Origin of the sequence: Mesorhizobium sp. M0243, assembly GCF_040321775.1 — a bacterium.
Taxonomy (GTDB): Bacteria; Pseudomonadota; Alphaproteobacteria; order Rhizobiales; family Rhizobiaceae; genus Mesorhizobium.
Genome location: NZ_JAMYSF010000011.1, coordinates 57,672 through 113,540, shown reverse-complemented (window position 1 = coordinate 113,540; position 55,869 = coordinate 57,672). Strand labels below are relative to the sequence as shown.

Here is a 55,869-nt window from a genome sequence, read left to right as displayed (position 1 = left end):
TCGCGCGAAAACGCAGCAGCCCGTGATGCACGAGCAGATCCTCGTCATGGCGGGCTTCGGCAAATTCCAGCGACAGTCGTGTCTGGCCGCGAGGGCCAATCACCAATGCTGCGTCGGCAAGGCGCGCCTGGATGGCGGCCATGATGGCTAGCGTTTCGGCGTCGCCATGGGCTTTCGACCAGACATGCAGCGTAATCAACTGGTCGTCGGTGTTCTCGGTGCTCGTATCCCAGTCGAAAGCGGAGGTATGGCCCCAGGTCACGTACGGAAAAGCGGCATTGTCGGCTGGCCGTTCGAGCAGTCCGGCGCCGCCCAGCAAGGCCGACAGCGATGCATCGCTTTTCAGCCTGAGAAACAGTGCCTGCTGTAAATCGCCTGGCGCGGTCATCGTCTTTTCCTCCGGTTCCTGCGCTGCCGACTATTGCTTTTCGGAAGCCTGTCCGCGTTCTGCGTGTTCTGACAGATATAGCCATTCGACGCGCGGAGGCGATGGCGATTCGTCATCGCAATGATGGATGCCGATGATCTCGAAAGGGCGACTTTGCCAACACCATCGTCCGCGGGGACCGAGCTGTGAACATGGACTCTCGATTCCTGGTCACATATTCTCGCTCCATACAGCGTCGCATGACGCAATGTTTCCTTGCCGTTTTTGATCCACGAAGCCATTTCGAAAGCTGATGATGCTCGATGCAGAAAAGACCAGGGCTGCGTCGCGGTTGTTGGTAGGCCACCGGGACAAGGGCACCCGTCTCGACGCCATACCTGAGGCGTTGCGCCCACAAACACGGCTCGAAGGTTACGCCATCCAGTCGCATGTCATGGATCGCTCGGTGGCCCCACTTTTCGGCTGGAAGATTGCCGCGACCAGTCTGGCCGGACAAAGGCACATCAACGTCGACGGCCCGATGGCCGGACGTCTCCTGGCCGAGAAAGCGGTGGAGGTCGGCGGGACCGTTTCCCTGGCGACGAGCAAGATGCGCGTGGCCGAGATCGAATTCGCTTTCCGCTTCGGCCGCGAGCTGCCGCCTCGTCTGGCACCCTATGAAATCGCCGAGGTGATGGAAGCCGTGGCGACCTTGCATCCGGCGATCGAAATCCCGGACTCACGGTATGACGATTTCTGCGCCGTCGGGGCGCCGCAGCTCATTGCGGACAATGCCTGCGCCAATCTGTTTGTCATCGGCGAGGCGGCGGAAGACGACTGGCGGGACGCGGACCTTGCAAAGCACCCCGTGGTCGCCTCCGTTTCCGGAAGGTCGCAACATAGCGGATCGGGAGCAGCCGTGTTGGGCGATCCTCGCATCGCGCTCACCTGGCTCGTCAACGAGCTGTCGGGCCTGGGCATAGCGCTCCAACCGGGACAGGTGGTGATTACAGGTACCTGCGTGACGCCGATTGGCGTCGAGGCAGGTGACGAAGTCACTGGCGATCTAGGCAGGTTTGGCCGTGTCTCTGTGCGATTTGTTTAGGCTCCGCGCTGCCTGGCCACGAAACTGCGCACCGCCAGCACCAGCACTGTGATGATGATCAGGATCACCGAGAGCGCGGCGATCGCCGGGTCGATGTTGTCGCGCAGGCCCATCCACATCAGCCTCGGCAGCGTGATGGCGTTGACCGAGGTGATGAACAGGGTGACGCCGATTTCTTCCCAGGACAGCACGAAGGAGAGCAGTGCCGCGGTAATGATGCCGAACTTGATGTTGGGCATGATGATGCGGGTGGCGCGCTCCCACAAAGTGGCGCCTAAGCCCCGGGCGGCAAGGTCGATGCGGCGGTCGAGCTGGCTGAGCGAGACCAGCATCAGCACGGTGGCGAAGGGCACGGTCATCACCGAATGGGCCATGGCGACGCCCAGCCAGGTGTCATAGCCGAAGAAAGAGCTGAAACCCGAGATCGAGGTCAGCAGGAAGTAGAGCGTGATCGCCGAGACCACCGGCGGCACCACCATCGGCAGCAGCACGAAGCCGACCAGGGCCGCGGTGAAGCGCGGCTGGAACATCCAGACGCCAAGACTGAAGCACAGCGCGAGCACGGTGGAAAAGGCGCTGCTGACGACGCCGATGCGGATCGAGAGCAGGATCGATTGGAGCCAGCGTGGATCCTCGATCAGCGCCCGGTAGTGGCGCAGCGACAGTTCGCCCGACGGCATGGCCAGCATGCGGCTCGGCGTCAGCGACACAGGGATGACGGCGAGCAGCGGCATCAGCAGGAACAGCGCCACGAAGGCGGCGATGATCAGCGAGACGGGACCGGGGCGGTAGGTCGGCATCAGATCAACTGCTTCGGTCTGACATAGCGGAACAAAAGCGCCATCAGCGCGCCGACGAACAGCACCAGCACGACGCTGATGGCCGCGCCCAGGCCCCAGTCCGGGCTCTGGAAGATCCTGAGATAGATCAGCTCGGCGATCATGACGCTGCGGCCGCCGCCGAGGATCGCCGGCGTGACGAAGAAACCGAGCGAGAAGACGAACACGATCATTGCCGCGCCTATGATGCCGGAGCGCGTCATCGGCACGAACACCGTCCAGAAGGTGCGCATGCGGCTGGAACCGAGGCCACGCGCAGCTAAAAGCACGCGGTCGTCGAGGCTGCGCATGGAAGATGCCAGCGGGAAAACGGCGAAAGGAATGAGGAAGTGCGTCATGCCGACGATGACGCCGAATTCGTTGCGCACCAACGCCAACGGTTCGGAAATGAAGCCGATCGCCTGCAACCAGGTGTTGATCAGGCCGCGATTGGAGAGCAGCGCCACCCAGCCGAAAGCACGGGTCAGCACGGAAATCCAGAAGGGGACGAGAATGCAGAACTCGGCGATCAGGCGCTGTGCCGGGGTTCCACGCACCCAGACGACGGTGATGGCGTAGGCAGCTGCCACCGAAACGACAGTGACGACCGCCGCGATGCGCAGCGTGCGGATGAACACCGACTGCACGAGATCGTCGGTGAGCAGCGCCTCATACTGGCCGAGGCCGGGCGTCGGCAGTGTAAAGCTCCATTTGACGACGCCGAGAAACGGCCAGGCATAGGTCAGGACAAGAAACAGGAGCAGCGGCGCCATCAACAGCGCCGCGCCCATCCTGTCGGAGAGATAGGATCTCATTTCGACCCGATTACCCCGCCCCTGATCAGGCCGAGATGATCTTGGTGTATTCGTCGAGCGCCGGCCCATAATTCTTGGCGTACCAGTCCATGTCGAGCGCGATCTGCTTCTTCATGTTCTCGGGATCGACCGGATTGATGCGCTTCTTGTCGGCGGGGATCAGCGCGTCTGCCGCCGGGTTTGCAGGACCTTGGCCGAGCTTGTCGAACATGACCAGCTGCTTTTCAGGGTCCTGGGCACTGGCGATGAACTTCATCGCAGCGTCCTTGCCGCCGGGGTTGCCCTTGAGCACGGCCAGCGCGCCGGGCGAGATCAGGCCCTGGTCCCAGATGAACTTGATCTTGCCGCCCGAATCCTGCTCGATCAGCGAGGCACGGGTCGACCAGACGATCGCCATCGAGGCCTCGCCATTGAGCAGCACGCTCTGGCTTTCGGCGCCGCCGCCCCAATAGGCAACGACGTTTTCCTTGAAGGCGGCGATCTTGTCATGGGCGCGCTTGAGGTCGAGCGGGTAGAGCGACGCAGGCGCGATACCGTCGGCGAGCAGGGCTGCTTCCCAGCTCGACACGCCCCATTTGTAGAGCGAGCGCTTGCCGGGGAATTTCTTCACGTCGAAGAAATCGGCCATGCCGGTCGGCGCGTCCTTGCCGTACTTCTCGGAATCATAGGCGATGACATAGGAGAAGAAATAGGTCGAGGCGGCGTATTCCCAACCAAAGCCGGGCCGCATCTTCTTCTTGTCGACGATGTTGTAATCGATCGGCTCGAGAGCCCCTTGGGCGCCGAGCGTGATGGCCGAGAACGGGTCTACGTCGACGAGATCCCAGGTCGGCGCGCCGCTCTTGAACTGCGCGGCGATGGCGCCTTCGGTCGGACCCGAACCGTCCATCTTGACGGTGATGCCGGTGTCCTTGGTGAAAGCCTGGCCATAGGCGGCATCGTAGGCGGTGATGGCATCGCCACCCCAGTTGACCAGCACAAGTTCCTTGGCCTGCGCAAAGGCACCTGTCGAGCGCAGCAGCATCGGCGTGCCGGCCAGCACGAGTGCCGCCAACTGTGTGAATTGCCGGCGCGAGATCTCGCCGCGACCTGCCCTGGCGGACAGGCTCTCGATGGCTTGTTTCTTGGTGTCATGTGTCATGTCAGTTCCCCTTTTTTGTTGTTGATAGTGCCGGAAAACGGTGCTGCGATATCTCGCCACACCGTTCGTCATTGCCCTCCATGCGGAAGGAGGAAACCCTTTTCCGCCGGCCAGGTGAGCCAGACGGAGTTGCCCTTGCTCAAGGCCGCGGCAGCCACCTCGTTCGGCACCGAGACCGTGACCTTGGCGCCTTGCCGCGTTGTCAGGTCGAGCCGCGTTGCAGCACCTAGGTAGGTGGAGTTGGTGGCGGTAGCGGCGATCCCATTCTCACCATCTGCCGCCTCGCCCGATATCGACATGTATTCGGGCCGGATCGCCAGGATGGCATCGCCGCGCACGAGTTCGGCCTTGCAGCCCATGCTGACCGCGCGGTCTTCGCACAGGCCAGTCGAGCCATTGCCGGCGGGCTTGACGCCCTTTAGCGGCAGCATGTTGATCTCGCCGAGGAATTCGGCGACGAAGCGGTTGTCCGGCCGGTCGTAGACCTCGTCGGGCGCTCCGACCTGCAGCAGTTTGCCGTGGTTGAAGATGGCAACGCGCGACGACAGCGCCAGCGCCTCGCTCTGGTCGTGGGTAACGAAGACGAAGGTGGTTCCGGTCTCCTGATGCAGCCGCTTCATCTCGGCTTGCATCTGGCCGCGCAGGCCCTTGTCGAGTGCGGAAAACGGCTCATCGAGCAACAGCACGCCCGGCTCGAACACCAGCGCTCGCGCCAGCGCCACGCGCTGCTGCTGGCCGCCCGACAGCTGCGCCGGCAGTTTCTTCTCGTGGCCCTTGAGGCCGACGCGCTCGATCATCTCGCCGACACGGCGCTTGATGTCGGCGGCCGATTTCTTGCGCACCTTGAGTGGGAAGGCGATGTTGGCTTCTACGCTCATATGTGGGAACAGCGCGTAGCCCTGGAACACCATGCCGGCGGCGCGTTGCTCTGCCGGCCGGTCGGTGATGTCGACGCCGTCGCTGAACAGCTTGCCCTCGGTCGGCTGAACGAAGCCGGCAAGGATCATCAGGAAGGTGGTCTTGCCCGAACCGGACGGCCCGAGCAGGGTCAGGAACTCGCCACGGCCGATATCGAGCGACAGATTGTCCAGCGCACGGAACGAGCCGAAGCTCTTGCCGATCCCGATTGCCTTGATCTCTGCGGCACGGCCGGGTTGCTGCATACTGCCCTTTCCCTAACGCTTGTCGAAATCGTAGGCAGGGTGCCGGCTCACCGCAACCGAATAGTTTTCGCCTGATCGGCAAATTCCATTCATCTATGGCGAGATGTCGCCACCTGCCCTCAATACGGCAGAATGCGGTTCTCCTGGAGTTTCGACCGCAGCCATCCTGCGAACGCTTCCAGAACCGGATGCGAAGCCTTGGCGTGTTCGGAGACCAGGAAATAGGAGCGCGGCGACTTGATCGCTATGTCGAACGGCCTGACCAGCCGGCCCTCGCTCAGCGCCCGCCGGCTGGTCAGTTCGTCGCCCATGGCGATGCCCTGGCCGGCAATCGCCGCCGAAAAGACGAGGTTCATGTCCGAAAAGAAGATGCCGCCCTCAATGTCGGGGTTTTCCACCTTGGACAGCGCCAGCCAGCGTGCCCAATCCTCGGTGTCATCGAGATGCAGCAGGTTGGCGCGTAGCACGTCCGACGGCCGGGAAAAACCGCCGACCTTGTTGAGCAGCGTCGGGCTGCAGAGCGGCGTGAACGAGATTTCGCAGAGTGGTTCGACCGCCCGGTTCGGCCAATTGCCGACACCAAACGCAATGAAGGCATCGGCATCGGCATTGCTGACATCGTCGAGCCGGCGCGGCGTCAGGATGCGCAGCGCCACGTCAGGATACATCTGCCGGAACTCGCCGATATGGGTGCACAGGAACAGCGAGGCGAAACCGGGCGTGCAACTGACGGCGAACGAGCCGCCGACGCCGGTGCCGGCATCACGCGTCACCGCATCGCCCAGAACGGTGAGCGCCTTGCGGACGTCGCTGGCGTAGCGCTGGCCGCGGGGCGTCAGCGCCACGCCCTTGCCGATGCGTTCGAGCAGGTCGAAGCCGAGGTCGCGCTCCAGCAGGCGAAGCTGATGGCTAACAGCGCTGCGGGTCAGGTGCAACTCGTCGGCGGCGCGCCAGACGCTGCCGTGGCGGGCGAAGCTGTCGAGCGCGCGCAGCGCTTGTGTCGATGGTATACGCAAGGAGCCTCAGGTGAACCGAATTTGCACGAACCGGGAAAACATATCACTTTTTAGCGAACCGCTTCACTGCTTTCTTCTCATGCCATGGAGAAACCGGTGGCCACCTCGGCGCAAGCAACCGCCCTTGCCTGTCTCGACGGCATCCAGCCGTTGTTGTCCGCGTGGACACGCACCATCTTCGATTACGGCGAGACCGCGTGGCGGGAGTATCAATCAGCCGCCTGGTATGTCGAGCGACTGAAACTCGAAGGCTTTTCCGTCGAAGAAGGCTCCGCCGGCATGCCGACCGCCTTCTGCGCGCATTGGACCAACGGCCCCGGCCCGACCATCGGCATGTACGCCGAATACGACGCGGTGCCGGGCAATTGCCAGGATGCCGCTACGGTCGAGCGTCCGCGCCGGGGACTTGGCAACCAGGCCGGCGGCCACACCGACCCGCATTCCGGGCTGGGCATTTCGAGCCTGGGCGGGCTGCTGGCGACCAAGGCGGCGATGCAGCGCCACGGCATATCAGGCACGCTGCGCTTCACCGGCGAGCCGGCGGAAAAGGTGCGCGGGTCAAAGCCGATTCATGCCGCCAGGGGCTATTATGACGGACTTGCCGGCATGATCTCCTTTCATCCGTTCTATATGCTGCCGCTCTGCAACACGGCGCGCTGGGACACGCATTGCGGCGCGGCCTACGCGATGATCTATCGCTTCATCTGCGACCAACCGGAGCGCTGGGCGCTGGCTGCGGGTGCCGCACCCATTCCGCAAGCACATTCGGCGGCGCGCGCCCCCGGCGCCAACGACGCATTGATGATGATGTATATGGCCTCCAAGGCTCTGCGCGATTCCATGCTGCCTCACCAGGGCGGCTGGTCGATCAGCGAGGCGATCCTGACGGCGGGGCAAGCGACCGCCGACAATTTGCCGGCGGGACTGGCCGAGATCCAGTACATGATCCGCGTGCCGACGCTTGCCATGGCCGAGCAGGTCACCGCGGTGCTCGACCGCAATGCCGAGGCCGCTGCCAGCATGAGCGGCTGCCGCCATGAGCGGCATTGGGTGTCGAAGTCACGGCCGGGACTTGCCAACCACGCCATGGCCGAGATCGCCTATGAAGCACTGTCGACGGCTGGGCCGCCGCGCTGGGACGAAGACGCCAAAGCCATCGCACGCGAAATACAGGTCAATGCCGGGCGCATGGCGAGCGACGAACCGTTCATCGGAGAACTCGAGCGCCTGATCGAGCCGCAGGCGGCGGAAGCGATCCTGCGCCGCGATCTGCCGCCCTCGCAAGTCAATTCGACCTCCGACGATTACACCGACATGAGCTGGCATACGCCGACGGCGCGGTTCTATGTCGCCCGCCCGGCGCTGCGTTCGGAGACCGGCTACCCCTATCCGGCATGGGTGATGAATGCGATGGGCGGCATTTCGGCGACGATCGACCCGATGGTCATCTGCGCGTCCAAGACGGTCGCGCTGGCGGCGCTCCGCCTGCTGGAAGACCAGACCGCCCGCGATGCGGCGATGAATGAATTCGTCGCCCGCACCGGCGGCGGAATCGGCGGCTCGAACTGGATCGCGCCGCTCTGCGATTACGAACCGCCGATTGGATTTCGCTGGCCTGAATATGTCACCACCCCGCGCGGACGGGACTGGTGGATACCGAGCAACCAAACACCCCAAGCTGCCTCACGAGGAGAACCCCATGACCGTTCATGACCGCATTGTCGCCGAGCCGTTTTCGCTGCAGCGCCGGAACCCCGCCGGCGGCACCAAGCCGCTGACCGCCTGGGGCTTCGCCAACGAGACCGACGTGCTGACCGACGTCCTGCTTGGCTCACCCAATTTCCTGCGCCATCTGTCAACCAGCTCGCTGTCGCGAAAGCATCTGCGCGAGGCGCCCTGCAACGTCCAGATCGCCCAGGCCCAGCACAAGGACCTGGTTGCCGCCTACGAGCATTTCGGCGTCAACATCCACTGGCACGAGCCGACGCCTGAGCTGCCGATGCAGGTCTATTCCCGCGATTCCAGCGTCATGACGCCTTACGGCGCCTTCATCACCGCCATGGCCAACTGGTGGCGGCGCGGCGAGAACTATGCCGCGATCCGCACCTACGAAAAGCTCGGCATCCCGATCTACGACATGGTCACCGCGGGCACGTTCGAGGGCGGCGACTTCAACGTCATCGAGGACGGCGTCGTGCTGATCGGCTGCGGCGGCGCGCGTACGCAGGAAGAAGGCGCACGCCAGGTGCAGGCATGGTTCGACAAGGAAGGTTGGGAAACCCGCATCGCCTTCATCGACGAGTATTATGTTCATATCGACCTGATGGTGGTGCCTATCGCCGAGAAACTGACCGCTGTCTGCCTCGCCTGCACCGAACCCGGCATTGTCGACTGGTTGAAGGGCAAGGGCCACGAGATCATCGACGTGCCGTTCCAGGATACGATGGCGCTCGGCTGCAACTTCATGTCGCTGGGCAGGGACCGGGTGATCGCGCCGACCTCCAGCCAGGCGCTGATCGGTCAGCTCAAGGCGCGCGGCTTCGAGGTCGCGGCCGTCGACATGAGCGAGATCTCGAAGACCGGCGGCGGCATCCACTGCATGGCGCAGGCGCTGAAGCGTGAACCGGCCTGAGGAGTGGGATAGCGCTACGCTGCTTCGCTCACATTCGCATCAGCATGATCGGCATCCTGGCGGCCGAGGGTGCAAGGTCGCGCGCGCAAAACGGCTGAGATCGCCGGCTGGCGGCACCGTGTGCCCCGCTTGCGAGTCGCAACGCTGCCCGATGCGAAACTTGCGCGATAGCTAATATAAGCGCACAGTAAAAACGTCTTTTGGGAGAGGACAGCTCATCTGCAAATCGGGAGGAAAGCATGAACACCATGAGCCTCACCACGCTTGAACGCGGCAAAACGACAGTCGACGCCGCAGCCCTGGAAGCGTTTTCGGCACAATTGCGCGGCAAAATGCTGAGCGAAGGCGATGCCGCGTATGACGAAGCACGGACCGTCTGGAATGCCACGGTCGACCGGCTGCCCGGGCTGATCGTGTGCTGCGTCGGAGCTTCCGATGTCATCAGTGCCGTGAATTTCGCCAGGGAGAACAGGCTTCTCGTCTCGGTGCGCGGCGGCGGCCACAACATTGCCGGAAGTGCGGTCTGCGATGGTGGCCTGATGATTGATCTGTCATTGATGAAATCGGTGCGGGTCGATGTCGCTGCGCGGCGGGCATGGGTCGGGCCTGGCGCGACGCTTGCCGATGTCGACAAGGAAACGCAGGCCTTCGGGCTGGTGGTACCGACCGGCATCAACTCGACCACCGGCATATCCGGCCTGACGCTGGGTGGCGGCTTCGGCTGGATCACCCGCAAATTCGGGCTGACCATCGACAATCTTGCCTCGGCCGATGTGGTCACCGCCGATGGCAAACTGCTCCGGGCCAGCCAGACTGAAAATCCCGATTTGTTCTGGGCGCTGCGCGGCGGCGGCGGCAATTTCGGCGTCGTCACGGCATTCGAGTTCCATCTCCATGAGTTTGGACCGCAAGTGCTGGCAGGGCTTGTCGTCCATCCCTTCGCCGATGCCGAAAAGGTGCTGCGGGAGTATCGCAAGGCGCTCGAAACCGCTCCTGACGAGTTGACCTGCTGGGTAGTCATGCGGCAGGCGCCGCCGCTGCCCTTCCTGCCCGCGGAATGGCATGGCAAGGAGGTTCTGGTTCTGGCCATGTGCTATTGCGGCGACATCGAGGCAGGTGAAAAGGCGACGCAAAAGCTTCGAGCCATCGGCACGCCGATTGCCGATGTCGTGGGCCCCAGCCCGTTCACCGGCTGGCAGCAGGCATTCGACCCACTGCTCACGCCCGGCGCCCGCAACTACTGGAAGAGCCATGACTTCACCGAGTTTTCCGAGGAGGCGGCTGCGGTCGTCAGGGGGGCAATAGCCAAGCTGCCGGGACCCGAATGCGAGATATTTATCGGCCATGTCGGCGGCGCGGCAGGTCGCGTCAAGGCGGACGCAACGGCGTTCCCACAGCGCAGTTCGCATTTCGTCATGAACGTTCACGCCCGCTGGCGCGAACCCACGATGGACAAGGCTTGCACCGACTGGGCTCGTTCAATCTACGAGGCGGCCAAACCTTATGCCGCCGGCACCGCCTACGTGAACTTCATGCCGGAGGACGAGGTCGACCGGGTCGAAGCGGCCTATGGTGGCAATCATCGACGGCTTCTGGAAATCAAGCAGCGCTACGACCCGCTGAACCTGTTCCGCATGAACCAGAATTTGCGTCCGAAAGAAAGCTTGCGAGCCGCATGAGGCGCGCCGTGCTGCAGTGAAAAAGCTCACGCCTCCGCTGGAGGCGCGGGCACATGCTGTTGGCGCCGGGCTGTATTCTTGGGCCGGCCCATCAGCAACAAACCCAATACTGTGTCTTCGCCGCCCTTGTGAGTGCTGGAAAAATGGAGGAATAGTCTCCCGGAATGCATCGCCCTGAAATTGCCGGTTTGCGGTTCTCAGGTCGTGCAATTGCTAGCCGGATTCCGAATGGCCAGTCCCGAACCGCGCAAGAGAAGAGGTCCGATCGCCGCCCGGCTGCTGGCGCTCGATGCGTGGATCGATTCCTCGCTCTATGAGATCGGCTTCAAGGCGCGCCAGTTCTGGGAATCAGCGACGATCTTCTCGCGGCGCTTCCGCGTCAACGGCTGGCGCCGTGGCATCATCGAACTGTTGAGCGAAGGTTTCACGCTCGGCGCCGTCGGCATCGTGGTGATGCTGGCGCTGGCCATTCCGGCTTTCCAGGACACGGCTGGCGACTGGCGCGCCCAGGGCGACTTCGCCGTCACCTTCCTTGACCGCTATGGCAACGAGATCGGCCAGCGCGGCATCATCCAGCGCGATTCCGTGCCGGTCGACGAGATGCCCGATCACGTCATCAAGGCGGTGCTTGCCACCGAGGACCGTCGCTTCTTCGATCACTACGGCATCGATGTGCTCGGCCTGTCGCGCGCGATCTTCGAGAATGTGCGGGCGAACTCCGTCGTCCAGGGCGGATCGAGCATCACCCAGCAGTTGGCCAAGAACCTGTTCCTCACCAATGAGCGCACGCTGGAGCGCAAGATCAAGGAAGCCTTCCTGTCGCTGTGGCTCGAGGCCAATCTGTCGAAGAAGGAGATCCTGCAGCTCTATCTCGACCGCGCCTATATGGGCGGCGGCACGTTCGGCATCGAGGCTGCCGCCGACTTCTATTTCGGCAAGAGCGTCAAGGACCTGAACCTGGCCGAGGCGGCGATGCTGGCCGGCCTGTTCAAGGCGCCGACCAAATATGCGCCGCACATCAACCTGCCGGCGGCGCGCGCGCGCGCCAATGTGGTGCTGTCCAACCTTGTGGATGCCGGTTTCATGACCGAAGGCCAGGTTCTGCAGGCCAGGCTGCATCCGGCCGATGTCGTCGACCGCGGCGAACAGAAAAGCCCTGACTATTATCTCGACTGGGCGTTCGACGAGGTCAAGAAGATCGCCAAACCTGGCCAGCACTCGCTTCTCGCCCACACCACCTTTGACGCCAACATCCAGAAGGCGGCGGAAGAATCGGTGGAGTTCCACCTGCGCCAGTTCGGCAAGGAGTACAACGTCACCGAAGGTGCCGTCGTCGTCATCGAGACCAACGGCGCCGTGCGCGCCATCGTCGGCGGCCGCGACTATGGTGCCAGCCAGTTCAACCGCGCCACCAAGGCGCTGCGCCAGACCGGCTCGTCATTCAAGCCCTATGTCTACGCAACCGCGATGGAACACGGCTTCACCCCCAACTCCATCATTTCCGGCGGCCCGATCAGCTGGGGCAGCTGGTCGCCGCACAATTACAACGGCGGATCGGCCGGCAACGTCACGTTGATCATGGCAATGGCCAAGTCGATCAACACCGTGCCGGTGCGGCTGGCCAAGGATCATCTCGGCATCGGCCCGATCAAGGCCATGGCCGAGGCGATGGGCGTGGAATCGCCGATCGAAGCACATAAGACGATGGTGCTCGGCACCTCGAGCATGACGGTGATGGACCAGGCGACGGGCTACAGCGTGTTCGCCGACAACGGCTTCGTCGGATCCCGGCACGGCATCAGCCAACTCGTCACCCGCACCGGCGAGGTGGTCTATGATTTCGCCAAGGACGCGCCGCCGCCACACCGGGTGCTGTCCGAGCAGGCGCTCAAATCGATGAACACCATGCTGGCCGCAGTGCCGGTGATGGGTACGGCGCGGCGAGCCCAACTTCCCAACATCGTCGTCGCCGGCAAGACAGGCACCACGCAGTCCTACCGCGACGCCTGGTTTGTCGGCTTCACCGGCAACTACACGGCGGCGGTATGGATGGGCAATGACGACTTCACGCCGACCAAGAACATGACCGGTGGCTCACTGCCGGCGATGGTGTGGCAGCGACTGATGGTCTACGCGCACCAGAACATCGACCTCAAGCCGATCCCTGGCATCGACAAGCCCTTCGTCGATGAGGAGATCGCTGCCAAGGCCGAGGAAGCACAGAAGAAGAGCGACGATCAGGCGGCGGCCGATGCAGCCGCCGAACGGCCGCCGGTGCTGTCCAGCCGCACGACCCAGACGCTGCGGGACATGACCACGCTGTTCCAGTCGGCGCCCGTCCTCAGTACGCCGCAACTGCCGGAGACGCTGTCGGCGCTGTGATTGGCGCCGAGACAGTTGAGGGGTGATGGCCGGATCACCGCCATTGCCAAGCTGGAACACCCCTCATCCGACCGAGCTTCGCTCGGCCACCTTCTCCCGAAAGGGGAGAAGGGAGAGCCGTCTGCAATTCTACGTCGGCCCGCTTGCCACAAGGCCCCACGCCGCGATATCCCCGAGCGGCAACTCTTCGTGTTCCCGGCCCCTCATGCTCAAAACTGCCTTCCTGACGCTGCTTTCGCTTGCCATAGCCATCGTCGGCGGTGGCGGCAGCGTCTGGTATGCGCTGAAAATCCAGGATGGGGTCGGCGCCATCAGGATCGGCCAATGGACGGCCTTTCCCGATATCGGCACACCGGCCGCCGATCCCTATTCCAAGGCCCGCGTGGCGCGCGAGGGTGTGCTTGCGCTCGGCCGCGCCGAGGGGCTGTCCTTCGTCGCCGAGCGAGACGCGGCCGGCGCCGAGCTCAAGCGCGAATGCACCTACACAATCGAGGGTGATTTTCCGACGGCACGGTTCTGGACGCTTTATGCCGCCGACCAGTCGCTCGGCGTGGTCGAAACCGGCAAACCCCGGCTGGCGGCGCTGCAATCCTACGGGGTGGTGCGCCAGCCCGACAATTCGGTGATCATTTCAGCCGGCCATCACCCGATGCCGGGCAATTGGCTGCTGACAGACGGCTTCGGCAGGATGTATTTCGTGCTGACCTTCTACGACACGCCAATCGCCAGCAGCACCGGCCTGTCGGACGTCTCGCTGCCGCATATCGTCAAGGTCGGCTGCAATGCGTAGTTTTTACGCTGCGATGCGCGGACTTCTGCATGCCGTCCTGCTCGGTCTGCTCGGCGCCGGCATCGTGCACATCGCCGTGCTGCTGCTGGTGCCCGAGTTTTCCGAACGCGATGCCTGGTCGCGGCTGTCCATGGCGTCGGATCTCTACAAGATGACGCGGCTCGATGCCGAGGCCGGTGGCGCGCCCGTGGTGAAATCCGTCGACCCGCTGTTTTACGCGACGGCCTGCCGGTTCGATCTGGGCGAAGGCATGGTCCGCGTCAAGGCACCTGGGCATGTCCCGTTCTGGTCGGTGTCGGTCTATGACCGCAGCGGCCACAACATCTATTCCTTCAACGACCACACAGCGACCGGCGGCGTTCTGGATGCCGTCGTGCTGACGCCGGCGCAGATGATCGACGTGCGCAAGGATCTTCCCGAGGATCTTCAAGGAGCGATCTTCGTCGAAGCGCCGATCGAGGAAGGCATCTTCGTCATCCGCGCCTTCGTGCCCGACAGCAGCTGGAAGCCGATCGTGTCGCGCTTCTTCGAACAGAGTTCCTGCGAGTTGCAGGACTTCTAAAGCGTGTCGCGTCTGAACGGATTCAGACGACCCGCTTTGGATCTTTGTTTTTATGCATGTCGTTCTCCCAAAACCGAGGTCACTTTTGGGCGACATGCACTAGACATGACCCCGGACCAAAGGTCCGTGGCCGCCGAAACTCAGTGGTGCGGGGCCGGTTTTGGTCCTGGCGAACCCGGCTTGTCGGGATCGACCGGCCGCACTTCGCCGGCATGCGGCCGCTCGTAGCGGATGCCGGGAAAGATGATCACCGCCGCCGGCATTTCGGCGGTTTGCTTTACTCTGGTGTTTGGTGCCGTACGCGGCACGAAAGACAGTACCATGCCCATGGTTCGCGCATTCCTCTCGGTTTCCCCGGAGCACAACGCAACGCCTCCAAATGTCATTAAGGCCGGCAGAGGGTTAACGGAACGCTAACGGATCGTCGCTAACTTGAACTTTGTTCTTGGCACTCTCGGAACCGGCACGGTCCCGGTCGAGCGTCGTCAAGGTTGTGTCGAGTACGGGCGTATCCTTCGTGTCATCTTCGGACTTCAGGCAAATCGCGGTGCGAAAAGACTCGGGAAAGGCCGAAAGGCTGTTCCGCGCCGCGGTGTCGGCGTTCTGCTCGCTCACCCGCCCTTCACGCCGCGAGATCGGTCAACTCGAAGACCTGACGCTGCCGCTGTTCAATGACGTGTCCGTCGAATCTCGCCGTTACGTGGCAGCCGCCCTTTCCGAATGCGAATACGCCCCCGCCGCCCTGGTGCGCCGTCTTTGCGAGGAACCGGTCGACATTGCCGCGCCGCTGCTCATCCGCTCACGCGCCGTCAGCGACATCGATCTCATCGCGCTGATCGGGCGACATGGCCTGCCGCATGCGCGTGCCATCGCGCGCCGCAAGGGCTTGAACCCGACCATCGCTGATCTGATCAGGGCCCTCGAGAGGCCAACCCTGGTGCGCGCGCCGCAACCGGATCCGAATGCCGCCGCGGCAGACAAGATCGCGCCAGCGAGCACGGAAACCGCCTCTGACGAGCCCGCCCGGGAACAGGCACTCGGCATCGCGGCTGAGAATGCACGGCGCAGGCTGCGCTCGATGATGCGCACGGGCGACGAGGCGGCAGCGACGAACGCCGATCCTTTCAAGGGCGCCGACATCTATGTGAAATTGCGCGAGACAGCGCTGACGGGAAACGCCGCGTTCTTCCAGACCGCGCTCGCCGATGCACTCGATATCGATTTCGAGATCGCGCGATCGCTCACCGCCAACCAGAATTATGCCTCGCTGCTTGCCGCCTTGCGCTCGCTCGACCTCAGCGAAGACAGGGCCTTCCTGATCACGGTTGCCGTCTATCCCAACCAGTTCCCGCATCCGCAGGCTATCCGCACCTTCCTCGACCGTTACCGGCTGCTGCATCGTGAAGCGGCCCAGGACAAGATGCGGTCGTGGCGGGCGGAAGCCCTTTCAAGGGTGGTTCGCGGCGCAGCACCTGCCAACGGCGATACACGCACCGCCTCGAACAGCGACGATGCGGCGGCTTCGTCCGGCCTCAGGGCGTCTTCACGGAAATAAGCTCCTCGACGGGCACGGTGCCGGCCTCGATCTCGACCACCCAGATATCGGGATCGAATTTTTTCTCCCTTTCCAGCCTGGCGTCGAGCACTGTGGCATCCTCGCCGGTTCCGAGCTGAGTGAAAAACCGGTCGTCGGGCTTGGCCGAATCATAGCTTGTCTGCGGCGCCGGCCCGAACAGGGCAACCTCGCCCAGCCTGCCCCGCGCCAGGACGAACACAGCGCCGGCCTCGGTCGCGCCGCGCTTGACCACGGCGGCAAATCCCCCGGCGCCGAAAACCCGGCGCAACAGGGCCGAGACCCACAGATCCGATGTGACGCGCATGAGAGAGCTCCCGAAACTGCCGGTTCTCTATCGATATTTCCGCCGCTGGGCGAGCCGTCGTTTCAGCCGTCAGTTGGTCAGGCCGATCTCGCGCATCTTGACGTAGACGATCTCATCGGGCTCGCCGGTCTGCGGCAGCCCGAACAGCGACTGGAATTCCTTGATCGCCGCCTTGGTGCGCGCGCCGACGACACCATCCAGCTGCATGTCGTCATTGCCGAACGCCTTGAGCCCGGCCTGGATCTTGACGATGCGGGCATCGGGCGCTTGCGTCTCGGCATCCGCCTGCCCGGAATTTGTCTGTCCTGAACCTGTCTGCAAAGACACCGGAACGGCGGCCGGCATATCCGGGCGCGGCTGCGGCCTGGGTACGACGGAAGCGGTTTTCGGCGTCGCGCCCAGTTGATCGAGCAGAAGCGCGTCGATCTCGCCGGACGCGTTGAGCCCGACCTTCTGCTGATAGTCCTGGATGGCCTTGCGGGTGTTGGGTCCGGAAATGCCGTCGACCGTTCCCGAATAGAAATCAAGATCCTTCAATATGCCTTGCACCTGCTCGACAACCGGATCGCCCTTGATCGGTGCCGGCGCGCCGGATGGCCGCACGATGTTGAACGTCGTTTCCGGCTCGTCGGGCGCCGCGTGCGGAAAGCCCGCAATGCTGCGGGTCGCGAAGAATGCGCCGGCATGCGGGAAAGGCTGGTACCACAAGGCATTTGCGGAGACGTAGAACAGCGTCACCAGGAATGCCGTCGAGCCGCCCACCAGGACAGGATTGCGCGAGATCATGCCGCCGACGGCAACAGCGCCGTCCTGAAAGGCATTGCTGCGGCGCTTGACCGCCTTAGCCGGTTTTGCGGAGCGAGCCATCTCTGTCCCCTTTCGCCATCGCTACAGGCATGGTCAGCACGCCGGCCTTCTCCGCCTGATGTCCCTTCGGTCCGTTCACCGGCAGGCTGATGGTCACCGTGGTGCCCTCGCCCGGCATGCTTTCGATGGACATCGTGCCTTCGTGCAGCGCCACAAGGCCCTTGACCAGTGAAAGGCCAAGACCAGTCCCCTCGAAACGGCGGGTATAGTCGTTCTGGATCTGCATGAAGGGCTTGCCGAGATTGGCGAAATCCTCCTCGGCGATGCCGATGCCGGTATCCCTGACCCAGAAATGGAGGCGCGAACCGATCCGCTTGGCACCGACGACGACGTCGCCGCCGTCGGGGGTGAACTTAATCGCATTGGAGACCAGGTTGATCAGCATCTGCTGCACGGCGCGCTGGTCGGCATTGATGTCGCCGGCGTCCGGCGCGATCTGCGCCCGCAGATCGATGTTCTTGGCCTGCGCCTGCAGCTGCATCATCGACTGGCACATGTCGACCGCTTCCGCGAACCGGAACGGCTCCGGCTCGGTCGCATAAACGCCCGATTCAATCCTGGACACGTCGAGTATCGAGGTTACGACGGCGAGCAGATGCTGGCCCGAATCCCTCACCAGGCCGACATATTCCTTCTGGCGCGGATCCTTGAAGCCGCCGAACATCTCATGCAGCAGCATATCCGAGAAGCCGATGATGGCATTCAACGGCGTGCGCAGTTCGTGGCTGACCACCGCCAGGAAGCGGCCCTTCGCCACTTCGGCGGATGCGGCCGCCTCATTGGCCGCCGCGAGATCCTCGCGCAACCGGGCGATCTCGTCATTCTCGCGCAGGACGAGCGTAAAGACGTCACCCTGTTCCTCACCGCGCACCAGATCAAGTGAGAACGGGCGGTAATTGTCGGCCGTCAGGCTATTGCCGTTCTGAGGCAGGCGGATGCGCAATTCGAGCCGGCGCGACAGCGCACCGTCGCGCATGTCGGCCATTGCGCTGAGATAGGAAACGCGATCCGACAGATGGACGCGATCGAAGAGGCCGTTTCCAGACAGCAGTTCGGGCGGCAGTTTCAAAAGCGTGCGCGCTTTCGGCGACGCGTCCAGGACCTCGCCATGGCGGGCGACCCGCAAGACCACCGCATCGATGATTTCTTCGAGCCGGTCGGCAGTGTCGACCACAGCCGCGTCGGCCGTGTTTTGAAACGCCGATGCACGCGGCATCAGCGTAAGCGCCCACGCCAACGGCACCAGCCAGTGCCACGCCGCGATCTGCGCTCCTGCGAACGGAAATACGGTTCCAGCCAAAGGCTGAGCCAGGATGGCGACAGCGGCCGACACGGCTCCCCACAGTGCTGCACGTCGCGAGCCGCCGATCCACCAGGCTTCGAAAGGCAGCGCCAGGACAAGCATGGCGACAGGCGAACTCAGCCCGCCCGCGGCGGCAATGAGACTGCCGAGAGAAATGCCGGCCAGCACCAGGGCGAGCCCACTCGCCATCGCCATCTTGCCGGTCGCCGCCACCAGCAAGGCGACGAACCAGCACAGGCCAAAGGCGGCGAAGATGGCGGCCATGGTGACGGCAACGCCCATGCCTGAAGTGACCAGGGTGACCGCGGCGCCGGCGGCAAAGAAAGGAGCGGCGAGCATGACGCCGATGAAACGGCGCTGGCGCTCGCGGTCGCTCCGCCCAAGGATGGACGGATGGACCATACGTTCGCAACCGGCAGAAATCGCGCCAGGCAATTCAACGTATCTGGCCTTGATTGAACTCAACTCAACGCACTCGCACATGTCGTGGACAGCTCTGCTTTGCAGATGGTTCTGGTTGGCTTTGAAACTGGCATCCAGCGTTTAAGGAATGGATAAGGCAGGGCCGACCAAGGCCCTGGCCTGCGGCAAATATCGGGATGCCGGCCGCCGAAAGCACGGGCAAATGCAGCCATAGTAAACGGAGAGTTATCCGGCGACGGCACCTATCGGACAGGCGCACACGGCACCCGGACTTCCGCATTCCAAGAAAAATACAGGAAAATCAGGGGGATGTATGGTTATTTGTTGTTAAGGAAAATCACTGGCAATTGAGACAAATCGATCGCAGAACGCTTCGTCTCGAATTTGCCTAAAATTTGAGGAAAATTCTCTCTTTGCCCGCAAGCCGTCCTTTGCGCCTGTGTGCCAAGATCCTGCCTACAAAAGAGGTCATGCCATATGGATGCATGATCCGGTCACGACGAGAGGGCAAGGGCATGGTCTTCCTCATAAGAATGGCTTTCTGGTTTTCGCTGGTGCTGCTGGCGCTGCCGCTGGCTGTCGGCCCCGATGAATCGGGCCGCGAAAGCGTCGGGCCGATCCAGGCCTTGTTTGCGGCACGCGAAGCGGTTGGCGATATCGCCGGCATTTGCGAACGCAAGCCCGATGTCTGCGAGACTGGCAAGTCGGCAATGCACACCATCACCGCCCGCGCCAAGGAGACCGCCAAGATCGCGGCAGCGATGATGGACGACAAGTCCGCCGCCGGCCCCGACACGTCGACGATGACCGGCAGCCTGCCCGAAGAAATCGTCTTGCCCGAGACCGTCAACCTGCCGCCTCAGAATTAAGCCGTTTCGACGGCGCACCGCGGGCTGTCTGCCCTCTCGACGCCCGCGGTGTCCTTGTTTTTTCCGTGACGCGGCGCCGCCGCGTGACTATATCCGGCATTATGATCACCACGATCCAGACGATCCGCGACGATTTTTCGTTCCTCGAGGAATGGGAAGACCGCTATCGCTATGTCATCGAACTCGGCGAGGCGCTGCCGCCATTTCCCGACGAGCAGCGCAGCGCCGCCAACAAGGTGCCAGGATGCGTGAGCCAGGTCTGGTTGACCACCGAACGCGGGGCTGGAGCCGACCCAGTCATCACCTTCACGGGCGATTCGGACGCTCACATCGTGCGTGGACTGGTTGCGATCATACTTGCGCTGTTTTCCGGCAGGACCGCCAGCGAAATCCAGCAGACCGATGCGGAAGCGACATTGAAAGAACTCGGCCTCGACGAACATCTGTCGCCGCAGCGCGCCAACGGCCTTCGCTCGATGGTCAAGCGCATCAAGCGCGACGCCGAGGCAGCGCTCAAGCAGACCGCCTGACACCTTCATACCGGATCCGCGCCTCGCGGCGCAAAAATCAAACGGCGCCCGAAGGCGCCGTTGATGTCGATCCGATCTGGCTTATTTTGACGCAATTCCCAAGGGAGAGCTCTATGCGCTTTCCCGGGAAAACCGTTTCACTTTTCCTTGAATTGCTCTGGCAGCGATTACCGCGCTTTGCGCTTGCGGCCGAGGCCCATCTTCTTGGCAAGCTGTGACCGGGCAGCCGCATAGTTGGGTGCAACCATCGGATAGGTCGGGTCAAGGTTCCATTTTTCGCGATACTGGTCCGGTGTCAGGTCATAGTGGGTCATCAAATGGCGCTTCAGCGACTTGAACTTCTTGCCGTCTTCAAGGCAGACGATGTAGTCGTCATGAACCGACCGCTTCGGGTTGACCGCCGGCTTCTGCTTGTCGGCAGGCGGCTGTTCGGCGGTTCCGCCCACACGCCCGAGCGCAGCATGGACATCGGATATCAGGTTCGGCAATTCGCCGACCGGCACGGGATTGTTACTGACATAGGCGGCCACCACATCGGCGGTCAATTCGATCAGCGCATCGCTGTTTCTGGAAGGTGTTTCGACAATATCCATGGTCTTCGGGCCCCAACAAGAGTTACATCGATCTGCGCCCTTTTTTACAAGCAGGGCATCGCACGAATTTTGTGCAGGTAGAGTTTCTACGATTCGTGTCGCGGGCACATCAATGAGCGCCCAGACCAAGTAAGTCAATTCGGCCCTTACGCTATATTGAACGATATTGATCAATTATTCCGCGATCAGCTTCAATCTTTCGTGCATTGTGTAATTTATCGATATTTCGCGCGCTCGTCGGCAACGGCTGACGCAACGTCAGCTCACCGTTACATTCGCGGCATCTCACGAAATGGGTTTTAATGTTTGATTTTGCTTGGCTATCGTCGGGCAATATTGGTTGTTCATATTTGTCCACAAAACCACAGGTTGCCGTGGTCATACGCAAGCAATCAGGCGACATGCCTGTCATCCGGCGGATCGGCTGATTGCTGCCGGATCAATCAATGCGGCGTGATGTATTTGCCATACGCCCAGCCGGTGACGAATTTGCCGTTCTGGGCCGGATCATGCCAGACTTCGCACCAGCGAAAACGAATCTTTTGTTCCTGCTTCCATGCCGGCTGGTTGGCGATGTCGAGCAGGTTTATTCCGCCGGTGCATCGCCCGGTCATCTGCAGAACGGTCCCGTTCGGATATGCCGCCTGCTTCTGGGATGCGCCCGAAGGGTATTTGCGCACATTGAGCGTGTCGCCGAACGGCACATTGGCCACTTGCCAAGCCGCGAATACGGTCGCATGAGACTGGCCGGCAAAGGCCAGAGTTAGTGAAGCAACGGCGAAAGCCGCAGCAGTCCGAGACCAAATAGTCATCATCTCTTCCTCCCGGCTCATCTCCTGGAGCCGACACAATCCATACGCTCCGGCTCTTGAACCTGCCCTGATCGGCGTGTTCATTCGCCGTTCAAGATATTTCTCCATTTGAGATGGTCCATTCAAGATACTGGCCTATTCAAGATACTGGCCCGTTCAAGATACTGCAAAGCGAGACGCAATGACCAAGACATCCATATTTCCGATCGTCAGCCCGCCTACGCCCGAGAAGCGGCCGGTTTCCGACACGCATCACGGCATCACGCGAACCGACGACTATGCCTGGCTGCGGGCCGACAACTGGCAGGAAATGTTCCGCGACCCGTCATTGCTCGATACCGGGATCCGCGCAGAACTCGAGGCGGAGAATGCCTACCAGTCAAAGCTGATGGCCGACACGGTCGAACTGCAAAAGCAGCTTTTCAAGGAGATGAAGGGCCGTATCAAGGAAGACGATTCTTCCGTGCCGATGAAGGATGGGCCCTATGCCTATGGCTCGTCCTTCAAACTTGGTGGCGAGCAGCCGCGCTATTTCCGCATGCCGCGAGACGGCGGTGCCGAGCATATCCTGCTCGATGGTGACGCGGAGGCCGCGGGCAAGGCCTATTTCCGTCTTGGCGGCGTCGACCATTCGGCCGACCACGCAAGGCTGCTGTGGGCATTCGACGACAAGGGCTCCGAATTCTACACGCTTCGCGTGCGTGACCTTGCCGACGGCAGGGAACTTGCGGACCAGATCCCCGACACCGGCGGTTCAGGTGTCTGGAACGCCGCCAATGACGGCTTCTTCTATACACGTCTCGACCCCAACCACCGCCCGTCGAAGGTGCTGTTCCATGCGCTTGGCAACAGCCCGCAAAGCGACCGGCTGATCTATGAGGAAACCGATCCCGGCTTCTTCATGAATGTCGACGGCACCCGCAACAACGAGTGGATCATGATCGGCATCAACGATCACGAGACCTCGGAATACCGCCTGATGCGCGCCGACGATCCGTTTGCCGAACCGAAACTGGTGTCGCAGCGCGAGATTGGCCTTCAGTACGAGTTGGAAGAAGGCGGCGATATCTTCTTCATCCTGACCAATGCCGACGGCGCCAAGGACTTCAAGATCATGACGGCACCAGCGGGCGATCCCGTGCGCGCCAACTGGCAGGAACTGGTGCCGCACGAGCCCGGCCGGCTGATCCTGTCGGTGATCGGCTTCAGAGACCACATGGTTCGGCTCGAACGCAAGGAAGGCCTGCCGCGCATTGTGGTGCGCGATCGCACCAGCGGCGAGGAGCATCTTCTGTCCCTCGACGAGGAGGCCTTCTCGCTCGGCCTGTCGGGTTCCTATGAGTACGACACCGAGATCATGCGCTTTTCCTACTCGTCGATGACGACGCCGGCCCAGGTGTTCGACTATAATATGCGTACCCGCGAGCGGGTATTGCTGAAGACCCAGGAAGTGCCGTCCGGCCATGATGCGGACCACTATGTCACGCGGCGGCTGATGGCGCCGGCCAGCGATGGCGAACTGGTGCCGATCTCGCTTTTGCACCATCGCGACACGCCGCTGGACGGATCCGCACCTTGCCTGCTTTACGGCTACGGCTCCTATGGCATCACCGTGCCCGCCGCCTTCAACACCAACTGGTTCTCGCTGGTCGACCGTGGCTTCGTCTTCGCCATCGCTCACGTTCGCGGCGGCAAGGACAAGGGCTATGGCTGGTACGATGACGGCAAGCGGGAGCACAAGATGAACACGTTCACCGATTTCATCGCCGTCGCGCGCCATCTGGTGACGGAGCGTTACACGGCGCATGACCGTATCGTCGCCCAGGGCGGTTCGGCCGGCGGCATGCTGATGGGTGCCGTCGCCAACATGGCGCCGGATTGTTTTGGCGGCATCGTCGCCGAGGTTCCCTTCGTCGATGTCCTCACCACCATGCTCGATGCGACCCTGCCGCTGACGCCGCCGGAATGGCCCGAATGGGGCAACCCGATCGCGTCCGCCGACGACTACCGGACCATTGCCGCCTACTCGCCCTATGACAATGTCGCTGATCACGACTATCCGCCGATCCTGGCGCTGGCCGGTCTCACCGATCCGCGCGTCACCTATTGGGAACCGGCCAAATGGGTGGCCCGGCTGCGCGACCGCAAGAGCGGGGACAATCCGGTTCTGTTCAAGATCAACATGGATTCCGGCCATGCCGGTGCCTCCGGCCGGTTTTCGCGGCTGGAGGAGATCGCCTACACCTATTCCTTCGCGCTGAAGGTGATGGGTAAGGCGCAGCCTACGGGAGAAATCGACCGATGATCGATCTCGCTACACTGATTGCTTATGTCGCGGTTGTGCTCGGCTTCGTCTTCATCCCGGGCCCGGCCACGCTCCTTACCATAGCGCGGGCAACGAGTTCCGGAACCAAGGTTGGCATCGCGACCGGCGCCGGGATCGCTGTCGGCGACATCTTTCACACCGTCATGGCCATGATCGGCATATCGGCGATCATCGCCGCATCGGCGACGCTGTTCAGCGTCATAAAGTACGTCGGCGCGGCCTACCTGGTTTATCTCGGCATTCGCGCGATCATGGAGAAAACACCAGGCGGCCCGGCTGCCGGCGCGCTTGCGATCTCTGCCGGGAAGCCGTTTCGACAGGCTGTCCTGACCGAAGTGCTCAACCCCAAGACCGCTCTGTTCTTCCTTGCCTTCCTGCCTCAGTTCGTGCGGCCTGAAAACGGAACGGTGATGCTTCAGATGGCCGCGTTGGGGGTCATCTTCGTCGTACTGGGCCTTTTCAGCACGGTCGTCTTTGCCGTGAGCGCTGGCCGACTCGGCACGTTCCTGCGCCGAAATCCGTCAGTGTTACGATGGCAGGGCAAAGTTGTCGGCGGCATCTACTGCGCTTTGGGCGTCCGTCTGGCGCTGCAGCAACGCTGACTCCAGACGATGATCGACGCGCCCTTTCCGGAGGGCTGGGTGATCAGGACTTTTTTAAGTTCCCGTTGCTCATTTTCACTCGCAATTGCGGTGACCGCGCGCTACCCAGTGCGCGGCTTTTCCCGGCCTGACAGCCTCCAATCGCGTAAAGGTCCATTATGCTGCTCGTCGACGTCTATCTCGACAAATCGCCTATCCAGGGAATCGGCGTCTTTGCCAAGAACCACATTCCTCGCGGCACTCTGATCTGGAAGCTGGACCCAAGGTTCGATCGGCTCATCGAGGTCGAGACTTATGAACGTGCGGCCGGCCCGGTGAAGAGCTATCTCGATCGCTACTCCTATCCCGACCGCCGCGATCCGAACTACATCGTCTTCGAAGCCGACGACGCGCGCTATATGAACCATGCCAACGAGCCTAATTGCGACGTCTCCTCGCCCGAGGAGAGCTTTGCGCTGCGCGACATTGCGCCTGGCGAAGAGCTGACCTGCAACTACAATCATTTCTTCGAAACGGGCTTCGATTTTCTCGGCGACCGCCACCTGTCATCCGCAGACTCGGTCTAGTTTGCCGTCTTCTTGGGGGCCGGATAGCCGTTTGGATGCGCTGGGATCGCCTTGAGATAGGCGACGATGGCCGCACGGTCCTGCGGCGTCAGTTCGGCCATGTTCCGCTGGACGTCGACCATGGCGCCGCCGACCGAATCGAAATCGGGCGTGAAGCCGGTTTCGAGATAGTTGGCGATATCTGCCTCCGACCATTCGGCGAGACCGCCCTCGCCTGATGTGATGTTCGGCACGACGCCACTGCCTTCCGCGGCCACGGCGCCCGCCAGCCATTCGTTCTTCTTCGTGCCGCCCGCAAGATCGCGCGGCGTGTGGCATTCGCCGCAATGGCCTGGCCCTTCGACCAGATAGCGGCCTGATATCACCGGATCAGGCGTGCCTTCGGGGAAGGCAACAACCGGCTGGTCGCTGAGGTAGAGCAATTTCCACAGGCCGATGCCGCGGCGGATATCGAAGGGGAAATCGAGCGAATTGCCCGGCGCCTTGCCGGCGACGGCCGGCAACGTCTTCAAGAAGGCATAGAGATCGCCAATGTCGGCCGGATTCATGCGCGCGTAGGATGCATAGGGAAACGCCGGATAAAAATGCTCACCAGAAGGCGACACGCCCTTCAGCATGGCATTGGCGAGGTCCTCGACAGACCAGGCGCCGATACCGTCCTTGGGATCTTGCGAAATGTTGGGCGGCACGAAGGTTCCGAAGGGCGTCTTGAGTTCGAGGCCCCCAACGAGCTGAAGCCGCGTGTCGCCCTGTGAGCCCGGCTTTGCATGGCAGGATGTGCAACCGCCGGCATAAAAGATGCGCTTGCCCTTGGCAGCGTCGCCAGGACCGAGCTTGGCCAGAGTTTCCCTGTCGAGCCTCACCGGCGCCGACAGGACCCACCCGGCAACCGCGCCGACGCCGCCCAGAATGACGACGGCGCCGACAAGTTTTTTCAGCCACGCCATGGCTGGTGATCAGCCCTTCTTGATTCTGTAGCCTTGATGGCAGGTGCCGCAATCGGAGCCGATAGCGCCGACTTGCGCCTTCAGCGCGTCGGCATCGGCGGGAGCCGCAGCGACCGCAGCCTTGACGTCGGCGAGATATTTGTCCTCCGCTGCCTTGAAGCCAGCCATGTCTTCCCAGATCTTCGGCGAGGCCGTGGTGTCGCCGGTGTCGCTGCCGGCCGGGAACAGCGCATCGGCATCGAATTTGTCGGCATTCGCCTGCAGCGCCTGAAGTTGCGTCAACACAGCCGCCGCATCAAAGGGTTCCTCGCCCTTGACCACTTTCGACAGGCCGCCGACGATCTTTCCGCGTTCCTTCATCAGTGCCTGCCGATCGAGGATCGGGTCGGCAAAAGCCGCCGAGGCCGCGAGTGCGAGCATAGAGATGGCGATAACAAGCTTTCTCATTCAATTGGCTCCATGATGAAGGCATTTCGGGACAGGACGTTAACGGATGCATCAGGGGGAAAATTCCCTTCCCCCTGATGATTTTTGCCAGACCTTTGTTGTTACGGGAATCTCGACGCAGAAAAAGAAAAGCCCCGCGCGATGAACTGCCCCCCGAAAGTTGGGCATCAACCTTCGGGGGAGCAGTTCATCGCGCGGGGCTTCTCTACGATCGATCAGGACATCAAACGCGCTGTGTTCAAGCGGACTCGAACGACGCGGTTTGAGTCTTTGTTTTCGTGCATGTCGTTATCCCAAAACCGCTGCGCACTTTTGGGCAACATGCATCAGGCCTTTTCGTACAATTCGAGGACATGGTCCCAGTTGATCAGGCTATCGACGAACGCCTCGAGATATTTCGGCCGGGCGTTGCGATAGTCGATGTAATAGGAGTGCTCCCAGACATCGACGCCAAGGATCGGCGACGCGCCATGAACGAGCGGGTTCTCGCCGTTCGGCGTCTTCGAGATCGCCAGCTTGCCATCCTTGACCGAGACCCAGGCCCAGCCGGAACCGAACTGAGTCGTGCCGGCGGCAATGAAGTCGGCCTTGAACTTGTCATAGCCACCAAGATCGCTATCGACTGCCTTCTGCAAGGCGCCCGGCAGCTTGTTGCCGCCGCCGCCTTTCTTCATCCACTTCCAGAAATGGATATGGTTGTAGTGCTGGGCGGCATTGTTGAAGAGGCCGGCATTCTTGCCGAACGACTGCTTGACCACCTCTTCGACCGACAGATCACCCAAGCCGGCCTCGGCGGCGAGCTTGTTTCCGTTATCGACATACGCCTTGTGGTGCTTGTCGTGGTGATATTCCAGCGTCTCTTTCGACATGTAAGGCTGCAAGGCCTCATAGTCGTAAGGCAGAGCGGGCAATTCAAAGGCCATGGATAGTACTCCCTCGTGGAAAAATCCGGTGTCGATACCGGAGTAAGATAGGTCTGGAATGGATTGGGACAACTCCGGATGAAGCGTCGGTCGCCTTTTTATCCGCTCAAGCAACGGAAGTCGAATGCGCCCAAGCCCAATAGAGTTCGCGCGCCTTTTTGGCCACCGGCCCGGGTTGCAGATTGCGATCCTCGATACGCGTGACCGGCACCACCTTGGAATGGTTCCCGGTCGAAAAAATTTCGTCCGCTTCGAGGAAATCTCGCACCGACAGCGTCTTTTCTGTGGTCCTGAAGCCATATTCGCCGAGCAGCGTTATCGTGCGCGAGCGGGTGATGCCGGACAGGAAGGTGCCGTTCGGCGCAGGCGTAAAGACGTGACCGTCCTTGACCAGGAAGATGTTCGAGGTTCCGGTCTCGGCGACGTTGCCCAGCATGTCGAGCACCATTGCGTTGTCGAAGCCGCGCATCTTGGCTTCGAGAATGGCCCGACCGTTGTTGGGGTAAAGGCAGCCGGCCTTGGCGTTGGTCGGCATGGTTTCGATGGTCGGACGCCGGAACGGCGACACGGTCACCGAAAAGCCAGTCGCCGGAATCATCGGTGATTCATAGAGGCAAAGGCAGAAGCGGGTCGAGGCGGGATCGGCCGGCACGCCCATATAGCCGCCATGCTCGGCCCAGTACATCGGCCTGATATAGACCGCCGTCTTGCCGTCGAACTTCTTCAACCCATCCCATGTCAGCCCGACGATCTTGTCGGCGCTCATGTTCGGCTTCAGGCCGAGCGCGATCGCCGAGGAATTCACCCTGGCGGCATGGAGGTCGAGATCCGGCGCCACGCCTTCGAACCAGCGGCCACCGTCGAACACGCTAGTGCCGAGCCACATGGCGTGGCTGCGCGGCCCCAGAATGGCGACGTTGCCCTCGTGCCAATCACCATCGACGAAAGTCCATGTCGCGGATTGCGCCGCAGCCGCCAGTGTCATCGTGTCGTCCCGCCTCAATCGGTCTCGTGTGACGGCCATTGGAAGATGCTTTGGCGGGCGCCGTCAACCGGCATCATGGAGTTTTGTTGAGGCCAGTGCCGGGGCGCAATGCAATCAAAGCTTGCACCTTGTCGCACCTGCCCTCAAAACTGTTGTCATGCAATACGCCGCCTATGTCTTCGACGCCTATGGCACGCTGTTCGACGTGCATGCCGCCGTGCGCCGTCATGCAGACCGGATCGGGCCGGACGGCCAATTGTTGTCCGAGATCTGGCGCGCCAAGCAGCTCGAATATTCCTGGGTGCGCACGCTGATGGGCGCCTATGCCGATTTCTGGCAACTGACCGAACAGGCGCTCGATTTCGCCTTGCGCAAGGTTCCCTCGGCCGACCCCGGTCTCAAGGCGATATTGCTGGATGCCTACTGGCGGCTGGATTGCTATCCGGAAGTGCCGGCCGTGCTCAAGGCGCTCAAGGCTTCGGGAGCGAGGCTGGCGATTCTGTCAAACGGTTCGCCCGAAATGCTGCAGGCAGCGGTCAAATCCGCCGCGCTCGACCAGGTTCTGGATGACATCTATTCCGTCGACAGGGTGCGGCGCTTCAAGACCGATCCGGCTGTCTACGATATGGTCGCCACCGGCTGGCGCCTCTACCCCGGCGCGGTTTCCTTCCAGTCCTCCAACCGCTGGGACATTGCAGGCGCCACCAAATTCGGCTTTCGCACGGTGTGGATCAACCGTTCCAACCAGCCCGAAGAATACCAGGATTTCCCACCGGCCCTTATACTGCCGTCGCTCGAAGCCCTTGTGCCCGGCAGCTAGGAGACCTGTGTCTCTGGCGCCACAGTAGCGGCTCGGTCACAGCTTCGCCTTTGTTTGCCCACGTTCGGGCCAGAATCGGAACCGCCTATCGCCCCAGGTGTTGTCAGGCACCCTGCGGAACTGTCGGCGAATTCACGCTTTGTTGCGATTTGAGACTTAAAGAAGGCAACCATGTCCATAACCGAAATCGAATCTTTTCGCCTGAGCCGTCGCGGCTTTCTCAACGCCGCAGCCCTGGGCGCCGCTTCGATCGCGGTTTCCGCATGCGCCACTACCGGGCCGGGCCCGGTCGAGCCGCCGCCGCCAGCCTATGTCGAACCGACCCTGACCGATTATGTGACGATGTACGCGGCAGTCAGCGACGGCGGCTTCGATTTGCCGGCCATCCCCATCGACAAGATCGATCCGCAGTTCCTGCGTCAGATCGTTCCCGACCCGACGGGACAGAAGCCGGGAACAATAGTCGTCGATACCACCGGCCACTTCCTTTATCTGGTTCGTCCAGGCGGTCAGGCGATACGCTACGGCGTCGGCCTTGGCCGCGCCGGCTTCGAATGGTCCGGCGACGCCGTCGTTCAGTGGAAGCAGAAATGGCCAAAGTGGACGCCGCCGGACGAAATGATAGCCCGCCAGCCGGAATTGAAGCCCTACAGCGCCGACAATGGCGGCATGCCCGGCGGCCTCAAGAACCCGCTCGGCGCACGCGCGCTCTATCTGTTCCAGGGCAATGTCGACACGCTCTATCGTCTGCACGGCTCGCCTGAATGGCGGTCGATCGGCAAGTCGGTATCGTCAGGCTGCGTGCGTCTGATGAACCAGGACATTATCGACCTCTATGATCGCGTGCCCTCGAAGACGCCGGTCGTCGTGACCAGCGACGCCAGCCAACCCATGGTGGCGACGGCCAACCGACAGGCGATCCCGATCGACGCCGGCGTGCCGGACGGTTCGGTGCTACTTGGACCGGTCAAGGCGATTACCAATTCGATCTTCTGAGCAGGCGAAGGGGCGGCGGTTACGACGCTCCTTCACCGGATTGTCTCTCTGAAACGGAACCGATTCTGCATCGGCGGAGACCGGTCTGTCGCGTGGCGGCCCACTGCGATATTCTGTGGTGATGAAACTCAGCCAGAGCATACGGTTCTGCACGTCCGAGGACGGTACCCGCATCGCTGTCGCATCATGCGGGGAAGGCAAGGTGATCGTTCGGGCGGCGCACTGGCTGAGCCATGTCGATTATGATCTCGAAAGCCCGGTTTGGCGGCCATGGCTCCAGGCCCTTTCGGCCCACAACCAGTTTGTGCGCTACGATCCACGCGGTTGCGGTCTGTCGGATCGCCATGTCGCCGACCTCTCGATCGAAGCGTGGCACGCAGACCTGGACGCCGTGACGGCGACCATCGAGCAGCCAAGTTTCGTTCTGCTCGGTCTTTCGCAAGGCGGCGCTCTCAGCATCGCCTATGCGCTGCGGCATCCTGAGCGGGTGTCGCATCTGGTGCTGCTGAATGCCTACGGCCAGGGTGCGAGAGTTCGAGCGCAGACCGAGGCCGAGCGGTTGGAAGCCGAAACACTCGTCAATTTCGTGCGCATTGGCTGGGGACGCGAAAATCCTGCGTTCTGCCAGTTCTTCACCAACCTTTTCATTCCCAACGGGACACAAGAACAGCACCGCTGGTGGGGCGATCTTGAGCGCGTGACGGCAAGCGCCGACGTAGCCGCCCGCCTGCTCTGGCAGATGCAGGGGATCGACGTCCTCGACCTCGCGGTGAAACTCCGCGTCCCGACGTTGATCGCGCACAGCCGCGGGGACATGCGCGTGCCGTTCGATGAAGGCTGCAAGCTTGCCGCAGCGATCCCTGGAGCGCGCTTCCTGCCGCTTGAAAGCAAGAATCATGTTCTCCTGCCGACCGAGCCAGCCTGGAAGGTGTTCCAGGATGAACTCGATGCCTTCCTCGGACATGAGCGGCCCAGGCAGCCGCGCGCAATCCGAGAGGCCGGCCTGACACCTGCCGAGGCGGCGCTTCTGGATCTGGTCAAACAGGGGCTGGACAACCGCGCGATCGCGCAGCGCTTGAGCAAGAGCGTGAAGACCGTGCGCAATCAACTGTCGATGATTTTCAGCAAGCTCGGCGTCCACAGCCGATCGCAGGCAATCGTGATGACGCTGTCCGACAGAGAGCGAGCGCCCCAGCCCGATTGAGTTCCTCGCAGACCACAAATAAGGGACTTCTGTCCCTATTTGCATTCGCTTTCACTTCCCCCACGGGACTGCTGCATCATGCCCATCATCAGAGGGGGTCTCATCCTCGGAATCGGCGGAGCGACAAGCCGTCGTCCGAAGATCAGGAGGAACCCGACATGACGCAACTCAATGAAACCAGGCTCAATGAATTGGTAGGCCGCGTTTTGGGCGACCTTGGTGGTGCGGTCAGCGTGCCGTTGGTTCGGATCGGAGATGCGCTGGGTCTTTACAAAACGCTCAAGGAAATCGGCCCTGCGAAGGCCGACGAACTTGCCGATGCTGCAGGATGCGCGCGTCGCTACGTTCGCGAATGGCTGTCGGCGCAGGCGGCGTCCGGCTACGTGCACTATGAACATGGACGGTTTTCGTTGACGCCCGAGCAGTCATTCGTATTTGCCGAACCCGACAGCCCGGTCCATCTGATTGGCGGGTTCGATACCGCGGCTGCTATGGTCGAGAACCAGCCAAAAGTGGAATCGGCTTTCAAGACCGGGCGAGGCGTTGCCTGGGGCGATCAGGCAGGGTGTCTGTTCTGCGCCGTGTCACGTCTGTTTCGGCCGGGTTATGTCAATGCCCTGGTGAAGGACTGGCTACCGGCGCTTGACGGAGTCGTCGCCACGTTGAAGGCAGGGGCATCGGTGGCCGACGTTGGATGTGGGCACGGTCTGTCGACGATCCTGATGGCGCAGGCGTTCCCCGCCTCCCGCTTCATAGGTTACGACTTCCATCCGGCCTCGATTGCCGCCGCGACCGCGCATGCCCGGTCGTATGGACTGACGAACCTGAATTTCGAGGTCGGCCGGGCCCAGGATTTTGGCGGGCGCGACTTCGATCTGATCACCTGCTTCGACTGCCTGCACGATATGGGCGACCCAAAGGCCGCGGCGGTGCATATTCGCAAATCGCTAAAAGAGGGCGGCACCTGGATGATCGTCGAACCCATGGCGGGAGATACTCTGGAGGAAAATATCAATCCGGTCGGACGGCTGTACTACTCGGCCTCGACGATGATCTGCGTTCCCACATCACTGGCACAGGAGACGGGCCTCGCGCTCGGAGCTCAAGCAGGAGAGAACCGGCTGACGGACGTGATCCGGTCAGGTGGGTTCTCTCGTGTCCGGCGGGCTGCCCAGACCCCACTCAACATGGTGCTCGAAGCGACCTGACGCAGAAAAGGTCGGTTCGGGCCCTCCTCGAACCGGCCAACGTCTTTCCGCCAAAACCGGCTGTCCCAATGCCGCCTATCCGATGCGGCTCCAAGCCACGGGCATTTCGCCAAAGCGGATGCCCCTGCCTCAGATCCGAAGCTCACCGCCCTCTGGAAAGACTGCCCAATATCCCGCGCACGATTGCCCGGCCGACCGACGAGCCGACGGAGCGCACCACGGACTTGATCGCAGCCTCGGCCACGGTCTGGCGGCTGGACGGGCGCGGTGCAGATGTGCGCCTGCCACCGGATCGCGGCGCGGGATCGTCATTGCCGAAGCCCGGAATGGTCCAGCGCGAGCCGCCGCTGCCGGCCTGCTGGGCCTGCTCTTCGGCATCCTGCGCGTCCTTGGCCTTTTTTTGCAGCATTTCGAAAGCCGACTCGCGATCAACGGCCTGATCGTACTGGCCGGCGACCGGGCTTTCCTGGATCAGCTTTTGCCGCTCAGCGGCAGTTATGGGTCCAAGCCGCGAGGATGGCGGGCGGATAAGCGTCCGCTGCACCATGGACGGAACACCCTTGGCCTCAAGCGTCGAGACCAGCGCTTCGCCTGTGGCAAGCTGAGTAATGGCGGTCATGCAGTCAAAATCGGGATTTGGCCGGAACGTCTCGGCTGCCGTCCGGACTGCCTGCTGCTCACGCGGCGTATAGGCGCGCAGCGCGTGCTGGACGCGATTGCCGAGCTGGGCCAGAACCTTTTCAGGGATATCCAAAGGGTTCTGCGTGACGAAATAGACGCCGACGCCTTTCGAGCGGATCAGTCGGACCACTTGTTCGACGCGATCGATCAGCACCTTGGGTGCTTCGTCGAACAGAAGATGCGCCTCGTCGAAAAAGAACACCAGCTTCGGCTTGTCGGGGTCGCCGACTTCCGGCAGCACCTCGAACAGTTCCGACATCAGCCATAGCAGGAAGGTCGCGTAGAGCCGCGGATTCATCATCAGCTTGTCGGCGGCAAGCACGCTGATGGCGCCGCGTCCGTCACGGGTGGTGCGCATGATATCGGCGATACGCAGTGCCGGTTCGCCGAAGAAATTTGCGGCCCCCTGCTGCTCCAGGACCAGCAGCGTGCGCTGGATCGCCCCGACCGATGGCTTCGTCACGTTGCCGTAGCGTGAGCCGATCTCGTCGGCACGCTCGGCGATGTTGGCCAAGAGCGCCTGCAGGTCCTTCATGTCGAGCAGCAGCAGACCTTCCTCGTCAGCCAGGCGGAAGGCGATGTTCATGATGCCTTCCTGCGCCTCGGTCAGGTTCATCAGACGCGACAGCAACAACGGCCCCATCTCCGAAACCGTGGCGCGGATCGGATGACCCTGCTCGCCGAACAAGTCCCAGAAGATAACGGGGAATTCCTGGAAGTCATAAGGATCGAGCTTGACCTGTTCGGCCCGCTTGACGAGGAAATCCTGTGCCGTGCCCATCATCGCGATGCCCGACAGGTCCCCCTTGATGTCAGCGCAGAACACCGGCACGCCGGCGTTGGAAAATCCTTCGGCCAGGATCTGCAAGGTGACTGTCTTGCCGGTACCGGTGGCGCCCGTCACCAGGCCATGACGATTCCCATATTGCAGCAACAGCTGCTCGGCACGCTGATAGCTGTCGTCGGGCTTGCGGCTGGCGCCGATGAAAATACTGGTGTTGTCAGCCATATGCACGGTCTCCGCAAACTGATGTCTAAAGCCAGTGGCCTTGCCGCAGGTATAGTGAGGCCATTGCACAGCGACAATGCCATTCGTCCAAATCGGGGCCATTCGTCCAAATCCGGGCCATTCGTTCAAATCGGGTTTTTGGAGCTTGCGGATTTTGCCGCTGTTTGGCAATCGTCGTCCACGCGGACTGACCTATATCTGATGGATCGAATCCGGTCTCTGGAAGCGCATTGCATTGCGAAATCGGACCGGGGACCGTAGACTGAACCACTCCCGGCTGGTGCGGCCGCATGAAACGAGGAGGACGGATGGGCGCCGGAGCCTTGATCCAGGACGTGGAACCCGAGAACGCCGAGCGCCAGCGATGGCTCGCCTTGGCGGAAAAGGCATTGGCAGGCGCTTCCTTCGAGGAAAGGCTGGTCTCGCACAGCGACGACAACATCCGTATCGAACCGCTCTACGACCGCAGCACCGCGGCGGAACCGATCGTGCGCGCAAACCCGAAATCGCCATGGATCGTCAGCCAGCGAGTCGACGATCCCGACATCAACCGCGCCAGAAGCCAAGCGCTGGAGGATGTTGCACAAGGTGCCACGGGATTGTCGCTGGTCTTCGAAGGGGCGCCGAACGCGTTCGGATACGGCTTGCCGAGAACGGCGGAGGCGTTGGAGGCGGTGCTGGACGGCATACCGCTCAACCGCATCCAGGTTCGCATCGACGCCCATCCCTGGAGCCGCGCCGTGGCCGACTGGCTGGTCGCTTTCCTGAGCAAGCGGCGGTCGGACCCGGCAAAACTCAACCTCTCCTTCGGCATCGATCCAGCGGCGATCTTCGCGGGAACCGGTCGGCTGCGCATGTCTATCGAGGCGCTGCAGGCCTCCATGCCGCAGTCGCTGGCGCATTTCTTCGCGATGGGCGTTCCGGGCGTGCTGCTGGAAGCTGACGGGCGCGTGTTCCACAATGCCGGCGCCACGGAAGCGCAGGAACTTGGCATCATGCTGGCTTCGGCTGTCTCCTATCTCAGAATGTTCGAGACGGCGCGGCAGCCGCTTGTCTATGCTGCGCCTCATATCGGTTTTGCACTCAGCGTCGACCAGGACCAGTTGCTGTCGATAGCCAAGATGCGGGCGCTGCGCAGGCTCTGGGCGCGGGTGCAGGAGGCTTGTTCGATCCCGACATCCACGGCCAGTATCCATGCCGAGACGTCGTTTCGCATGATGACGGCGATGGACCCGGAGACCAACATCCTGCGCACCACCATTGCATGCTTTGCTGCGGCGTGCGGCGGCGCCGATTCGATCTCCATCCTGCCGCACACGATCGCGCATGGTCTGCCGGCGGGTTTTGCACGTCGTGTTGCCCGCAACACGCAGCTGATCATGGCCAATGAAAGCCATATCGATCATGTCGCCGATCCCGCCTATGGTTCCGGCGCTGTCGAGGCGCTGACCATGGAATTGTGCGAGCTGGCCTGGGCGGAATTGCAGACGATCGAAGCCGAGGGCGGTGTCCTGTCCAGCCTTCAGGACGGACACATCCAGAAGCGCGTCCACGCAGCGGCGGAGCAGCGCAATGCAGCCTACCGCACAGGTGAACGGGCCATCATCGGCACCACGCTCTATCCATCAAAAGACGAACGCCCGGTCGAGACGCTGGCGGCGGAACGGCGACCGGCCTTCACCGAAGGCGTTGCCGTCTGCGAGCCGCTGTTTCCAGTCCGCATCGACCAATCGATCGGAGCCGGCTCTTGATCCCGGACTTCGGCCAGATCGGCTGGATCCCGCCACGCCGCACGCCTGTCGAGGTCAAAGGCCAGCGGACCACGCCGGAAGGGCTCATTGCCAAGCATCTGTACAATCAAAGCGATCTCAAGGGGCTGCCGCATCTCGACACCTATCCCGGCCTGCCGCCCTTCGTGCGCGGCCCCTACCCGACCATGTATGTCCAGCAGCCCTGGACGATCCGGCAATATGCCGGTTTCTCGACGGCCGAAGATTCCAACGCTTTTTACCGACGCAACCTTGCCGCCGGCCAGAAAGGGTTGTCGGTCGCCTTCGATCTCGCCACGCATCGCGGCTATGACAGCGATCATCCGCGCGTTGCCGGCGATGTCGGCATGGCGGGCGTCGCCATCGATTCCATCCTCGACATGCGGCAGCTCTTCGACGGCATTCCGCTCGACGAGATGACGGTATCGATGACGATGAACGGCGCGGTGCTGCCGATCATGGCGCTTTACATCGTCGCTGCGGAAGAACAAGGCGTTGCGCAGAAGGATCTCGCCGGGACCATTCAGAACGACATTTTGAAGGAATTCATGGTCCGCAACACCTACATCTATCCGCCGAAACCTTCGATGCGGATCGTGTCGGACATCTTCTCATACACATCGAAGAACATGCCGAAGTTCAATTCGATATCGATCTCCGGCTATCACATGCAGGAGGCCGGCGCGACGGCCGACCTTGAGCTCGCCTACACGATCGCCGATGGCATCGAGTATGCCCGCGCCGGCGTCGCGGCGGGCCTCGACATCGACCGCTTTGCGCCTCGCCTGTCCTTCTTCTGGGCCATCGGCATGAATTTCTTCATGGAAGTCGCCAAGCTGCGGGCTGCGCGCCTGTTGTGGGCGACCCTGATGCAGAAGAATTTTTCGCCCAAGGACGAGCGCTCGCTGTCGCTGCGCACCCATTGCCAGACTTCTGGCTGGTCGCTGACGGCGCAGGATCCCTACAACAACATCATCCGCACCATGATCGAGGCGATGGCTGCAACGCAGGGCCATACCCAGTCGCTGCACACCAATTCCTTCGACGAGGCGATGGCGCTGCCGACCGACCATTCGGCGCGGATCGCCCGCAACACGCAGCTCATCCTGCAAAAGGAATCCGGCACCACGCGCATCATCGACCCGTGGGGCGGTTCGGCCTATCTCGAACGGCTGACGCATGATCTGGCGGCGCGCGCCCTTGCCCATATCGAGGAGGTCGAGGCGCTCGGCGGCATGGCCGCTGCGACCGAACAGGGCATACCCAAGCTGCGCATCGAGGAAGCCGCCGCACGCACGCAGGCGCGCATCGATTCCGGTGAGCAGATGCTGGTCGGCGTCAATGCCCATCGGCCCGAGTCCGACATCGAGGTCGACGTGCTGAAGATCGACAATGCCGAAGTCAGGGCGCGGCAATTGTCGAAGCTGCAACGGCTGAAGGGCACGCGCGACGTCGCCGCCGTCGAAAGCGCGCTCGATGCGCTGACCCGTGCCGCGCAAGGCAATGAAAACCTGCTGGAATTCGCCATCCGAGCCGCGCGCGCCAATGCCACGGTCGGCGAGATTTCATTCGCGTTGGAAAGGGCGTTTGGGCGCCACGTCGCCACGGTGCAGACCATTTCCGGGGTCTATCGCAAGGCGCTTGGCGATCATCCCGTGGTCGAGGGTCTGCAGGACAAGCTTGACGCCTTCGAGAAGAAGACCGGCGGCAAGCCGCGCATCCTGGTCGCCAAGATGGGTCAGGACGGCCACGACCGTGGCCAGAAGGTCATCGCCACGGCCTTCGCCGATCTCGGCTTCGACGTCACCGTCGGCGCGATGTTCCAGACACCGGATGAGATCGCCAGGCTGGCGGTCGCACAGGACGTCCACATCGTCGGCGCCTCGTCGCTGGCGGCGGGACATCTGACGCTGATCCCCGAACTACGTGACGCGCTGAAAAAGCTCGGCCGCGGCGACATGCTGATCGTCGCCGGCGGCGTCATCCCGCCGCAAGACTATGACGCGGTGCGGCAGGCGGGAGCTGCCGAGATCTTCCCGCCGGGCACGGTCATACCGGAAGCAGCGGATCGTTTGTTGGACCGGCTGCTGGCCTAGACTTGTTATAATATCTGTTGCAACTTCTCGCCGGTCGAGTTATAATCTGCGTTGCAACAGGATATCTGTCATGAACACGACCATTCGCAAGATCGGCAATTCCGAGGGTGTGATCCTGCCCAAGGAGTTGCTCGATCGTCTGAACATGAAGGCAGGCGACAGCATCGTCATCGTTCAGGAAGGTGAAGAGCTTCGTTTGCGTCGCACCGAAGACAGCGCCGAGGAATTCGAGCGTAAGATGAAGATCGCACGCGAGCGGATGAAAAAGTACGAGGTTGCCTACCGTGCGCTCGCGAAATGACCGAGCATCATTTGAGGGAGTTCGTGGAGTCGCTTCACGCTGAGCAGTTGCGCCTGCACGGCGGGGCGGCAGGCATACGTGATGAAGGCATGCTGGAGTCGGCGCTCTCCCGTCCACAGCAGCGAGAGATTTATGGCGATCCGGATCTTTGCGAACTGGCGGCGGCATACCTGTTCGGCATCGCCAAAAATCATCCGTTCGTTGACGGCAACAAACGTACTGCCTTTGCAGCGGCCGATCTGTTTCTTTATTTCAACGGATTGAGCGTCGAGGCCGACCAGCAGGACGTCATTCAACTGGTCTTGATGGTCGCTGCTGGCGAGATCGATGAAACTGGAGCCGCGGCTTTCTTCCGCGACCATGTCGTCAAGCTCGAGGATTAGCTCTCGGACAGCTTGACGATTTCCCATTCCTTGCCGTTGACGCTGGCCAAGTCGCCGACCTTCTTGCCGAACAGGGCCATGGCCATCGGCGAAACATGCGAAATGCTACCCTTGGCCGGATCGGCTTCGTCCTCGCCGACAATTTTCCAGTGCACCTTCCTGCCGTCGTCGCCTTCGATCGTGACGCCCATGCCGAAGCGCACCACGTCGCTGCCCGGCTCCGGTGCGGAGAGTTCGGCGCTTTCACGCCGGGCGGTCCAATAGCGCAGGTCGCGCGACACGACCGCGATGCGCTCGCGGTCGGCTTTGCGCTCGGCCTTCGCCAGTATGTCGCGCAGATCGGCAAGATTCTCGTCGATCATCGCCAGGCCGCGTTCCGTCACCAGATTGCGATGGTGGCTGACTGGCCGTTCACCTACACCGGCAATGGCATTTTCGCTGTCTTCCTCGCGGGTGAAAGCTCTGCTCATTTCCTGAACTTAGGCCCGCAGAGGCTGCTCGACAAGCCATTGTCGCGCGCTCGGCAGGAGAGACAGAACGGCTGGCACGATTCCTGCGATAAGCAGGCTTGAACGCTGGGATTCTGTGCCGATGTTGAACAGACGAACGCTGCTGACCGGGACCGCCGGCTTTGCCGTCATGGGGCTTGCGCTTGGCAAGGCGGTGGCCGCAAACCTGACTGGCATCGAGAAAGCCTCGATCCGCGGCTCGATCAATGCCACCGACCTCGGCGTGCAGCCCGGCACATCAGACGATCAGAGCAAGGCCTTCGCCAAACTCCTGCGTGACGCAAACAGCCGCGACATGCCGATATTCCTGCCGCCCGGCACCTATGTCGTCTCCAATCTTTCGCTGCCCGGCCGCGTGCGTCTTTCCGGCGTGCCGGGCGCGACGCGCATCGTTTACGGCGGTGACGGCCACCTGTTCATGGCCGAACAGGCCGACCATATCGAACTTAGCGGTCTGGTCTTCGATGGTTCGAACCGCACGATGGGCGATTACACGCAAGGGCTGCTCGATCTGCGCCGTATCGCGCACCTCGCCATCGACAATTGCCAGATCACCGGCAGCGGCAAGAACGGACTGGCGCTGGAACATGCGGCGGGCGGGGTCGAGCGCAGCGAGATATCGGGTGCCGCCGATGCCGGCATTTACTCGGTCGAGGCTGGCGGGCTGTCTATCACGGGCAACACCGTCTCCGATTGCGCCAATGGCGGCATCCTCGTGCACCGCTGGCAGGCGGCGGAAGACGGCACCATGGTCACCGGCAACCGCGTCCAACGGATCCAGGCACGCGGCGGCGGAACCGGGCAGAACGGCAACGGCATCAATGCCTTTCGCGCCGGCAATGTCGTCATCTCGGGCAACATCGTCTCGGACTGCGCCTTCTCGGCGATCCGGGCCAACAGCGCCAGCAACCTGCAGATATCGGGCAACACCTGCTCGCGCTCGGGCGAAACGGCGGTCTATTCCGAATTCTCGTTCGAAGGCGCCATCATCAGCAACAACATCGTCGACGGTGCCGCCAACGGCATCTCGATCGTCAATTTCAACGAAGGCGGCCGCATGGGCGTCTGCTCGGGCAACATTGTGCGCAATCTGTCGACCAGCGGCCCCTACCCCGCCGACTCGCCAGGGTTTGGCGTTGGCATCGGCGTCGAAGCCGACACAACCGTTTCCAACAACGTCATCGAGAACACGCCGCTCTATGGCATGCAGATCGGCTGGGGCCCGTACCTGCGCAATGTCGTCGCCACCGGCAACATCATTCGCAAGGCCGGAACCGGGATCGTCGTATCCGTGGTCGAGGGCGCCGGTACGGCCATCATTTCAGACAATGTCATCGACGGTGCGCTGAACGGCGCCATTGTCGGCCAGCGCTGGGCCGAACCGGCGACTGGCGATCTCACGTCATCGGACAATACCGGCTATGCGCATCTGACCGTCGAGCGCAATCACGTCAGTTGAGGGCTGCTGTCGGCCTCAGCGCCCCGACCTTGGCACCGTTGCGGTTTTCGATGGGCGTGTTTGCCAATTCGCTCAGCTTGAACGCCAAGGCCTCGTCGGCGCGCAACAGTTTGGCAAGGACGGCGGCAGCCATGGCTTCACCGGCGCGGCCGGCGCCATCGTCGCATTTGAGCGCGATGCCGAGACCGAGCTCCGGAATTGCGGCACAATGGACGCCCTCGGCGCCGCCTTTGGTGAAAATCCGCCCTGGTGCGGCCTGCATCAGCGCGACGTCTTCGCGGCCGCTGCCGGCAACCAAGAAGGGCTCGGCCATGCAGGCGGAAAGCAGCCGCTTTGCAGCCTTGGCTCGCTCTGGGCCAAAACCTGATGTCGTGGCCATGCGGGCAAAGCCGAGCGCGAAGCTCCTGAGCGGCACCGCATAGGTTGGGATCGAACAGCCATCGATGGCTCGCTGGTCCTCACCATGGACAGCGCCCGTGACCGACTGCATGGCATCGCGCACCATCTCCTGCAGGCCGTGTCCCGGCTTGACATAGCCGCGATGTGCAATGCCGGCGTGGACGCAGGTGCAGAGGAAGCCGGAATGCTTGCCGGAACAATTGTTGTGCAATGCGTTCGGCGAGCCGCCGCCGCGGGCGAGTGCAATCTCAGCATCATGATTGGACGGCCAATGCGTGCCGCATTCGAGCGCCGAACCGTCCAGCCCGGCCTTGGCCAGCATGGATCGCGCCAGTTCGACATGGGCCGGCTCGCCCGAATGGGACGCACAGGCAAGCGCCAGTTCGCGGTTGCCGAAACCATAGGCATCGGCCGCCCCGCTTTCGACCAGCGGCAATGCCTGGATCGCCTTGACGGCGGAGCGCGGAAACACCGGCTTGGCCGTGTCGCCGATCTCCCAGACAGGCTTGCCGTCGCCATCGAAGACCGCGACTGAGCCGCGATGCGCGCTCTCGACGATCGCGCCGCGCAACACTTCGATCAGAACCGGATTTGTCATGAACCCTCCCGTAAATGCGGGCGGTTTATCTGATCCGGTCGAGAATGGAAACGTAGTTGGCCACCGCCGCACCGCCCATGTTGAAGATGCCGCCGAGTTTTGCGCCCGGCACCTGGATGCCGCCGGCCTCGCCGACAAGCTGCATGGCGGTCAAGACATGCATGGACACGCCCGTGGCGCCGATCGGATGGCCCTTGGCCTTCAGCCCGCCGGATGGATTGACCGGCAGGCGACCATCCCTAGCCGTTGTGCCGTCCAGCGCCAGCTTGGCCCCCTCTCCCGGCTTGGCAAGGCCCATCGCCTCATATTCAATCAGTTCGGCAATGGTGAAGCAGTCATGCGTTTCGACGAAGGAGAGATCGTCGAGCGTCACGCCGGCGTTCTTGAGCGCCCGGGTCCAAGCCTGCTCGCAGCCTTCGAAAGTCAGGATGTCGCGCTTCGACATCGGCAGGAAATCCTGCACATGCTCGTTGGCGCGGAAGGCAACGGCACGACGCATCTTCAGCGCCGTGGCGGTGTCGGCGAGAATGAGGGCGGCGGCGCCGTCGGAGACCAGCGAGCAGTCGGTGCGCTTCAGAGGACCGGCGACGAAGGGGTTCTTCTCGCTCTCCTGGCGGCAGAACTCATAGCCGAAATCCTTGCGCATCTGCGCATAAGGATTGTCGACGCCGTTCTTGTGGTTCTTGGCGGCAATCATGGCCAGCGCATCCGACTGGTCGCCATAGCGCTGAAAATAGGCCTGCGCGATCTTGCCGAAGACGCCGGCGAAACCCGCCGGTGTCTCGCCGTCCTCGGGCAGATAGGACGCCTTGAGCAGGTTTTTGCCGATCTCCGGCCCCGGCGTTGTCGTCATCTGCTCCGCGCCGACCACCAGCACGATGCGAGCGGCATTGGCGTCGATGGCACGGATGCCCTGGCGGACCGCCGCCGATCCGGTGGCGCAAGCGTTCTCGACGCGCGTCGCCGGCTTGAAGCGCAGCCGGTCGTCGGCCTGCAGCACCAGGCTGGCGGTAAAATCCTGTGCCGAAAAGCCGGCATTGAAGTGGCCGAGCACGATCTCGTCGACCTCGTCGGGACCGATGCCGGCATGGTCGAGCGCGTCCGTAGCGACCTTGACGATGAGGTTCTCGAGCGTTTCGCCCTCGAGCTTGCCGAAGCGCGAATGCGCCCAGCCAACGATGCATGCGGTCATGGCGGTCTCCATCCTTGGCGCCAGCCTAGCATGTGGGCCACGGCGCATTTCGCCTCTATTGTTCAAATATAAACAATCCTGCTCGCCTCGTGAAGGGCTGGGAGCAGACAATCGCTTGGTACAGGCGACGCCAGTGCTGATTTTTTTGTTGATTGACCCGTCAATAAAAAATAATCCTACTCGAAAGGGATCATTGCAAGATGCCGAAAGTCGGAATGGAACCGCTGCGCCGCAAGGCGCTTATCGACGCGACGATCTCGGCGATCGGCGAGCGCGGCTCGCTCGACGTGACAATGTCCGAAATCGCCGGGCGCGCCGGCGTTTCATCGGCTCTTGCCCATCACTATTTCGGCGCCAAGGACGAGCTGCTGCTGGCGACGATGCGCCACATCCTGGCCGAGCTTACCGCCGACACGTTGCGCGCCCTTGGTTCGGCCAACACCGCGCGCGAGCGCGTCTCGGCGGTGGTCGCCGTCAACTTCTCCGACATCCAGTTCCAGCCGGAAACCATCGCCGCCTGGCTCGCCTTCTATGTCGAAGCGCAGAAATCATCGGCCCTGCGCCGGCTGCTCAGGGTCTATGCGCGGCGCCTGCACTCCAATTTGATGAGCGGCCTGACCGGCATCTTGCCCAGAGCCGAAGCCGACCGCGCCGCCGAAGCGACGGCGGCGATGATCGACGGGCTCTACATCAGGCGGGCGCTGAAGGACGGCGTGCCTGATGCCGCGACCGCGATCGCGCTGGTCGAGGACTATCTCGAAACCAAACTTGGCGAGCGGCGCAAACAGTGACAACGAAGCGACCCAATTTCCTGATCGTCATGGTCGATCAGCTCAACGGGACCCTGTTTCCGGACGGCCCGGCAGAGTTTCTGCACACACCGCATCTGAAAGCGTTGGCCGCACGTTCGGCGCGCTTTGCCAACAACTACACCGCATCGCCGCTCTGCGCTCCGGGACGCGCCTCGTTCATGAGCGGGCAGTTGCCGTCACGCACCGGCGTCTATGACAATGCGGCCGAATTCGCCTCATCGATCCCGACCTTCGCTCATCATTTGCGCGCCGCCGGCTACTACACCTGCCTGTCGGGCAAGATGCATTTCGTTGGGCCGGACCAGTTGCACGGTTTCGAGGAGCGGCTGACGACCGACATTTATCCTGCCGATTTCGGCTGGACGCCGGATTACCGCAAGCCCGGTGAGCGTATCGACTGGTGGTATCACAATCTGGGCTCGGTGACCGGCGCAGGCGTCGCCGAGATCACCAACCAGATGGAGTACGACGACGAGGTCGTGTTCCTGGCCACGCAGAAGCTCTATCAGCTTTCGCGCGAACAGGACGATGCGAACCATCGGCCCTGGTGCCTCACCGTATCGCTGTCGCACCCGCACGATCCCTATGTCGCGCGCAAGCAGTATTGGGATCTTTACGAGCACTGCCAGGCGCTGGACCCGGAAACCGGGTTCATCGCGCAGGACGAGCAGGATACGCATTCGCAGCGGCTGTACCACGCCAGCGACTATCCCTCTTTCGAGATCACGCCAGAGCAGGTGCGTCGTTCGCGGCGCGGCTACTTCGCCAACATCTCCTATGTCGACGACAAGCTCGGCGAGCTTCTGGACGTTCTCGAGCGCACCCGCATGGCCGACGACACCATAATCCTGTTCTGCTCGGACCACGGCGACATGCTCGGCGAGCGCGGCCTGTGGTTCAAGATGAGCTTCTTCGAGGGTTCGGCGCGGGTGCCACTGATGATTGCCGGCAAAGGCGTTCGCGTCGGGCTGATCGAGACGCCGGTCTCCAATCTCGACGTGGCACCGACGCTTTGCGACCTCGCCGGCATCGATATCGCTGCGATCGCGCCGTGGACCGACGGCCAGTCGCTGCTGCCGCTCGCCGCAGGCATTGAGCGCACCGCGCCTGTGTTGATGGAGTATGCGGCGGAGGGCTCCTGCGCGCCACTCGTTGCAATCCGCGACGGCAAATACAAATTCGTCTATTGCGAACTCGATCCGCCGCAACTGTTCGATCTCGAAGCCGATCCGCTCGAGCGAAACAATTTGGCGAACGACCCGGCCAATGCTGGCTTGGTGGCGGACTTCATGGACAAGGTCCAGGCGCGCTGGGACATGGCCCGCTTCGACGCCGCCGTGCGCGAAAGCCAGGCGCGCCGCTGGGTCGTCTATCCGGCGCTGCGCAACGGCGCCTATTACCCCTGGGATTTCCAGCCGCTGCAAAAAGCGTCCGAGCGTTACATGCGCAATCACATGAACCTAGACAATCTCGAAGAGAGCAAAAGGTATCCGCGAGGCGAATGATGTCAGACCTTCTCGTCCCCTCCCTCGACCATCTCAAGCAGGCCTATGCCGTCACATCCAGGGCGACGCAGATCACGCCGCTGCTGGAATCGACGGCACTGTCCCGCGAGACGGGTGCGGCCCGCGTCTTCATCAAGCCGGAATCGCTGCAATGGGCCGGCTCATTCAAGGTGCGCGGCGCCTATTGGCGGCTGAAACAGCTTTCGCCCGACGAGGCCAGGAAAGGCGTCGTCGCCTACTCCTCCGGCAATTTCGCGCAAGGGCTGGCGGCTGCCGGCCAGGCGCTCGGCATTCCCGTCACCATCGTCATGCCGATCGACGCACCGGCCGCCAAGCGAGACGCAACGGGGGGCTATGGCGCTCGCGTCGTGCTGACCGACCATGGCGAGCGCGCGCGTGAGGAAGTCGCCGCCGCCAAGGCGCGCGAGATCGCCGAGACCGAGGGGCTGGCGCTGCTGCATCCATTCGACGATCCGGAGATCGTCGCCGGCCAGGCGGGCGCCGGCCTCGAAGCGCTCGACCAACTCGAAGCCAAAGGTGCCAGCGCTGATCTTTTGTTCTGCTCGGTCGGCGGCGGCGGACTGATCGGCGGCGTTTCGCTTGCCTTCCACTATCTGTCGCCCGCCACAGAGATCATCGGCGTCGAGCCGGAAGGTTTCAATGGCATGGGCTCGTCGCTGGCACATGGCAGCATCGAGACGATGCCGATCGGGCCGAAATCGATCTGCGACGGTTTGATGTCGCGACGGCCAGGCGACGCGCCGTTTGCCGCGGTCAAGACCGCGGGTGTTCGCGGCATCACCGTCGACGACGCGTCTGTCCGCCGCGCGATGCGGATCGCCTTCGAGCGGTTGAAGCTGGTGCTCGAACCGTCGGGCGCCGCCTCGCTGGCGGCACTGCTCAGCGGCAAGGTGGATGTGCAGGACAAGACCGTCCTTGTTGTGGCTACCGGCGGCAATGTCTCGCTCGCCGATTTTATGGCGCATATGAACCATGCTTGAAGCGGATTTCGTCATCATCGGCTCCGGCTCGGCCGGCTCGGCCATGGCCTATCGCCTGTCGGAAGACGGCAAGCATTCGGTCATCGTCATCGAATTCGGCGGCAGCGATATCGGGCCGCTGATCCAGATGCCGTCGGCGCTGTCGATACCGCTCAACATGAGCCTCTATGACTGGGGCTTTGCCAGCGAGCCGGAGCCGCATCTCGGTGGACGCGTGCTGGCGACGCCGCGCGGCAAGGTTATCGGCGGTTCGTCCTCGATCAACGGTATGGTCTATGTGCGCGGCCATGCGCGCGACTTCGACCATTGGGCCGAAGAGGGTGCAGCCGGTTGGGGCTTCGCCGACGTGCTCCCCTATTTCAAGCGGATGGAGGATTCGGACGGCGGCGAGGATGGCTGGCGGGGCAAAAATGGGCCACTGCATGTGCAGCGCGGCTCGCGCCGCAATCCGCTCTACGGCGCCTTCGTAGAGGCCGGCCGCCAGGCCGGGTTCGAACTGACCGACGACTACAACGGTTCCAAGCAGGAAGGGTTTGGGCCGATGGAGCAAACCATCAGCGGCGGACGCCGCTGGTCGGCGGCATCAGCCTATCTGAAGCCGGCGCTGAAGCGCAAAAATGTGAGTCTGGTCAAGGGCTTTGCGCGGCGGGTGATCATCGAGAATCAACGCGCCATCGGCGTCGAGATCGAAGCTCACAAAAAGATTCAGGTCGTTAAGGCGCGACGTGAGGTGATCGTCGCCGCCTCGTCGATCAATTCGCCCAAGATCCTGATGCTGTCCGGCATCGGCCCGGCCGAGCATTTGCGCGAAAACGGCATTGCCGTGGTGGCCGACAGACCCGGCGTCGGCCGCAACCTGCAGGACCATATGGAGCTCTACATCCAGCAGGAATCATTGCTGCCGATCACGCTCAATTCGGTGCTGAATCCGTTCTCGAAAGCGCTCATCGGCGCGCAGTGGCTGTTCCTCAAGACCGGGCTTGGCGCCACCAACCATTTCGAAGCGGCGGCCTTCGTGCGCTCGCGCGCCGGCGTCGACTACCCCGATATCCAGTACCATTTCATCCCTGCGGCTGTCCGTTATGACGGCAAGGCGGCGGCCAAGTCGCACGGCTTCCAGGCGCATGTCGGGCCGATGCGCTCGAAGTCGCGCGGCTCTGTGACGCTGCGCTCGCCGGACCCGAAATCGAAGCCGGTGATCCACTTCAACTACATGTCGCATCCCGACGACTGGGCGGAGTTCCGCCACTGCATCCGGCTGACGCGCGAGATCTTCGGCCAGTCGGCGTTCGACCCCTATCGGGGCAAGGAAATATCGCCTGGCAGCCACGTGCAGTCGGACGACGATCTCGACATCTTCATCAGGGATCACGCAGAGAGCGCCTACCATCCTTGCGGCACCTGCAAGATGGGCCGCGCCGACGACATGATGAGTGTCGTCGATCCGGAGTGCCGGGTCATCGGCGTCGAAGGATTGCGGGTCGCCGATTCCTCGATCTTCCCGCGCGTCACCAACGGCAATCTCAATGCACCCTCGATCATGACCGGCGAAAAGGCTTCCGACCACATCCTTGGCCGCACGCCGCTGGCGCCGTCCAACCAGGAACCATGGATCAATCCGCGCTGGCAGGTCGCGGATCGATAGGGCATTGTCGAACGGACTTGGTAGCGAATACATCTGGAGAAAACCATGCGCGCCCAGCCCACGGCATCGCACTATGTCAATGGACGCTACATCGAGGACGAAGGCGGCGCGCCGCTGCCGGTCATCTATCCGGCAACCGGTGAGACCATCGCCATGCTACGTTCGGCGACGCCGAACGTGCTGGAGCTCGCCGTCGAGGCAGCGCGGGCGGCGCAGCCCGCTTGGGCGCGGCTGAAACCGGTCGAGCGCGGGCGCATCCTGCGCCGCGCCGCCGACATATTGCGCGCCCGAAATGCCGACCTCGCCCGCATCGAGACGTTGGACACCGGCAAGGCGATCCAGGAAACGCTGGTGGCGGACGCGCCTTCCGCCGCGGACTGCCTTGAATATTTCGGCGGCGCCGTCGCCGCCTACAATGGCGAGTCGGTCGATCTCGGCGGACCCTTCGCCTACACAAGGCGCGAAGCGCTCGGCGTCTGTGTCGGCATCGGCGCCTGGAACTATCCGATCCAGATCGCCGGCTGGAAATCGGCACCGGCACTCGCCATGGGCAATGCCATGGTGTTCAAGCCATCGGAAAACACGCCGCTTTCAGCACTCGCACTGGCGGAGATCTACAGCGAGGCCGGGCTGCCCGACGGCTTGTTCAACGTCGTGCAGGGCTATGGCGATGTCGGCGCCGGGCTTGTCGGCCACGATGTCGTCGCCAAGGTGTCGGTGACCGGTTCGGTGCTGACCGGCCGCAAGGTGCTGTCGCTGGCCGGCTCAAAAATGAAGCACGCGACGATGGAGCTCGGCGGCAAGTCGCCGCTGATCGTGTTCGACGATGCCGACATCGAGAACGCCATTGGCGGCGCCATGCTCGGCAATTTCTATTCGACCGGCCAGATCTGCTCCAACGGCACGCGGGTCTTCGTGCAAAACGGCATTCACGACCGCTTCGTCGAACGCCTTGTCGAGCGGACCAAAAAAATCCGCATCGGCGACCCGCTCGACCCCGAAACCCAGATGGGTCCGCTGGTCTCCAAGGCGCAGCATGACAAGGTGGTCGGCTATATCGAAATCGGCAAGCAGGACGGAGCAACGCTTGCCTGCGGCGGCAACGTGCCGTCGCTGCAGGGTTTCCAAGGCGGATTCTTTGTCGAGCCGACGGTGTTCACCGGCGTCGCCGACACAATGCGCATCGCCCGCGAAGAGATTTTCGGGCCTGTCATGAGCGTGCTGAAGTTCGACGATGAGGACGAGGTGATCGACCGCGCCAACGACACCGAATTCGGCCTTGCCGCCGGCGTCTTCACGCGCGACCTGCCGCGCGCCCACCGCGTCATCGCCGAGTTGCAGGCTGGCACCTGCTGGATCAACGCCTACAATCTGACGCCGGTGGAAATCCCGTTCGGCGGCTTCAAGCAGTCAGGCATCGGACGTGAGAATTCACTGGCGGCACTGGCACTCTATTCGCAGCTGAAGTCGGTGTATGTCGAGACTGGGGATGTAGCGAGCCCGTATTGAGAGGCCGGCCTCTCAATACGGGCTCATCCCTTCTCCACCGTCCCATCAAGATACTGCGTCAGCGCGCAGACCAGATGATAGAAGATGCTGGCAGGAACGTCCGATGCCAGCGAGCGGCCGCGCTCGTCGATGCGATCGATCCACAGGCCGAGCGGCGCCGGGTCGATGTGCCAGCGGAACAGCCGGCCGACGCGCGCTTCGATTTCCGGCTTGAGATCGGGGCCGCCAGAGCCATCCAGCGCGATCGCCGCCTTCACGGCTTCGGCCTGCGGCCAACTGCGGGATATCAGGTCGAGCGGCAGGCCTTGCCTGGAGACGGCGCCATAGGCAAGCCCGGTGGCGCGGTTGAGGCCATTGGCAGTGGCCGACGCGTAAAGTTTTCGGGCAAAGCCGCTCAACTCGGCCTGGCCGCTACGCCCGGCGAAATCTACCAGCAAAGAGGCCCATTCGAAATGGTGTCCGGGCTCGGTCCATGACCCTTTCTCGCCGGTGGAGGGTTTCCATTCGGCATCGAAATACTCGCCAAGCGTCCAGCTTTCCGGATCGAAGAAATGACTGCGGAAGAGGTCGATGATACGTGCCGCGCGCCGCAGATGGGCGCGCTCGCCGGTCGCCTGGTGCCAGGCGAGAAAGGCCTCGAGCAGGTGCATATGCGGGTTGGAGCGGCGCTCGCCTTTGCCGTCCGATGTCTCAAGAAAGCCGGTCATGCGGCTGTCTTCGAGATGCGCATCGAGAAAGGCGAAGGTTTCCTCGCCGAGGCGCAAGGCGTCGGGATTGCCTGACATATGCGCATGCGCCAGTGCCAGGAGCACGCAGGAATGATCGTAGGCATCCTCGGTGGCGTCGGCGACCGAACCGTCGACATTCAGCGTGCGAACCCAGCCGCCTTTGTCGGTGCGGCCCTTGCCGGCCATGAAGGCGATGCCGTGGCTGATCAACCGATCGGCCGGGCCGTCCCAGCCGCGCGCCCGGGCGACGGCGAAAGCATAGACCTGTCTTGCCATGGTGCGCATGCGCTTGGGCTTCATCAACGGCGAGGCGTCCAGGCCGAGCGCTTCGTGAAAGCCGCCATGGCGTTCGTCGACCCCCGATGTCGACCACAGCGGCAAGGTCTCCTGAAACAGCCAGTGATGCACGCGCCGGCGCCAGGCGCCGCTTTCGATGACGCGGTCATGCGCCGGCGTGAACCTGGTTTCCAGGCGACCCGATTTTTCGAGCTGCTCGACGATCTTCTTGACGTGTTGGCTGTGGCTGACCGGGGCGACGAAGGTGGCATCCGATGTCGAAACGATGGCGATATCCTTCATGCCGATCGCCGACAGCAGGCGGCCGTCGCTGCGAATGTAGGAATTCTCGCAATCGATGGCGACGACATCGCCGATGATGACATTGCCCCGGTCGTCGGCGGGGCCGACATCGAGCAGCGACTGCCACGAGCCGAGATCGTTCCAGCGGAAGCCGGCCGGCACCATGGCGATGTCTTTTGCCCGCTCCATGATGGCGTAGTCGATCGAATTCGACGGAATGGCGGCGTAGAGTTCCAGCGGCATGTAAAGGCCGGACAGATCCGATGTCGCTGCCTTGTAGGCTGCTTCGGTGGCCTGCCAGATATCCGGCTGCAACGCTATGAAGGCGTCACGCATGGTGCGGGCGCGAAACAGGAAGATGCCGGTGTTCCAGTAGAAATTTCCGGCCTTGAGATAGCTCTGCGCAGTCGCAATATCCGGCTTTTCGACGAAGCGCGACACGTCGAAGGTGCCGCCGCTTTCGGCCGCGACCTCGATATAGCCGTAGCCGGTCTCTGGTTGCGTCGGCTTGATGCCGAACACCACCAGCCTGCCCTCGCGTGCTGCCTCGGTGCCGGCTTCTACGCTCTGCCAGAATTGGCTTGCGGTGGATATTTCGTGATCCGATGGCACCACCAGCACCAGGCTATCGCCGAATTCAGACAGTGTGCGCAGCGTCGCCAGTGCGACGGCGGCGGCTGTGTTGCGCCCGGTCGGCTCGAACAGCGGACCGCCGCCGGCGAGGTCGAGACCAGCAAGATCGGCGTGAACGCGATCAGCATGGCGCTCCGCGGCGATCAGGAAGATCGGCGTTCCGCCTTCCAGCCGGGCGGTCAGCCGACGCAAGGTCTTGGCCAGCATCGAGCCGTCGCCGGACAGATCGTGGAACTGCTTGGGGTTGTCCTCGCGCGACAGCGGCCACAGCCGCGAGCCGACGCCACCGCTCATGACAAAACTGACGATCCGCTCGGTCATTCAACTACCATTCAAAAGGTCTGGTTGTAGGCGCCCACCTCGGAGCTGCGGCGCAGCACGGCGTCGACAGCCTCGAACATCTCCCGTCGACGCTGCGACGACACCGGGCTTTCGACCACCACGACCAGTTCCGGTTTGTTCGACGAGGCGCGCACCAGCCCCCAGGTGCCGTCGTCGGCGACGACGCGCACGCCGTTGACGGTGATGAGGTCTGCGATCTTCTGCCCAGCGAAAACCCTTCCATCCCGCTTCATGGCCTGAAAATCGGCAACCACCCGTTCGACCACACCATACTTCACCTCGTCCGCGCAGTGCGGCGACATGGTCGGCGTGCCAAAGGTCAGCGGCAGCGCGCGATAAAGATCGGCCATCGAACTGCCCGGGCTGCGATCCAGCATCTGGCAGATGGCGATGGCGGTGACCAGGCCGTCGTCATATCCGCGCCCGATCGGCGGATTGAAAAAGAAATGACCCGACTTTTCGAAACCGGCGACAGCACCGAGTTCGGCGACGCGGCGCTTGATGTAGGAATGGCCGGTTTTCCAATAGTCAGTGACGGCGCCATTGGCGCGCAGCATTGCGTCGGTATGGAACAGGCCGGTCGATTTGACGTCGACGACGAAGGTCGAGTTGGGATGCTGGCTGGAAATATCCCTTGCCAGCATCACACCGACCTTGTCGGCAAAAATTTCATTGCCTTCATTGTCGACGACACCGCAGCGGTCGCCATCGCCGTCGAAGCCAAGGCCCATGTCGGCGCCTGATGCCAGCACCTTGTCCCGGATGGCATGCAGCATCCGCATGTCCTCGGGATTGGGATTGTAGCGCGGAAATGTATGGTCGAGCTCGACGTCGAGCGCGATGACCTCGCAGCCGATGCGCTGCAACGCTTGCGGCGCGAAGGCGCCGGCGGTGCCATTGCCGCAGGCTGCGACCACTTTCAGTTTTCGGGCGATGCGCTTGTCGCGGGTCAGATCGTCGAGATAGGTCGCGCGAAAGTCACGGATGAAATCGTAGGAGCCGCCGCCGATAAGGTCAAAATCGCCGGACAGCACGATTGCTTTCAGCGCGCTCATCTCACCCGGGCCGAAGGTCAGCGGCCGCGCCGCACCCATCTTGACGCCGGTCCAGCCATTTTCGTTGTGCGAAGCGGTGACCATGGCGACCGAGGGCGTATCCAAAGCGAACTGAGCGAAATACGCCATCGGCGACAACGCCAGTCCGATGTCCCTCACCCGTGCGCCTGCAGCCATCAAACCGGACACCAGGGCCAGTTTGATCGACAGCGAATAGGAGCGGAAATCATGCCCGGTAATGATATCGGGACCGGCGCCGAGACGGCGGATCAGCGTACCCAGCCCCATGCCGAGCGCCTGGACGCCGATCAGATTGAGTTCCGGTCGTTGCGCGGAGCCGGGATGGCCGAACCACCAGCGCGCATCATATTCGCGAAAGCCGGATGGCTTGATCAGCGCTGTGGTTTCGAATTCGAAACTGTTGGGCCGGGCGTCGCCAACGATGCTGAAGGACAAGACTGGAAACTCCGAATGGCCGAAATTACGAATTGTCGAGGGCTGCGGCTTAGCACACAAGGCTTTAAGCCATGTTTATTCCGGAAGGGAATCCGGGCCTTTCGGGCAATGCTCGACGAAAGCCGACGAAATGCGACAGAAGTGCCGCCGTGCCGCTTGCAGGAACCAAGTGTGGCGGCTATAAGCCCGCGGTCTGGTCACGGAGTGTAGCGCAGCCTGGTAGCGCACCTCGTTCGGGACGAGGGGGTCGCAGGTTCAAATCCTGCCACTCCGACCAGAGAAAACAAAGAGTTAGCGCATCCCGACTTCGGCGCTCCGCCTGCCCCTCAAGCGAGATTACTCGCGTCCCCCGCCAGTCGGATGGGCGAATTTCTATTCGCCGTGCCTCTGTGACCCGGCCGACAGCGATGCCTGTTGCACTGGACAGTAACCAGTCAACCGGCCGCCTGATGCCTTCATGCGTGCGCTCGCGGACAGTTTCGGGTAAACATCCCGACTGGTACGCGCGTCCCCCTCAGCGGAGGCCAAAAAAGCTCAAGATCGCTATCACGATGACCACAGCTCCAACGAGCCAAATGATATTGTTCATGATCTCTCTCCTGTTGCCTGGGAAGCCCGCGCCTCTGGCAGAGAACGCGGGCCGACCAGCCTTTGCCGACTGATCCGCAGCAGACACCAAATCGTGATCCCGGCTGCGGGAAATAAACCATCAGGCACGCCTAATGTTCCGCCGTTTGACGAGATCCAGCGATGACCAGTGAACGTTCGGGTCGATGCCGGACGACCGGAACCAAAGCGATCAGGGGCAGTTTATCCAATGAAGGGCTAATTAAGAAAATGGAGAAACTGCAATGAAAACAATGATCATGTGCGCGTTGGCGCTTTCCCTTGGACTGCCCGTTGTGGCTTCGGCAGCCGAAGCCGATGTGGTTGTTAGAACCCATCATCGACATCACGAAAGCGTCAAGATCATCAACGAAGACGGTCAGCGCTTGCACCACCGCCGCCATGGTACCGTAGCGTTCTATGACCATGGGCGCCGGCATCATCACCGCGATACTGTTGTCGTGACAGGTTCCGTCTCCACCCATCGTCACCACCATCGGCACCATCCCGTTGTGATCGAAAACGACGGGTACTGATCGCAGATCTCCGGCCCGATTCTTGATGAGTCGGGCCACGAAAGGCCTTTTGGCACGCATCCTGGGTCATGCTTTGGCGGCGCCGTCGGCAAGACCATTGCGGCCCACGACCAGACTTAGGTCCGACCCCTCCCCGACCGAAGTCCAGGGTTGGAAACGTTTGCCCTTGCCCCAAATTCGAGTGGCGGGCAAAAAATGATCAATGAGCTATGAGCAGCAGCATGTCGAACCGTGAGACCAAGAAATCCTATGCCCTGAGCATGCGCATGACAGAGATCAAAGCCAGGATGCAGGAAGCCCAGATTACCGAAGACGAGATGAAGACCTTCCAGAAGGTCGCAGCCATCATGGAGGGTGGCGAGGGCCCAATCGAGGTTGACGATCTGATTGCCGCGTCATTCCTCACCGAGACGACGCTGAACAGCCAGAAGCGTTAAGCGACCATGCCGACGATTTGCAGACTTTTTGATTCCCCCGTCGATGCGGCGCGGGTCGCCAGCGACTTGGTGGCAGCCGGAATTCCTCGCGTACAGATCGCGATCATCGGGCCTTACAATGACGAGGCAGGATCTCTTCGGGTTTCCGCTTTGGGATCGTTATTTGGCGCTGCCGCCGGCGGGTTGGTCTGCCTGAGTGCCGTTGCGGCCTATGGCATCAATCCTGTTGCTGCGGGCGTATTGCCAACAGCGGTGGCTGGCGCGGTCTGTGGCGGCGTTGCCGGTCTGTTTGGAACATTCGCCACGGCCGCCATAAAGGCGGATGATCAGGAGGTTGCCGAAGGGGTCGTTCTGGTGACGGCGCATGTCGATGAAAATGACGCCGACATCGCTCAGACAGTGCTCGGCGGTTGCCCCCCGTCGAGGTTCGTGGCCGAGGCAGCGTAGGAAAGGCCGCCCCGACGTCGCCGGAACCGGTACTCTCCGTTTGCCAGCGATTGAGCCCAACACTCGGCAGATAGCAATTCCAGTGACTGAGATGTTCCTGCGTCGGCCGCAAAGGCCGGGCCCAGTGAACTGACCCCTTAAAGTTGGACAGTTTAAGGTGGCGGCAGATTTAAGGGCTGGGTTCTGTATTGCACAGGGCTCAGCCCTTTCAGTTTCAGTTTGATGCGATCATGATTGTAGTAGTGGATGTAATCCTCGATGCTGGCCTTGAGGCTCTGAACGTTCTCGAAGGTATTGGGTAGAAGAGCTCGGATTTGAGTGTTGCGAAGAAGCTCTCGATAGGTGCGTTGTCGAGGCAATTGCCTTTGCGTGACATGCTCTGGGCAATGCCTCGTGCCTGGAGCCTGCGCT

The 55,869-nt window shown here is 62.3% G+C and carries 52 protein-coding genes, 1 tRNA gene and 1 pseudogene (2 of these 54 running past the window's edge); 30 read left to right on the top strand and 24 right to left on the bottom strand.

All coding sequences use genetic code 11. The annotated features are described in order from the left end of the window. A protein-coding gene (locus NKJ11_RS16765; RefSeq protein WP_352609856.1) for a DUF3168 domain-containing protein crosses the window boundary here: on the bottom strand, window positions 1–388 show its 5' portion. 20 nt of this gene lie to the left of the window's left edge; only the first 388 of its 408 coding nucleotides appear in the window; the start codon lies at window positions 386–388; its stop codon lies off the left edge, out of view. Between the two features lie 295 nt (window positions 389–683). On the opposite strand from NKJ11_RS16765, the gene NKJ11_RS16760 reads away from it, so the two are divergent. Further along, complete coding sequence (locus NKJ11_RS16760; RefSeq protein WP_352630791.1) at window positions 684–1,472, top strand: 2-keto-4-pentenoate hydratase; 789 nt, start codon at window positions 684–686, stop codon at window positions 1,470–1,472. Here NKJ11_RS16760 and NKJ11_RS16755 read toward each other — a convergent pair. The 5 genes from NKJ11_RS16755 to NKJ11_RS16735 form a co-directional block, all read right to left on the bottom strand. Beyond that, window positions 1,469–2,272 carry an ABC transporter permease gene (locus NKJ11_RS16755; protein ID WP_352630789.1) on the bottom strand — a complete coding sequence of 268 codons (804 nt, stop codon included), beginning with the start codon at window positions 2,270–2,272 and terminating at the stop codon, window positions 1,469–1,471. The two genes, NKJ11_RS16760 and NKJ11_RS16755, sit on opposite strands and share 4 nt — an antisense overlap. Further along, window positions 2,272–3,105 carry an ABC transporter permease gene (locus tag NKJ11_RS16750; protein WP_128302996.1) on the bottom strand — a complete coding sequence of 278 codons (834 nt, stop codon included), beginning with the start codon at window positions 3,103–3,105 and terminating at the stop codon, window positions 2,272–2,274. The genes NKJ11_RS16755 and NKJ11_RS16750 overlap by 1 nt, the downstream gene beginning before the upstream one ends. Window positions 3,106–3,130: 25 nt before the next feature. Continuing rightward, entirely contained in the window at window positions 3,131–4,246 is a 1,116-nt protein-coding gene (locus tag NKJ11_RS16745; protein ID WP_023812803.1) for an ABC transporter substrate-binding protein, read from the bottom strand. A 68-nt stretch (window positions 4,247–4,314) separates the two neighbouring features. Then, entirely contained in the window at window positions 4,315–5,409 is a 1,095-nt protein-coding gene (locus NKJ11_RS16740) for an ABC transporter ATP-binding protein (RefSeq protein ID WP_352550669.1), read from the bottom strand. A gap of 119 nt (window positions 5,410–5,528) precedes the next feature. Beyond that, window positions 5,529–6,425: a LysR substrate-binding domain-containing protein gene (locus NKJ11_RS16735; RefSeq protein WP_013532647.1), complete on the bottom strand. Its 897-nt coding sequence runs from the start codon at window positions 6,423–6,425 to the stop codon at window positions 5,529–5,531. An 84-nt stretch (window positions 6,426–6,509) separates the two neighbouring features. On the opposite strand from NKJ11_RS16735, the gene NKJ11_RS16730 reads away from it, so the two are divergent. The 6 genes from NKJ11_RS16730 to NKJ11_RS16705 all read left to right on the top strand — a co-directional run bounded on the left by NKJ11_RS16730 (window position 6,510) and on the right by NKJ11_RS16705 (window position 14,470). Next, window positions 6,510–8,138 (top strand): zinc-binding metallopeptidase family protein, encoded by a 1,629-nt coding sequence (locus NKJ11_RS16730; protein ID WP_352793811.1) that lies wholly within the window; start codon window positions 6,510–6,512, stop codon window positions 8,136–8,138. Then, complete coding sequence (locus NKJ11_RS16725; RefSeq protein WP_127267591.1) at window positions 8,125–9,057, top strand: dimethylarginine dimethylaminohydrolase family protein; 933 nt, start codon at window positions 8,125–8,127, stop codon at window positions 9,055–9,057. Before NKJ11_RS16730 ends, NKJ11_RS16725 begins: the two co-directional genes overlap by 14 nt. A 239-nt stretch (window positions 9,058–9,296) precedes the next feature. Beyond that, window positions 9,297–10,736 (top strand): FAD-binding oxidoreductase, encoded by a 1,440-nt coding sequence (locus tag NKJ11_RS16720; RefSeq protein ID WP_352630779.1) that lies wholly within the window; start codon window positions 9,297–9,299, stop codon window positions 10,734–10,736. A 228-nt stretch (window positions 10,737–10,964) separates the two neighbouring features. Next, window positions 10,965–13,118 (top strand): transglycosylase domain-containing protein, encoded by a 2,154-nt coding sequence (locus NKJ11_RS16715; RefSeq protein WP_127272265.1) that lies wholly within the window; start codon window positions 10,965–10,967, stop codon window positions 13,116–13,118. Between the two features lie 205 nt (window positions 13,119–13,323). Further along, window positions 13,324–13,908, top strand: coding sequence for a DUF1214 domain-containing protein (locus NKJ11_RS16710; protein ID WP_127321659.1), 585 nt, complete (start codon window positions 13,324–13,326; stop codon window positions 13,906–13,908). Beyond that, window positions 13,901–14,470: a DUF1254 domain-containing protein gene (locus tag NKJ11_RS16705; protein ID WP_127271883.1), complete on the top strand. Its 570-nt coding sequence runs from the start codon at window positions 13,901–13,903 to the stop codon at window positions 14,468–14,470. Before NKJ11_RS16710 ends, NKJ11_RS16705 begins: the two co-directional genes overlap by 8 nt. Window positions 14,471–14,610: 140 nt before the next feature. Here NKJ11_RS16705 and NKJ11_RS16700 read toward each other — a convergent pair whose 3' ends face one another. Next, window positions 14,611–14,799 (bottom strand): hypothetical protein, encoded by a 189-nt coding sequence (locus NKJ11_RS16700; RefSeq protein WP_352630776.1) that lies wholly within the window; start codon window positions 14,797–14,799, stop codon window positions 14,611–14,613. Between the two features lie 188 nt (window positions 14,800–14,987). Here NKJ11_RS16700 and NKJ11_RS16695 point away from each other — a divergent pair, with 188 nt between their 5' ends. Next, window positions 14,988–16,025 (top strand): hypothetical protein, encoded by a 1,038-nt coding sequence (locus NKJ11_RS16695; RefSeq protein WP_352630774.1) that lies wholly within the window; start codon window positions 14,988–14,990, stop codon window positions 16,023–16,025. Here NKJ11_RS16695 and NKJ11_RS16690 read toward each other — a convergent pair. The 3 genes from NKJ11_RS16690 to NKJ11_RS16680 form a co-directional block, all read right to left on the bottom strand. After that, window positions 16,003–16,350, bottom strand: coding sequence for a DUF1491 family protein (locus tag NKJ11_RS16690; protein WP_127268163.1), 348 nt, complete (start codon window positions 16,348–16,350; stop codon window positions 16,003–16,005). The two genes, NKJ11_RS16695 and NKJ11_RS16690, sit on opposite strands and share 23 nt — an antisense overlap. Window positions 16,351–16,419: 69 nt before the next feature. Continuing rightward, on the bottom strand, window positions 16,420–17,217 hold the full coding sequence (locus tag NKJ11_RS16685) for a peptidoglycan-binding domain-containing protein (RefSeq protein WP_128309500.1): 798 nt from the start codon (window positions 17,215–17,217) through the stop codon (window positions 16,420–16,422). Beyond that, window positions 17,192–18,922, bottom strand: a complete 1,731-nt coding sequence (locus NKJ11_RS16680; protein ID WP_352793810.1) for an ATP-binding protein — start codon at window positions 18,920–18,922, stop codon at window positions 17,192–17,194. Before NKJ11_RS16680 ends, NKJ11_RS16685 begins: the two co-directional genes overlap by 26 nt. Before the next feature lie 536 nt (window positions 18,923–19,458). On the opposite strand from NKJ11_RS16680, the gene NKJ11_RS16675 reads away from it, so the two are divergent. Beyond that, complete coding sequence (locus NKJ11_RS16675) at window positions 19,459–19,812, top strand: DUF5330 domain-containing protein (protein WP_027035810.1); 354 nt, start codon at window positions 19,459–19,461, stop codon at window positions 19,810–19,812. 101 nt (window positions 19,813–19,913) lie between these two features. Further along, a complete protein-coding gene (locus NKJ11_RS16670; RefSeq protein ID WP_256745851.1) occupies window positions 19,914–20,342 on the top strand; it encodes a SufE family protein in 429 nt (142 codons plus the stop codon). A gap of 167 nt (window positions 20,343–20,509) precedes the next feature. Here the strand turns inward: NKJ11_RS16670 and NKJ11_RS16665 are convergent, their stop codons facing one another. Together NKJ11_RS16665 and NKJ11_RS16660 are read right to left on the bottom strand one after the other, a co-directional pair. After that, window positions 20,510–20,935, bottom strand: coding sequence for a Ros/MucR family transcriptional regulator (locus NKJ11_RS16665; protein ID WP_013532660.1), 426 nt, complete (start codon window positions 20,933–20,935; stop codon window positions 20,510–20,512). 443 nt (window positions 20,936–21,378) lie between these two features. Next, the gene (locus NKJ11_RS16660; RefSeq protein WP_127268166.1) at window positions 21,379–21,747 is read right to left on the bottom strand and encodes an SH3 domain-containing protein; all 369 of its coding nucleotides are present in this window, start codon (window positions 21,745–21,747) and stop codon (window positions 21,379–21,381) included. A gap of 181 nt (window positions 21,748–21,928) precedes the next feature. Between NKJ11_RS16660 and NKJ11_RS16655 the strand changes: the two genes are divergently transcribed. From NKJ11_RS16655 to NKJ11_RS16645, 3 genes are all read left to right on the top strand, one after another. Continuing rightward, a complete protein-coding gene (locus tag NKJ11_RS16655; protein ID WP_352793809.1) occupies window positions 21,929–24,052 on the top strand; it encodes a S9 family peptidase in 2,124 nt (707 codons plus the stop codon). Then, a complete protein-coding gene (locus NKJ11_RS16650; RefSeq protein WP_352793808.1) occupies window positions 24,049–24,675 on the top strand; it encodes a LysE family translocator in 627 nt (208 codons plus the stop codon). The genes NKJ11_RS16655 and NKJ11_RS16650 overlap by 4 nt, the downstream gene beginning before the upstream one ends. A 158-nt stretch (window positions 24,676–24,833) precedes the next feature. After that, entirely contained in the window at window positions 24,834–25,241 is a 408-nt protein-coding gene (locus NKJ11_RS16645) for an SET domain-containing protein (RefSeq protein WP_352759021.1), read from the top strand. On the opposite strand, the gene NKJ11_RS16640 is transcribed toward NKJ11_RS16645, so the two are convergent. From NKJ11_RS16640 to NKJ11_RS16625, 4 genes are all read right to left on the bottom strand, one after another. Then, window positions 25,238–26,188, bottom strand: coding sequence for a cytochrome c (locus NKJ11_RS16640; RefSeq protein ID WP_352793806.1), 951 nt, complete (start codon window positions 26,186–26,188; stop codon window positions 25,238–25,240). The genes NKJ11_RS16645 and NKJ11_RS16640 overlap by 4 nt on opposite strands. Before the next feature lie 9 nt (window positions 26,189–26,197). Continuing rightward, entirely contained in the window at window positions 26,198–26,635 is a 438-nt protein-coding gene (locus tag NKJ11_RS16635) for a c-type cytochrome (protein ID WP_023812782.1), read from the bottom strand. A gap of 326 nt (window positions 26,636–26,961) precedes the next feature. Then, window positions 26,962–27,558, bottom strand: coding sequence for a superoxide dismutase (locus NKJ11_RS16630; RefSeq protein ID WP_023812781.1), 597 nt, complete (start codon window positions 27,556–27,558; stop codon window positions 26,962–26,964). Between the two features lie 106 nt (window positions 27,559–27,664). After that, a complete protein-coding gene (locus tag NKJ11_RS16625; RefSeq protein ID WP_352793805.1) occupies window positions 27,665–28,543 on the bottom strand; it encodes a branched-chain amino acid aminotransferase in 879 nt (292 codons plus the stop codon). Between the two features lie 157 nt (window positions 28,544–28,700). On the opposite strand from NKJ11_RS16625, the gene NKJ11_RS16620 reads away from it, so the two are divergent. From NKJ11_RS16620 to NKJ11_RS16605, 4 genes are all read left to right on the top strand, one after another. Further along, window positions 28,701–29,363 carry a haloacid dehalogenase type II gene (locus tag NKJ11_RS16620; RefSeq protein ID WP_023812779.1) on the top strand — a complete coding sequence of 221 codons (663 nt, stop codon included), beginning with the start codon at window positions 28,701–28,703 and terminating at the stop codon, window positions 29,361–29,363. A gap of 171 nt (window positions 29,364–29,534) precedes the next feature. After that, entirely contained in the window at window positions 29,535–30,359 is an 825-nt protein-coding gene (locus NKJ11_RS16615) for a L,D-transpeptidase (RefSeq protein ID WP_352609874.1), read from the top strand. Between the two features lie 121 nt (window positions 30,360–30,480). Beyond that, on the top strand, window positions 30,481–31,563 hold the full coding sequence (locus NKJ11_RS16610; protein WP_352441365.1) for an alpha/beta fold hydrolase: 1,083 nt from the start codon (window positions 30,481–30,483) through the stop codon (window positions 31,561–31,563). A gap of 158 nt (window positions 31,564–31,721) precedes the next feature. Continuing rightward, on the top strand, window positions 31,722–32,771 hold the full coding sequence (locus tag NKJ11_RS16605; protein WP_352609876.1) for a class I SAM-dependent methyltransferase: 1,050 nt from the start codon (window positions 31,722–31,724) through the stop codon (window positions 32,769–32,771). A gap of 142 nt (window positions 32,772–32,913) precedes the next feature. On the opposite strand, the gene NKJ11_RS16600 is transcribed toward NKJ11_RS16605, so the two are convergent. After that, window positions 32,914–34,461: a helicase HerA-like C-terminal domain-containing protein gene (locus NKJ11_RS16600; protein WP_352609877.1), complete on the bottom strand. Its 1,548-nt coding sequence runs from the start codon at window positions 34,459–34,461 to the stop codon at window positions 32,914–32,916. 308 nt (window positions 34,462–34,769) lie between these two features. On the opposite strand from NKJ11_RS16600, the gene NKJ11_RS16595 reads away from it, so the two are divergent. The 4 genes from NKJ11_RS16595 (at window position 34,770) to NKJ11_RS16580 (ending at window position 39,010) form a co-directional block, all read left to right on the top strand. Then, window positions 34,770–36,212: a methylmalonyl-CoA mutase subunit beta gene (locus tag NKJ11_RS16595; protein ID WP_352609878.1), complete on the top strand. Its 1,443-nt coding sequence runs from the start codon at window positions 34,770–34,772 to the stop codon at window positions 36,210–36,212. Continuing rightward, window positions 36,209–38,326, top strand: coding sequence for a methylmalonyl-CoA mutase (scpA, locus tag NKJ11_RS16590; RefSeq protein ID WP_023812773.1), 2,118 nt, complete (start codon window positions 36,209–36,211; stop codon window positions 38,324–38,326). The genes NKJ11_RS16595 and scpA overlap by 4 nt, the downstream gene beginning before the upstream one ends. A 70-nt stretch (window positions 38,327–38,396) precedes the next feature. Next, window positions 38,397–38,627: an AbrB/MazE/SpoVT family DNA-binding domain-containing protein gene (locus NKJ11_RS16585; protein ID WP_023760503.1), complete on the top strand. Its 231-nt coding sequence runs from the start codon at window positions 38,397–38,399 to the stop codon at window positions 38,625–38,627. Further along, window positions 38,624–39,010, top strand: a complete 387-nt coding sequence (locus tag NKJ11_RS16580; protein ID WP_352441313.1) for a type II toxin-antitoxin system death-on-curing family toxin — start codon at window positions 38,624–38,626, stop codon at window positions 39,008–39,010. Before NKJ11_RS16585 ends, NKJ11_RS16580 begins: the two co-directional genes overlap by 4 nt. On the opposite strand, the gene greA is transcribed toward NKJ11_RS16580, so the two are convergent. Next, a complete protein-coding gene (gene greA, locus NKJ11_RS16575; RefSeq protein ID WP_352441314.1) occupies window positions 39,007–39,480 on the bottom strand; it encodes a transcription elongation factor GreA in 474 nt (157 codons plus the stop codon). The genes NKJ11_RS16580 and greA overlap by 4 nt on opposite strands. A 121-nt stretch (window positions 39,481–39,601) precedes the next feature. Between greA and NKJ11_RS16570 the strand changes: the two genes are divergently transcribed. Further along, complete coding sequence (locus NKJ11_RS16570; RefSeq protein ID WP_352441315.1) at window positions 39,602–40,978, top strand: TIGR03808 family TAT-translocated repetitive protein; 1,377 nt, start codon at window positions 39,602–39,604, stop codon at window positions 40,976–40,978. On the opposite strand, the gene NKJ11_RS16565 is transcribed toward NKJ11_RS16570, so the two are convergent. Further along, window positions 40,971–41,975, bottom strand: a complete 1,005-nt coding sequence (locus NKJ11_RS16565; protein WP_352793804.1) for an asparaginase — start codon at window positions 41,973–41,975, stop codon at window positions 40,971–40,973. The genes NKJ11_RS16570 and NKJ11_RS16565 overlap by 8 nt on opposite strands. Before the next feature lie 25 nt (window positions 41,976–42,000). Further along, window positions 42,001–43,167 carry an acetyl-CoA acetyltransferase gene (locus NKJ11_RS16560; protein WP_127292472.1) on the bottom strand — a complete coding sequence of 389 codons (1,167 nt, stop codon included), beginning with the start codon at window positions 43,165–43,167 and terminating at the stop codon, window positions 42,001–42,003. A gap of 200 nt (window positions 43,168–43,367) precedes the next feature. Here NKJ11_RS16560 and betI point away from each other — a divergent pair, with 200 nt between their 5' ends. From betI to betB, 5 genes are read left to right on the top strand one after another with little or no spacing between them, the layout of a single operon-like run. Further along, on the top strand, window positions 43,368–43,958 hold the full coding sequence (betI, locus tag NKJ11_RS16555; protein WP_352793803.1) for a choline-binding transcriptional repressor BetI: 591 nt from the start codon (window positions 43,368–43,370) through the stop codon (window positions 43,956–43,958). Next, window positions 43,955–45,484, top strand: coding sequence for a choline-sulfatase (betC, locus tag NKJ11_RS16550; RefSeq protein WP_352793802.1), 1,530 nt, complete (start codon window positions 43,955–43,957; stop codon window positions 45,482–45,484). Before betI ends, betC begins: the two co-directional genes overlap by 4 nt. Beyond that, on the top strand, window positions 45,484–46,485 hold the full coding sequence (locus tag NKJ11_RS16545; RefSeq protein WP_352793801.1) for a threonine/serine dehydratase family protein: 1,002 nt from the start codon (window positions 45,484–45,486) through the stop codon (window positions 46,483–46,485). The genes betC and NKJ11_RS16545 overlap by 1 nt, the downstream gene beginning before the upstream one ends. Next, entirely contained in the window at window positions 46,478–48,130 is a 1,653-nt protein-coding gene (gene betA / locus NKJ11_RS16540) for a choline dehydrogenase (RefSeq protein ID WP_352793800.1), read from the top strand. The genes NKJ11_RS16545 and betA overlap by 8 nt, the downstream gene beginning before the upstream one ends. Before the next feature lie 45 nt (window positions 48,131–48,175). Beyond that, window positions 48,176–49,639 (top strand): betaine-aldehyde dehydrogenase, encoded by a 1,464-nt coding sequence (gene betB, locus NKJ11_RS16535; protein ID WP_352441321.1) that lies wholly within the window; start codon window positions 48,176–48,178, stop codon window positions 49,637–49,639. Between the two features lie 23 nt (window positions 49,640–49,662). Here the strand turns inward: betB and NKJ11_RS16530 are convergent, their stop codons facing one another. Then, window positions 49,663–51,900, bottom strand: a complete 2,238-nt coding sequence (locus tag NKJ11_RS16530) for a mannose-1-phosphate guanylyltransferase/mannose-6-phosphate isomerase (protein ID WP_352550709.1) — start codon at window positions 51,898–51,900, stop codon at window positions 49,663–49,665. Window positions 51,901–51,911: 11 nt separating this feature from the next. Continuing rightward, window positions 51,912–53,432: a phosphomannomutase/phosphoglucomutase gene (locus NKJ11_RS16525; protein WP_352441323.1), complete on the bottom strand. Its 1,521-nt coding sequence runs from the start codon at window positions 53,430–53,432 to the stop codon at window positions 51,912–51,914. A gap of 200 nt (window positions 53,433–53,632) precedes the next feature. On the opposite strand from NKJ11_RS16525, the gene NKJ11_RS16520 reads away from it, so the two are divergent. Continuing rightward, window positions 53,633–53,709: transfer RNA gene (locus tag NKJ11_RS16520), tRNA-Pro, on the top strand. Between the two features lie 442 nt (window positions 53,710–54,151). Here the strand turns inward: NKJ11_RS16520 and NKJ11_RS16515 are convergent. Then, window positions 54,152–54,613 (bottom strand): hypothetical protein, encoded by a 462-nt coding sequence (locus NKJ11_RS16515; RefSeq protein WP_352441324.1) that lies wholly within the window; start codon window positions 54,611–54,613, stop codon window positions 54,152–54,154. Window positions 54,614–54,795: 182 nt separating this feature from the next. Here NKJ11_RS16515 and NKJ11_RS16510 point away from each other — a divergent pair, with 182 nt between their 5' ends. Both NKJ11_RS16510 and NKJ11_RS16505 read left to right on the top strand, forming a co-directional pair. Then, window positions 54,796–55,011 carry a hypothetical protein gene (locus NKJ11_RS16510; protein ID WP_127295641.1) on the top strand — a complete coding sequence of 72 codons (216 nt, stop codon included), beginning with the start codon at window positions 54,796–54,798 and terminating at the stop codon, window positions 55,009–55,011. Window positions 55,012–55,017: 6 nt separating this feature from the next. Continuing rightward, window positions 55,018–55,458 carry a hypothetical protein gene (locus tag NKJ11_RS16505; protein WP_023808494.1) on the top strand — a complete coding sequence of 147 codons (441 nt, stop codon included), beginning with the start codon at window positions 55,018–55,020 and terminating at the stop codon, window positions 55,456–55,458. A 152-nt stretch (window positions 55,459–55,610) separates the two neighbouring features. Here NKJ11_RS16505 and NKJ11_RS16500 read toward each other — a convergent pair. Beyond that, a pseudogene (locus NKJ11_RS16500) lies at window positions 55,611–55,869 on the bottom strand (IS3 family transposase) (it continues 1,101 nt past the right edge of the window).

Excerpts from the sequence above, each read along its gene's own strand:
- NKJ11_RS16760 (WP_352630791.1), top strand. The coding sequence starts at position 684 with ATGCTCGATGCAGAAAAGACCAGGGCTGCGTCGCGGTTGTTGGTAGGC.
- NKJ11_RS16755 (WP_352630789.1), bottom strand. The coding sequence starts at position 2,272 with ATGCCGACCTACCGCCCCGGTCCCGTCTCGCTGATCATCGCCGCCTTC.
- NKJ11_RS16750 (WP_128302996.1), bottom strand. The coding sequence starts at position 3,105 with ATGAGATCCTATCTCTCCGACAGGATGGGCGCGGCGCTGTTGATGGCG.
- NKJ11_RS16745 (WP_023812803.1), bottom strand. The coding sequence starts at position 4,246 with ATGACACATGACACCAAGAAACAAGCCATCGAGAGCCTGTCCGCCAGG.
- NKJ11_RS16740 (WP_352550669.1), bottom strand. The coding sequence starts at position 5,409 with ATGCAGCAACCCGGCCGTGCCGCAGAGATCAAGGCAATCGGGATCGGC.
- NKJ11_RS16730 (WP_352793811.1), top strand. The coding sequence starts at position 6,510 with ATGGAGAAACCGGTGGCCACCTCGGCGCAAGCAACCGCCCTTGCCTGT.
- NKJ11_RS16725 (WP_127267591.1), top strand. The coding sequence starts at position 8,125 with ATGACCGTTCATGACCGCATTGTCGCCGAGCCGTTTTCGCTGCAGCGC.
- NKJ11_RS16720 (WP_352630779.1), top strand. The coding sequence starts at position 9,297 with ATGAACACCATGAGCCTCACCACGCTTGAACGCGGCAAAACGACAGTC.
- NKJ11_RS16715 (WP_127272265.1), top strand. The coding sequence starts at position 10,965 with ATGGCCAGTCCCGAACCGCGCAAGAGAAGAGGTCCGATCGCCGCCCGG.
- NKJ11_RS16710 (WP_127321659.1), top strand. The coding sequence starts at position 13,324 with ATGCTCAAAACTGCCTTCCTGACGCTGCTTTCGCTTGCCATAGCCATC.
- NKJ11_RS16705 (WP_127271883.1), top strand. The coding sequence starts at position 13,901 with ATGCGTAGTTTTTACGCTGCGATGCGCGGACTTCTGCATGCCGTCCTG.
- NKJ11_RS16700 (WP_352630776.1), bottom strand. The coding sequence starts at position 14,799 with ATGGGCATGGTACTGTCTTTCGTGCCGCGTACGGCACCAAACACCAGA.
- NKJ11_RS16690 (WP_127268163.1), bottom strand. The coding sequence starts at position 16,350 with ATGCGCGTCACATCGGATCTGTGGGTCTCGGCCCTGTTGCGCCGGGTT.
- NKJ11_RS16685 (WP_128309500.1), bottom strand. The coding sequence starts at position 17,217 with ATGGCTCGCTCCGCAAAACCGGCTAAGGCGGTCAAGCGCCGCAGCAAT.
- NKJ11_RS16680 (WP_352793810.1), bottom strand. The coding sequence starts at position 18,922 with ATGGTCCATCCGTCCATCCTTGGGCGGAGCGACCGCGAGCGCCAGCGC.
- NKJ11_RS16675 (WP_027035810.1), top strand. The coding sequence starts at position 19,459 with ATGGTCTTCCTCATAAGAATGGCTTTCTGGTTTTCGCTGGTGCTGCTG.
- NKJ11_RS16670 (WP_256745851.1), top strand. The coding sequence starts at position 19,914 with ATGATCACCACGATCCAGACGATCCGCGACGATTTTTCGTTCCTCGAG.
- NKJ11_RS16665 (WP_013532660.1), bottom strand. The coding sequence starts at position 20,935 with ATGGATATTGTCGAAACACCTTCCAGAAACAGCGATGCGCTGATCGAA.
- NKJ11_RS16660 (WP_127268166.1), bottom strand. The coding sequence starts at position 21,747 with ATGACTATTTGGTCTCGGACTGCTGCGGCTTTCGCCGTTGCTTCACTA.
- NKJ11_RS16655 (WP_352793809.1), top strand. The coding sequence starts at position 21,929 with ATGACCAAGACATCCATATTTCCGATCGTCAGCCCGCCTACGCCCGAG.
- NKJ11_RS16650 (WP_352793808.1), top strand. The coding sequence starts at position 24,049 with ATGATCGATCTCGCTACACTGATTGCTTATGTCGCGGTTGTGCTCGGC.
- NKJ11_RS16645 (WP_352759021.1), top strand. The coding sequence starts at position 24,834 with ATGCTGCTCGTCGACGTCTATCTCGACAAATCGCCTATCCAGGGAATC.
- NKJ11_RS16640 (WP_352793806.1), bottom strand. The coding sequence starts at position 26,188 with ATGGCGTGGCTGAAAAAACTTGTCGGCGCCGTCGTCATTCTGGGCGGC.
- NKJ11_RS16635 (WP_023812782.1), bottom strand. The coding sequence starts at position 26,635 with ATGAGAAAGCTTGTTATCGCCATCTCTATGCTCGCACTCGCGGCCTCG.
- NKJ11_RS16630 (WP_023812781.1), bottom strand. The coding sequence starts at position 27,558 with ATGGCCTTTGAATTGCCCGCTCTGCCTTACGACTATGAGGCCTTGCAG.
- NKJ11_RS16625 (WP_352793805.1), bottom strand. The coding sequence starts at position 28,543 with ATGACACTGGCGGCTGCGGCGCAATCCGCGACATGGACTTTCGTCGAT.
- NKJ11_RS16620 (WP_023812779.1), top strand. The coding sequence starts at position 28,701 with ATGCAATACGCCGCCTATGTCTTCGACGCCTATGGCACGCTGTTCGAC.
- NKJ11_RS16615 (WP_352609874.1), top strand. The coding sequence starts at position 29,535 with ATGTCCATAACCGAAATCGAATCTTTTCGCCTGAGCCGTCGCGGCTTT.
- NKJ11_RS16610 (WP_352441365.1), top strand. The coding sequence starts at position 30,481 with ATGAAACTCAGCCAGAGCATACGGTTCTGCACGTCCGAGGACGGTACC.
- NKJ11_RS16605 (WP_352609876.1), top strand. The coding sequence starts at position 31,722 with ATGACGCAACTCAATGAAACCAGGCTCAATGAATTGGTAGGCCGCGTT.
- NKJ11_RS16600 (WP_352609877.1), bottom strand. The coding sequence starts at position 34,461 with ATGGCTGACAACACCAGTATTTTCATCGGCGCCAGCCGCAAGCCCGAC.
- NKJ11_RS16595 (WP_352609878.1), top strand. The coding sequence starts at position 34,770 with ATGGGCGCCGGAGCCTTGATCCAGGACGTGGAACCCGAGAACGCCGAG.
- NKJ11_RS16585 (WP_023760503.1), top strand. The coding sequence starts at position 38,397 with ATGAACACGACCATTCGCAAGATCGGCAATTCCGAGGGTGTGATCCTG.
- NKJ11_RS16580 (WP_352441313.1), top strand. The coding sequence starts at position 38,624 with ATGACCGAGCATCATTTGAGGGAGTTCGTGGAGTCGCTTCACGCTGAG.
- greA (WP_352441314.1), bottom strand. The coding sequence starts at position 39,480 with ATGAGCAGAGCTTTCACCCGCGAGGAAGACAGCGAAAATGCCATTGCC.
- NKJ11_RS16570 (WP_352441315.1), top strand. The coding sequence starts at position 39,602 with ATGTTGAACAGACGAACGCTGCTGACCGGGACCGCCGGCTTTGCCGTC.
- NKJ11_RS16565 (WP_352793804.1), bottom strand. The coding sequence starts at position 41,975 with ATGACAAATCCGGTTCTGATCGAAGTGTTGCGCGGCGCGATCGTCGAG.
- NKJ11_RS16560 (WP_127292472.1), bottom strand. The coding sequence starts at position 43,167 with ATGACCGCATGCATCGTTGGCTGGGCGCATTCGCGCTTCGGCAAGCTC.
- betI (WP_352793803.1), top strand. The coding sequence starts at position 43,368 with ATGCCGAAAGTCGGAATGGAACCGCTGCGCCGCAAGGCGCTTATCGAC.
- NKJ11_RS16545 (WP_352793801.1), top strand. The coding sequence starts at position 45,484 with ATGTCAGACCTTCTCGTCCCCTCCCTCGACCATCTCAAGCAGGCCTAT.
- betA (WP_352793800.1), top strand. The coding sequence starts at position 46,478 with ATGCTTGAAGCGGATTTCGTCATCATCGGCTCCGGCTCGGCCGGCTCG.
- betB (WP_352441321.1), top strand. The coding sequence starts at position 48,176 with ATGCGCGCCCAGCCCACGGCATCGCACTATGTCAATGGACGCTACATC.
- NKJ11_RS16530 (WP_352550709.1), bottom strand. The coding sequence starts at position 51,900 with ATGACCGAGCGGATCGTCAGTTTTGTCATGAGCGGTGGCGTCGGCTCG.
- NKJ11_RS16510 (WP_127295641.1), top strand. The coding sequence starts at position 54,796 with ATGTCGAACCGTGAGACCAAGAAATCCTATGCCCTGAGCATGCGCATG.
- NKJ11_RS16505 (WP_023808494.1), top strand. The coding sequence starts at position 55,018 with ATGCCGACGATTTGCAGACTTTTTGATTCCCCCGTCGATGCGGCGCGG.